This window comes from Vreelandella sp. L-15 (genome assembly GCF_056857635.1).
Genome location: NZ_JBSXNN010000077.1, coordinates 1 through 42278, shown reverse-complemented (window position 1 = coordinate 42278; position 42278 = coordinate 1). Strand labels below are relative to the sequence as shown.

The following is a 42278-nucleotide window of genomic DNA, read 5'->3' as shown; positions in this document are numbered from 1 at the left end:
GCGCTCAGAGCACACAGGCGAGCGAATTCAGCGGAACGAAGCTCAGCCCGATAATGGGGGACAGGAACCGCCGTGGTACGGATCCGTTTGCCCGGTGGTGTGAGAGGACGGGGGAGGCGACTCCCCCTCCTACTCGATCTTACAGTGCCTAAGTGCACTATAAGCTTGCTCTTTTGGAGATTGTTGTGACCCAACGCCTGCGCTTGAATAAAAACGCCGATCGCCGCTTAAAAGCTGGCCATCTGTGGATCTACTCCAACGAAGTCGATATCAAAGAGACGCCGCTGAAAAACTTTGCGGCGGGCGAGCCTGCGCTGGTAGAGGCGTCCAACGGTAAAACCCTGGGCGTTGCCTACGTGAACCCGCACTCGCTGATCTGCGGCCGCATCATGTCTCGCGACCCTGAAATGCGCCTGGACCGCTCGCTGTTCGTGCATCGCTTTAATCAGGCCCTAGCGCTGCGCCAGCGCCTGTTTGATCAGCCGTTTTATCGCCTGATTCATGGCGAGGGCGACCTGTTGCCTGGCCTGGTGATTGATCGTTTCGGCGATGTGCTGGTGGTGCAGCTCAACACCGCCGGTATGCAGGCACTGGCGGAAGATATCGTTGACGCCCTGGAGAAAGTGGTTAAGCCGAGTGCTATCGTCTTCCGTAACGACACCGGTGGCCGCCGCCAGGAGGGCCTGGAAGCCCACGTGGAAGTCGTCAAAGGTACGCTGCCTGACGAAGTGCTGCTAGTCGAAAATGGCGTCACCTTTGCCGTGCCGGTGCTAAACGGCCAGAAAACCGGCTGGTTCTATGATCACCGTGTGAACCGTGCTTGGCTCAACAGCCAAGTGGCCGGTAAGCGCGTGCTAGACGTATTCAGCTACGTGGGTGGCTGGGGCGTTCAGGCGGCGGCCAGCGGTGCATCAGAAGTGCTCTGCGTGGATGCATCCGGCGCGGCGCTGGAGCAAGTGGCGCGCAACGCCGAGCTGAACGGCGTTCAAGAGCAGGTGGCGATTGGTGAAGGCGATGCTTTTGAAGCCCTGGCGGCGCTAAAGGCAGATGGCGAGCAGTTCGATGTGGTGATTCTCGATCCGCCTGCGTTTATCAAAAAGCGTAAGGATATCCCCAACGGCGAGCGCGCCTACTCGCGTCTTAACCGTGAAGCGATGCGTTTGCTGGGCCGAGATGGCCTGCTGCTGTCGGCATCCTGCTCCATGCACCTTGCGTCTGATCGTTTGGTCGATGTGGTGCGCGGTGCAGTGCGCCACCAAGACCGCCAAGGTCAGGTGATCTTCCAGGGCCACCAAGGGCCGGATCACCCGGTGCACCCGGCCATACCGGAGACGTCGTACTTGAAGGCGCTAGGCGTGCGCGTGTTCCGCGACTAAGCACGGCCATTAGCCGATGATGCGCACTTCCTGCCCGGCCTTAACGTTCACAACGGCAAGGTGACCTATCGTGCCGTTGCCGATGCATTTGGGCTAGAAAGCGTTGCCCCGGCCAGCATGGTGAGGTAATCCCACTGCTTTTGGGCGGGCAAGAAGCCGCGAGTCGTGGCTTAATAGTGGGGTGGGATATCGTCTTCTGGACGAAAACTGCCTTGGGAGTCGCCCGCCTGGAGCGCCTGATGCTGCTCGCGTAGCCGTTCGCGCATCAAGGCGCTTAGCTGCTCCAGTTTTTCCAAGCGGCGCTCCTGCTGGGCGACCGCTTGATCCAGAGTGTCCAGCCAGTGCTCCTGATAGGCCAGCCGACTCTCCAACGATTCAAGACGTTGAGCGAGCTCAGCAGGCGATAATTCGTTTGTCATGATAACATCGTCACCTTGTGTAGTATGCTCGGTACTGTTAGGAATGGGCCTGGTAGTTCGAGTATTGTCCTTCGTCTGTTACCCATACAACAAGAGAGCTTTTATCATCTATGAACCCAAAAGTTGTTTTTCGCTGTTTCTTTATCAGTGTCTTACTCGCCGCCCCCACGCCGCTTCTTCTGGCAGGGATTGTTCATTTAACCAATGCACCTCTGGCTGAGCAGTGGTTAGCCGAAGCTGCTTTTAGCGTATATGCCGCGGTAGCCTTTGGCTGCTTTATTATGTTGTTTCTCGGCACGTTAGCGGCGGCTGCCCTGGCGCCACCAATGGTTGTGAAGGCAGATGTGGCTCGGGCTAAGCCTGCGCCGCGCCAACCCCAAGCACCTGCTCCTACGGTGGAAGATGATGAAGAGGAAGATATCATCGACCCCAACGATGGCCGTGAAGAGGGGGAAGTAAAGTGGTTTAACACCAACAAAGGCTACGGCTTTATTACTCGCGATAACGGAGAGGATGTGTTTGTTCACTTCCGTGCCATTCGTGGCCGTGGCCCGCGTATGCTGGCCGAAGGCCAGATTGTTCGCTATCACGTGATTAAAAATGATCGCGGCCTGCAGGCCGATGACGTCAGCATTATTGAGTAAGCGCCTAGGCGCTGTAGTGATAAATTAGTGCTGAAAGAGAAAACCCCCGCGCTTACGGGGGTTTTTGCATTTAACGGCCTGAGTCCGGCCATTCGATGGCTTTTTCCTGGCCGCCGGGCAGCACCTGCCAAAAGCGGTCTGGGTCGTCGCCAGGGTGCCAGCCCCCCAGCGAACAGCGGACTTCCACCTGCAGTGCTTCAGCGGCGTGCTGGGCGCACTCCTGGTCGGTGTGCCACGGAGTGTGTCCGCTATCGAACCAGAGGCTGGCAAAACCATCCGCGGCGTTATCCACCAGCAGCACCGGTACGCTATCGCCCTGATACTGGCCACGGGTTTTCCACTTGCCTTTTCCTGCTGGGCTAAGGGGCGGTGCACTCAGCACGTCAGCCAGCCAGGCGTTAATGTCATCCAGCGTAACCCGCGCCAGATACACTTCGATATCCGGAAACCGCTCCATCATACGCTTACCTCGTCGTTGGTCAGTAGCGCTTGAAGGGTTGCTTCGTAGATGCGGCTCAGCGCATCCAAATCGCTAGCGCGCACGCGCTCGTTCACCTTGTGAATGGTGTCGTTCAGCGGGCCAAGCTCTACCACCTGCGCGCCCAGAGTGGCAATAAAACGGCCATCCGAGGTGCCGCCGCTGGTAGAAAGCGCTGGGCGTTCGCCAGTCACGGCTTCCACGCCACGAATCGCCGCCTCCACTAGCTCACCTTCGGACGTCAGGAACGGTTCGCCATTCAGCGTCCAGTCGATGTGATACTCAAGACCGTGCTGATCCAGAATTGCCTCGGTGCGTGAGCGCAGCTCGTCATGGGTGACTTCCGTGGAGTAGCGGAAGTTGAACACCACCTCTACCTCGCCAGGAATCACATTGGTGGCCCCTGTACCGGCACGCAGATTAGATATCTGAAAGCTGGTCGCAGGGAAGAAGTCGTTGCCAGCATCCCAGTGCTCGTTGACGAGCGCATCCAGGGCGGGCATCGCTTGGTGGATCGGGTTGCGCGCTAAGTGAGGGTAGGCCACATGGCCTTGAATGCCCTTAATATGCAGCACACCGCCCAAAGAGCCACGACGACCGTTTTTGATCACATCGCCTAGGCGAGCAGTAGAGGAGGGCTCGCCAACGATGCAGTAATCCAGGCGGTCATTGCGCTCGCGAAGATGTTCTACCACCGCACGGGTGCCGTCGATGGCCGGGCCTTCCTCATCGGAGGTAATCAAAAACGCAATGCGGCCGTCATGATCAGGATAGCGGGCGACAAAGCGCTCCACCGCGGTGAGCATGGCGGCAAGGCTGCCCTTCATATCAGCCGCGCCGCGCCCGCAGAGCATGCCTTGGTCGTCGATGCAGGGCTCGAAAGGCGGAAATTCCCAGTTAGTGTGTGGCCCGCTGGGCACCACGTCGGTGTGCCCCGCAAACGCCAGCACCGGGCCGTGGTGACCACGAACCGCCCAAAAATTCTTCACATCGCCAAACGGTAGCTGCTCGATATGGAAACCGAGCGCCGTTAAGCGCTCGATCATCAGGTCCTGGCAGCCTTCATCGTCGGGAGTCACCGACGCCCGGCGAAGCAGCTCAAAGGCCAGCTTCAGCGTAGGCGACAGTGAGGCAGGCTCAGTTATGGGCATGCAGCGCCTCGTTCAGCGCAATGGCGCTTTTATTGGTCAGGCACTCGATGCGGCCATTCTGGGAGTTACGGCGCAGCAGTAGGTCGTCTTGGCCTGCCAGCTCGCGGGCGGCAACGGTGTTCACTTCCTGGCCTTGGTCATCCAGCAGCGTCACTTTAGAGCCTGCGGTGATGTAGAGGCCGGCTTCCACGGTGCAACGGTCGCCCAGCGGAATACCGATACCGGCATTGGCGCCAATTAGGCAGCCTTCGCCCACTTTGATGATGATGTTGCCGCCGCCAGAGAGCGTGCCCATGGTGGAGCAGCCGCCGCCCAGATCAGAGCCTTTGCCGACCATAACGCCTGCGGAAATGCGCCCTTCGATCATGCCGGGGCCTTCGGTGCCTGCGTTGAAGTTAACAAACCCTTCATGCATGACCGTGGTGCCTTCACCCAGGTAAGCGCCCAAGCGCACACGAGCGGTGTCGCCGATGCGGATGCCGGTGGGCACTACGTAATCGGTCATTTTGGGGAATTTGTCCACGCAGTCGACGGACAGCGTACGGCCCGCTAAGCGCGCCTTCAGACGGCGCGCGGGCAGCTCTTCGATATCGATTGCGCCTTCGTTGGTCCAGGCGATGTTGCGCAGCAGGCCGAACATACCGGTCAGGTCCAGGCCGTGAGGCTTCACTAAGCGATGCGACAGCAGGTGCAGCTTCAGGTACACCTCAGGTGCGGTTTGCGGCGGCTGGTCGCTCTCCAGGAACATCGCCACCAGCGGGCGCTGGCTAGTGGCCAGCGACTCGGCCAGAGCGGCCTGCTCGGAGTGGCCTGCCGCTTCCAGCGCCTTGGCCAAGCGGGTGCAGTCTTCCGGTAAGAAGCTCACCGGGGCATTGCCCGCCGGTGCATCCAGGGCCTCTTTGGCAGCGGCGACCAGGCTCGCGTCCGGATTGAGCAGCGGGGCCGGGTAGTAGATTTCCAGCCAGTCGCCCTGGGTGTTTTGGGTGCCGATTCCAAGCGCGAAGCTCAGCATAACGCGTATTCCTTAGAGGTTAGTGAGAGAAAGTGGGTGAAAGAAAGTGGGTGAAAGAAAGTGAGTCAGGGTTAGCCGCTTAGCTTGTCATAGTCGCCGTCACGGTAGCCGATCATGATGGTGCCGTCGTCGAGTTCCAGCAGCGGCCGCTTGAGCAGCGTGGGGTGCTTGAGCAGCAGCTGGCGCGCCGAGTTGGCATCGTAATCTTTCTCTTCGTCAGAAAGATTGCGCCAGGTTTTGCTGCGTTTGTTGATCACCTCAACCAACGGTACGCGATTCAAGATGTGCTCAAGCAGCGCCGCAGAAAGGCCATCTTTACGCAGGTCGTGGGTTTTATACATCAGCGCTTTGTCGTCCAGCGCTTTACGCGCTTTACGGCAGGTGTCGCAGTTATGAATCATGTAGAGCGTTAGCATAGAGCCTCCTTTCGTCGTCTTAAGCGGCGCGGCGCGTTAGCCGCGCTCGACCAGTTGGCGAAGGCGCTTGGCCGCTTCTAAGGTCGGCTCAAGCTCCGCCACTAACGCTAAGCGTAGCCGACCCGCGCCGGGGTTAAGGCCGTTTTGCCCTGGGCGACCCATCAAGCTGCCGGGCAGTACGCTCACGTGCTGTTCGCTGAATAGCCGCTGGGTAAAGGCGATATCGTCGCCACCCGGCACCGCAGGCCAGAGGTAGAAGCTCGCTTCCGGAGTGGGAAAATCCATCACCGGGGCAAGCACATCCGTCACCGCGCTGAATTTTTCGCGGTAGGCGTCTCGGTTGGCGCGCACGTGGGCTTCGTCTTGCCAAGCGGCAATGGAGGCGTGCTGTAGTGGCTGCGACATGGCGCAGCCGTGATAGGTGCGGTAGCGCTTGAACGGGGCGAGTAGGTCGGCATCACCTGCCACGAAGCCAGAGCGCAGCCCTGGTAGGTTGGAGCGCTTGGAGAGCGAGTGGAAGACCACGCAGCGGCGGTAGTCATCGCGGCCAAGCTCGGCGCAGGCCTGCAAAAGCCCTGGCGGTGGCGTGTTCTCGTCTAGGTAAAGCTCGGAGTAGCACTCATCAGAGGCGATGATAAAGTCGTGCTCGTCGGCCAGGGCAATGAGCTGTTTGAACTCGGCCAGTGGCGTGACGGCGCCGGTCGGGTTGCCCGGCGAGCAGATAAACACGATCTGCACATCGCGCCAGGTGTCGGCGCTGACCGCTGAAAAATCGGGGCGGAAGCCGTTCTCGGCGGTGCAGTCCAGGTAGAGCGGCTCGCCGCCTGCCAGCAGCGTGGCGCCTTCGTAAATCTGGTAGAAGGGGTTGGGTACGGCCACTTTTGCGGGGCGGGTGCGGTCCAGCGCCGCCTGCACGAAGGCGAAGATGGCTTCGCGAGTGCCGTTCACCGGCAGTACTTGGCGCTCGGCATCCAACCCCGCCAGCTGGAAGCGCTGGGTGGCCCAGGTCGCAATCGCGTCGCGTAGGGCGGGAAGGCCGTTGGTGGCCGGGTAGCGGGCCATCTCTAACTGGTGGGCGATGAGTGCCTCCAGCGCGCCTTGGTAGGGGGCGTGCTGGGGTTCGCCAATCGTCAGCGGAATATGCGCCAGTCCCGCCGGGGGCGTTAGGCTCGCTTTGAGGGCGGCCAGCTTTTCAAACGGATAGGGGTGTAGGGCGTTGAGATCAGGGTTCATGGCGCGTCCGTTGAGAGCTTAAGGGCGGGAACTGTGGGCAAAACCATTTATCGAACCGCCGATTATAGGCAAGCCCTGGTGCAGGCTCAAACCTAACCGAACAAGCAAAACAGCCAATTGCGCTTAGTGGTGCCGAGGGCAGGTTGCTGCGAGGGCGCTGTGAACCCATCCATGGGCGCTACTTTCGCCATCTGACCGCCATGGATGGCGGAAATGCCGGAATGGTATGGAACATATTCCGGCCATGGCGAAAGACCCTCGCTTCAACCAGCCCCCGGCAATCATAGACAGCGCGAGCTTTAAACTCCCAATACCTCAATCAGCCGTTCGCGGAGCTGCTGCTGGCGTTCGGGGTCGGTGAGCGGCTCGCCTGCTTTGGTGGTGATGAAGAAAACGTCTTCAACCCGTTCGCCTAGCGTGGCAATTTTAGCGGCTGAGAGCGAGATATCCTGCTCCATGAAAATGCGCCCTACCCGAGCCAGCAGACCGGGGCGGTCGGGGGCGGTCAGTTCCAGTAGGGTGCGTTCATTGGCCGGATCCTGCTCGATCACCACTTCGGTAGGCACTTTGAAGTGCTTGAGCTGGCGCGGCGTGTGTCGAGTGACGATTTCTGGATAGTCATCCGGGTCATCCAGCTCTTCTACCAAGTGGCTGCGCATCTCTTCGATGCGCTCCGCGTCGCGAATCGGCTGGCCGTGGCTATCCAGCACGATAAAGGTGTTGAGCGTCCAGTCGTTGTGGGAAGTAGCAATGCGGGCATCGTGGATCGAGAGTCCGAGCTGCTCCATGGCGGCAGCAGTGGCGGCGAACAGGTCATCCACCGAGCGGGTGTGGATGAACACTTTGGTGCCGCCTTCGGCCATGTCGGCGGTGGGAGCACTGATCAGCACCAACGGCAGCGGTGACGGCTGGTGGGCCAGAATGCCTTGAGTCTGCCAGACAATTTCGCTGGGTGCGTACTGCAGGAAGTAATCTTCCCCCAGCGACTCCCAGAGCTGGTCTATTTGGCCACTATCGACGCCGACTGTTTGCAGCAGCGAGCGCGCCTCAGTACGGGTTTCGCGCACCCAGTCGTCTCGATCCGGTGGATTTTTCAGCCCACGGCGCAGAGCACGTTTGGTTTCCGCGTGGAGCTGGCGCAAAAGCGATGCCCGCCAGCCGTTCCACAGCGTGGGGTTGGTGGCGTTGATATCGGCAACGGTGAGCACGTAAAGGTAGTCCAGGCGGGTCTCGTCGCGCACGATGAGGGCGAAATCGCGGATCACATCCGGGTCGCTGATATCTCGCTTTTGGGCGGTCATCGACATCAGCAGGTGATGCTCCACCAGCCAACTCACCAGGTTGGTGTCGTGCTGGGAAATATGGTGGCGATGGCAGAACTGTTCGACGTCCCGCGCGCCGATTTCTGAGTGGTCGCCACCGCGTCCTTTGCCGATATCGTGGAACAGGCCGGCAATCCACAGCAGGTCCAGCTTGGGCAGCTGATGGATCAGATTGGCGGCCACCGGGAAGTCGTCCTTTGCCTCGGGCTTGCGGAAGCCGTGCAGAAATTTCAGCAGGCGCAGGGTGTGGGCGTCCACCGTATAGATATGGAACAGATCGTGCTGCATCAGCCCCACCGCGCGGCCGAACTCCGGCAGGTACTTGCCGAGAATGCCGTAGCGGTTCATACGCCGCAGCTGGCGAGGGACGTTACCCGGCGCGCGCATAATGGCCATAAACAGCCGCTGGTGGCGTGGGTCTTCCCGGTAGTGGTCGTCAATTTGGTGGCGGTGGTCACGAATCAGCCGAATAGTATCGGCGCGTACCCCTTCGATTTCCGGATGCTTGGCCATCAGCAGGAAGAGCTCTAGCATGGCCGCCGGGCGCTCGCGGAACAGGTTGCGGGAGCGCGCCTGGATGTAGCCGCCCTTGGTTTCAAAGCGTTCGTTCAGCTTAACGGTTTCCAACGACTCCTTGCCGCGCAAAATCACTTCGTCGAAGTGCTGTAGCAACATATCGTTGAGCCCGGCGAGGGCCGTCACGTGGCGGTAGTAGCGTTTCATGAACTGCTCGACCGCGAGTCTCTCGGGGGTATCCCTAAAGCCAAACATCTCGGCAATGGTGCGCTGGTGATCAAACAGCAGGCGGTCTTCGGCACGGCCTGTGAGCATATGCAGGGCGTAGCGCACCTGCCAAAGAAACGCCTGGCCCTGGCTGAGAATGCGCAGCTCCGCGTCATTCATAAAGCCGTTGGCGACAATATCGGTGTACTGCTCGGTGCCGAAGTGACGCTTAGCCACCCAGCCAATCATCTGGATATCCCGCAGGCCACCGGGGGAGCTTTTGAGGTTGGGCTCCAGGTGGTACTCGGAGTTGTTGTAGCGGTAGTGGCGAGCAATTTGCTCTTGCCACTTGGCTTCAAAAAAGCGGTCGGCGGGCCACAGGTTCGGGGTGCTCAGGCGCTCGCGCATCTTCTCACGCAGACTTTCCGGCCCGGCAATGAGGCGCGACTCCAGCAGGTTGGTAATCACTGTGACGTCTGCTTCGGCTTCCCGCTCGCAGTCGTTGAGCGAGCGAACGCTGTGGCCAATCTCCAGGCCGATATCCCAGAGGAAGGTGATAAAAGCGCTCAGCGGCTCCCGGTAGGGGGTATCGTCGTCGTGCTCAAGCAGCAAGAGCAGATCAATATCCGAATGGGGATGCAGTTCACCACGCCCGTAGCCGCCCACGGCCACCAGTGCAACGCCGTCGTCGGGCCAAGCATGCTGCGCCCAGGCAATGGCGAGGAGCTGGTCAAGATACCAAGCCCTGCCGCGTACCAAGTCGCGAATATCGCTGCCGGCGCGAAAGCGTTCATCCAGGCGTGCTTGGATTTCCCGCAGCGCGGCTTTAAACGGGGCGATAGGAGAGCGCGACCCGGCAAGCTCGGTGCGAAACAGGTCGAGATCGAAAAGCGACGTGTCCGGCTCGAACCGGTAGTGGTGAAGAAGCATCAGGCGTTCAGAAAGCTAAAGTCTTCGTCGCTGCGCGCAGTGAGCACGTCAACGCCGGTGTCGGTCACTAGCAGGGTGTGTTCCCACTGGGCCGAAAGACTGCGGTCTTTGGTGACGGCGGTCCAGCCGTCGCGCAGCACTTTGGTTTTGTAGCCGCCCACGTTAATCATCGGCTCGATGGTGAAGCACATGCCCGCTTCTAGGCGGATGTCGGCATCCGGTGCATAGCCGTCGTAGTGCAGGAACTGCGGGTCTTCGTGGAAGTCCGCGCCAATGCCGTGGCCGCAGAAATCACGTACCACCGAGTAACCATGGGCTTCGGCGTGCTGCTGAATCACACGGGCAAGCTCAGAAAGACGCACGCCGGGTTTCACCAGCGCAATGCTTTTATATAGGCACTCTTGGGTGATGCGGCACAGCCGTTCGCCCTGAATGGTGTCGCCCACCACGAACATCACGCTGGAGTCGCCGTGGTAGCCATCCGGTGTGCGCACGGTGATATCCAGGTTCATGATGTCGCCGTTTTTGAGCTTTTTGGCGTCATCGGGGATGCCGTGGCACACCACGTGGTTGATGGAGGTACAGGTTGCTTTGGGAAAGCCGTGGTAGTTCAGCGGTGCCGGTGTCGAGCCCAGCTCGTTAACAATGTACTCGTGGCACAGACGGTCGATCTCGCCAGTGCTAATGCCCGCTTTAACGTGGGGAGTGATCATTTCGATAACGCTGGCCGCCTGGCGACCGGCTTCGCGCATTTTCTCGATTTCAGAAGGCGTCTTAATAGGAACGTTCATGAATTCTCGATGTGGCTTCTGGGTAAGTGATGGGTCGCAAATGAAAATGCCGAAACGCGGCTGCGACTTCATCTTGGCAATGATCTATGGTATAAAGCCGCGCGCTTTCCTGCAATCGCCATCCAATGCTTCTATACTGGCTGGCGCTACGCGAAAGGGCAACGAGATCGCAACGCAGCACCGCTGGGTTGCACAACAGCAAGCCTTGAAAACACACATGCACCGGCACATGGTCCCGGGTGCCTTTAGCGACGTTTAACGACGCTACTGGTCGGATCCATGGGGTGCGTGGAGGCCTAACCCGAGTTTCAGGAGTTTTACCATGTCTCACGTTAATATGCGTGACCTGCTGAAAGCAGGTGCTCACTTCGGTCACCAAACCAAGTACTGGAATCCGAAGATGGGCAAATACATCTTCGGCGCGCGCAACAAGATTCACATCATCAACCTCGAGCACACCCTGCCGGCGCTGAACGAAGCGATCGACGTGGTCGAGAAGATGGCGGCATCCAACAACAAAATTCTGTTTGTTGGCACCAAGCGCAGCGCTAGCAAGATCATCAAAGAAGAAGCGAATCGCGTTGGCCAGCCGTTCGTCAACCATCGCTGGTTGGGCGGCATGCTGACCAACTTCAAGACCATTCGTCAGTCCATCAAACGGCTGCGTGATCTGGAAGTGATGCGCGAAGACGGCACCTTCGAGAAGCTGACCAAGAAAGAAGTCTTGATGGCCACGCGTGAGCAAGAGAAGCTTGAGCGTTCTATCGGTGGTATCAAGAACATGGGCGGCCTGCCGGACGCACTGTTTGTGATCGACGTTGACCACGAGCGCATCGCGATTAACGAAGCCAACAAGCTGGGTATCCCGGTTATTGGCGTGGTAGATACCAACTCTAACCCAGATGGCGTTGATTACGTGATCCCGGGTAACGATGACTCCATCCGCGCTATCCAGATCTACGTGAAGGCGATTGCCGACGCGTGTGGCCGCGCGAAAGAAGGTCGTCCGGACGAGTTCGTCGAAGTGACTGAAGAAGCCGCTTCCGCCGACACAAGCGCAGCTGCCGAGTAAGGCTGCAGTGGTGCGGCGGGCAGGTTGAGCCGCATCGTGTTAAGAGGGGGCCTTATGCCCCCTTTTTCCCGCTTTGAGTTCGCTCAGGCGGGCCGATCATGCCGGATGAATGCCGGCAAGCGCTCTGCACAGTGATACGCAACGGTCATCTATCGTGCTTATACTCTGTAGCGCGTTTAACTCTCAGTTAGAACCATTTCCGAGGTGAAATCTCATGGCAGCTATCAGCGCCTCTCAGGTTAAGGAACTGCGCGAACGTACCGGTCTTGGCATGATGGAGTGTAAAAAAGCACTCACCGAAGCCGACGGTGACATCGAAGTCGCGATCGAAAACCTGCGTAAAAGCTCTGGTCTTAAAGCCGCGAAAAAAGCGGGTCGTACCGCTGCAGAAGGTGCGGTTGTTACTCGTGTAGCAGAAGATGGCAGCTACGGCGTAATGGTCGAAATCAACTCTGAAACCGATTTCGTTGCCCGTGACGACAACTTCATCGACTTCGCCAACAAGATTGCTGATGCGTTCTTTGCGGCGAAAAACGAAGACGTTGCAGCGGTGATGGCGGGTGACCTTGAGTCCGCTCGTGAGCAGCTGGTTCAGAAAATCGGCGAAAACATCGGCGTGCGTCGTGCCGTGGTCGTGAATGCCGTTGAAGGTGGTCTGGTGGGCGAATACGTTCACGGTGGCCGTATTGGCGTTCTGACCGTTCTGAAAGGCGGCACCAGCGAAGCAGCCAAAGATGTTGCGATGCACGTAGCGGCGATCAACCCGGCGGTTGCGCATCCTGAAGAGATGCCGCAAGAGCAGCTGGACAAAGAGAAGGCAATCATCCTGGCCCAGCCGGACATGGCCGGTAAGCCTGAGCAAATCGCTGAGAAGATGGTTCAAGGCCGCCTGAAGAAGTACCTGGCCGAGAACAGCCTGACCGAGCAGCCGTTTGTTAAAGACCCGAACCAGTCCGTTGCTGAATTCGTCAAAGCAGCTGGTGGTGAAGTGGTTAGCTTCACTCGCTTTGAAGTGGGCGAAGGCATCGAGAAAGAAGAAGTCGACTTCGCTAAAGAAGTCATGGAACAGGCTGGCCGTCGCTAAGGTCAGAGGTTCCAGTAAGAAGATGGCGTGCGCGCGAGCGCACGCCTTCGTGTATCCGGCCCCTGTGAAATACAGGTGCCGCCTCGCCCACCTGTGCCCAGGTCTGCCTCAGGAGAGATGCCATGTCACGTGATGTTCAAGAGTCTACCCCCACTGCGGCCCCCAAAATCGATAAGTCAAAGTCAAAATACAAGCGTATTTTGCTGAAGCTATCGGGCGAAGCGCTGATGGGTGAGCACGATTTTGGTATTGATCCAAAAGTGCTGGATCGTATGGCGCTCGAGATCGGCCAGCTGGTCGGTATTGGCGTACAGGTCGGTATTGTGATTGGTGGTGGTAACCTGTTCCGTGGTGCGGCGTTGAACGAAGCCGGCATGGATCGGGTCACGGGTGATCACATGGGAATGCTGGCAACGGTGATGAATGCCCTCGCCATGCGTGATGCTCTGGAGCGCTCTAATATTCGCTCGCGGGTGATGTCAGCGATTCCCATGAGCGGTGTGGTGGAGCACTATGACCGCCGCACTGCCATCCGTTATTTAACGTCTGGCGACGTGGTGCTGTTCTCTGCTGGCACCGGTAACCCTTTCTTTACCACCGACTCTGCTGCTTGTTTGCGCGGCATTGAAGTGGATGTAGACGTTGTCATCAAGGCCACCAAGGTGGACGGCGTGTACAATAAGGACCCGGTGAAGCACCCCGACGCCGTAAAATACGACCAGCTCTCCTATGACGACGCTCTGGATCAGAAACTGGGCGTAATGGATTTGACCGCAATCTGCCTGGTACGTGACCATGATATGCCGGTGCGGGTATTTGATATGAACAAGCCTGGTGCCCTGCTCAACCTCGTGGTTGGGGGCAAGGAAGGCACGCTGATAGACAGAGGGTAACAACGTGATCAACGACATCAAGAAAGATGCAGAGTCTCGCATGAAGAAGAGCGTTGAGGCGCTGCACAGCAACTTCAACAAGATCCGCACGGGTCGCGCTCACCCCAGCATCCTGGATGCCGTGACCGTTGAGTATTACGGTGGCCAAGTGCCGCTGAACCAAGTGGCTTCTGTCAACGTTGAAGACGCCCGTACCCTGGCGGTGGCTCCTTGGGAGCAGTCCATGGTGGCTAAAATCGAAAAAGCGATCATGACCTCTGACTTGGGCCTCAACCCCTCAAGCGCAGGCAACGTGATTCGTGTACCGATGCCGATGCTGACCGAAGAGACGCGCAAGGGTTACATTAAGCAGGCACGTAGCGAGGCAGAAAACGCGCGCGTGGCTGTGCGTAACGTTCGTCGTGATGCTAACGGTGATTTCAAATCCTTGCTTAAGGATAAAGAAATTACCGAGGACGATCAGCGCCAGGGCGAAGACGAAATCCAGAAGCTGACCGATAAATATATCGCTGAGATCGATAAGGCACTTGCCGCAAAAGAACAGGATCTCATGCAGGTTTAGTGATTGTTGTGAACATCACTGCCTGCGTTCACTTAGCCACGGGTAGCTCAGCTGCCCGTGGGCCATCGCTTGGCTTACTTATGACTGATCTTTGGTGCGAGAACCCATGATGTCTCCGCAGCTTCCCCAAGAGCAGCCGGGCGGCACGACGCTTTCTCTATCCGAGGAAGCACTGCCGTCTCATGTTGCTATCATTATGGATGGTAACAACCGCTGGGCGCGGGCACGGGGGCTGTCGGGAGTGCGCGGCCACCGCGCCGGTGTTGAATCCGTGCGCGCGGTGATCGAGCGTGCGGTCGAGCGAGGCGTGCAAACGCTGAGCCTGTTCGCCTTCTCCAGTGAGAACTGGAAACGTCCTGCCGCTGAGGTGAATGCGCTGATGGAGCTGTTTTTGATGGCGCTTAAACGCGAAGTCAAAAAACTTAATGAGCGCAATATCCGTCTGTCGATTATTGGCGAACAGCGTGGCTTTTCCCCCGCGATTCAAAAGCATATTCAGCGCGCCGAAGCGCTGACCGCCGAGAACACGGGCATGCATCTGGTGATTGCCGCGAACTACGGCGGCCAGTGGGACATCGCCCGCGCCGCCCGCCAGCTCGCCGAGCAGGTGGCTACCGGAAAGCTGGCGCCCGAGGCCATCGACGAAGCGCGTTTGGATGCGGCCATGAACACCGATCAAGTACCGCCGGTGGATCTGTGCATCCGTACCAGCGGCGAGCAGCGGCTCTCGAACTTTATGTTATGGCAGCTGGCCTATGCCGAGCTGCACTTTTCGCCCTTGTTATGGCCAGATTTTGATGGGGCGGCCTTCGATAAAGCGCTCGATGATTTCTGCTTACGACGTCGCCGTTTTGGCATGACCGACGAACAAATAGAGGCGCAAGGTGCTTAAACAGCGGATGATCACCGCAGCCTGGTTAGCTCCTGTCACGCTAATTGGTCTGTTTGGATTACAGGGAGGTGCCTTTGCGCTGTTTACAGCGCTGATCGTGCTGTTAGGTACCTGGGAATGGACCAACTTGGCGGGGGTTATCGTCTCGCGCACGCGCCTGGCGCTGGTGGCCGGTATGGCGGTGCTCATGGCCCTGCTGTGGCTGAGCGGCGCTGCCTTTGCAGTTTGGCCGTTGTGGCTGGCCGCCGCTGGCTGGTTGCTGAACCTTTACTGGGTGACGCGCTACCCGGAAAGCAGTCAGCAGTGGCAAGCCACTTCACGCCGTCTACTCATGGGCGTTTGGGTACTGCTGCCGTGCTGGGTAGGTTTTAACGTGCTGCGTGATAGCGGGGCGGTGTGGCTTCTGTTTGTGATGCTGCTGGTATGGACGGCAGACATTGGCGCCTACTTTGCTGGTCGCCGCTGGGGTAAGCGCAAATTAGCCCCGCGGGTTAGTCCAGGCAAGTCCTGGGAGGGCGTGTATGGAGGGCTTGCTGCCACGATGCTGCTAGCCCTACTGTTTGCCCTTTGGCAGCCCCTTGGAGTGATGGGGGGCGTGGCGCTGATCGTGATTACCGCAGTGGTGACGCTGACTTCAGTGCTTGGCGACCTGTTTGAAAGTATGTTGAAACGCTACCGTAATATTAAAGACTCCAGCCAGCTGCTGCCGGGTCATGGTGGTGTGCTGGACCGTATCGATAGTCTCACCGCAGCCATCCCCATCTTTGCGCTGTTGTATCTGCAGGTACTATCACTTCAGGTGAGCGCGCTATGAGTCACGTCTCGGTTCAGTCGGTCACTGTGCTCGGTGCCACCGGTTCCATCGGTAAAAGCACCTTGGATGTCATCGCGCGCCATCCGGAGCGTTACCGCGTCTATGCCCTAACGGCGCATACCTCAAAAGAGGCGCTGCTTGACCAGTGTAAAGCGCACTCTCCCCGGTTTGCCGTGTTGGATGACGTCGCAGATGCCCAATGGTTGCAGCAAGCGCTCCGCCAAGCAGGCTCCAACACTGTGGCGCTGGCGGGGGAGGATGCGCTGTGCGAGGTCGCCCAAGCGCCTGAGGTCGACACCGTGATGGCGGCGATTGTCGGGGCGGCAGGCCTGTTGCCGTCGCTGGCAGCAGCCGAAGCCGGTAAGCGCGTGCTATTGGCCAATAAGGAGGCCCTGGTGATGAGCGGGGCGCTGTTTATGGATGCCGTGGCACGCTCCGGGGCGACGCTGTTGCCGATCGATTCTGAACATAATGCCATCTACCAGTGTCTACCCAGCGAGCATCGCGGCGGATTAGCCAAACACGGCGTGCGTCAGCTGCTTCTAACCGCATCGGGCGGGCCGTTTCGCGGCTGGTCGGCTGCCGATATTGCTAACGTAACACCAGAGCAGGCCTGCGCTCATCCTAACTGGTCCATGGGGCGTAAAATCTCCGTAGATAGCGCCACGCTGATGAATAAAGGACTCGAATTAATCGAAGCGTGCTGGCTGTTTGATGCCACACCCGAGCAGATTCAGGTCGTTGTTCACCCGCAAAGCGTTATCCACTCTATGGCAGCCTATAACGACGGCTCTGTGATTGCTCAGTTGGGTAATCCCGATATGCGCACACCGATTGCCTATGGGCTTGCTTGGCCAGAGCGCATTGATGCCGGCGTGGAAACGCTAGATCTGTTCCAAGTTGCGCGGCTCGATTTTGAAGCCCCGGATGAAACACGCTTCCCCTGCCTGCGACTAGCCCGAGAGGCGATGCAGGCAGGTGGGGCCGCTCCGGCGGTGCTTAACGCTGCTAATGAAGTTGCTGTTGAGGCATTTTTAGCGGGGAACATCGCGTTTGGTGCGATTCCGGATGTTGTCGCGAAGGTGATGGCCCTGCCGTATCCCGGTCAGGCGGATTCACTTGAACGCGTGCTTGCTGCGGACCGCTGGGCGCGAGAACAAGCCGCGCACACCATACGCCAGTTAACCGCTTAGCCTCAGCTATTGTTGAGCAGCGTGTCGTGCAAAGGAGCAAAAAGTGGGCCTGATACAGAATATCTTAGCCGTCATCGTGGTGCTGGGGCTGCTGGTGACCTTTCACGAGTTTGGTCACTTTTGGGTTGCACGCCGCTGCGGCGTCAAGGTGCTGCGCTTCTCCGTAGGGTTTGGCAAGCCGCTGTGGTCAACAATTGATCGCCATGGCACCGAGTTTGCGGTGGCGGCCATTCCATTGGGCGGCTACGTCAAAATGCTCGACGAGCGTGAAGCGCCGGTACCGGAAGAGCAGCTAGACCAAGCGTTTAATCGTAAAACCGTTTGGCAACGTATTGCTATTGTGGCCGCGGGCCCCATCGCCAATTTCCTGCTGGCTATTGTGGCCTACTGGGCGCTGTTTGTGGCGGGTACAACCACCGTAGCGCCAATAGTTGGCGATATTACGCCTAACTCCCCAGCCGCAGAGGCGGGGTTGGAGCAGGGGAGTGAAATTACCGCGATTCAGGGCGATGCAATGCGCTCCTGGGAAGAGATTAATTTAAAGCTGGTCTCCATGATTGGCTTCAGCGGTGATTTAACTATTGAGGCAGTGCCGGAAGGCGCTAGCGCCACCCGCAGCTATCAACTGCCGCTTAACAACTACATGGTTCGCCAGGATCCGCCACAGCCGCTGCAGAGCCTTGGCTTCTCGCCCTGGCGACCCGATGTGCCCGCCGTGCTTGGCCTAGTGGTGGATGGGCAAGCCGCCGCTGAAGCCGGGCTTCAAGCAGGGGATCGCATCGTCGCCCTTAACGGTGAGCCCATTAATGACTGGATGCAGTTTGTCGCGGTGATCCGCGATAGCGCAGGCGAGACACTGAGCGTTGGTTATCAGCGTAATGGCGAAGCAGGAACGCTTTCGCTCACGCCAAGACGTAATACGCTGGAGAGTGGTGCCGAGGTTGGGTACATTGGTGCCGGTGCAGAGCCGTTTAGCTGGCCTGAGTCGCTGCAGCGCGAAATTCGCTATGGGCCGATTGAAGCGGTTGGACAAGCGCTGTCGCGCACCGGTGAAATGGTGCTGCTGACGGTCGACGCCATTCGCAAAATGTTAGTGGGGTTAATTTCGCCCTCTAACCTATCGGGGCCGATCACGATTGCGCAAATTTCCGGAGACTCTGCGCGTGCTGGGGTAGAAGCCTTCGTTGGTTTTTTAGCGTATCTTTCGATTAGTTTAGGTGTACTGAATTTGCTGCCCATTCCCGTGCTCGACGGCGGTCATTTGCTTTACTATTTTGTCGAGGTCGTACGTGGGCGGCCGGTATCTGAGCAGACACAAGCGATAGGGCTGCGCATCGGACTTGCCATGGTTGGCACCCTGATGCTGATGGCGCTCTATTTTGATTTGATGCGCCTGTGGTAATAACGCGTGTAGCGCGCAGGATGCCTTGTCATCTGCCTGCACAAATGTATATGGTGCCTGTCTTAACCGACGGGCAGACCAACGCGAGCGAATTGACTGCATGAAAATCAAGACCCTTGGAATGGCGGCACTCTTGCTGGTAGGCGCCAGCGGCGCCCAGGCACAATCCTTTGATGTTTCGGACATTCGTGTGGAAGGACTACAGCGGGTATCCGCCGCCTCGGTCTTTAATGCGTTTCCTGTCAGTGCCAACGACCGCGTCAGTGAGCAGCAGCTGGCCGCTGCCGCACGTGACCTGTTTGCCACTGGCCTGTTCGAAGACGTCTCGCTAGCCCGGGAAGGCGATGTTCTGGTCATTCAGGTCGTCGAAAGGCCCACCATTGCGCGTCTGAACATTACCGGCAATCGGCAGATTTCCGATGACGACCTGCGTAATGGTCTGCGTCAGTCTGGCCTGTCGGAAGGTCAGGTACTGCAACTCTCTACCCTTGACGAGATTGAGCGCGAGCTTGAGGGCGTGTATCAGGCTCAGGGTCGCTACAGCGCTGGCATTAATGTTGAGGTGGAAGAGATTGATGAGGGCCGGGTCCAGGTCAACATCGATATCAATGAAGGTGAAGTCGCCAAGATCCGCCAGATCAATATCGTCGGTAACCAGGATTTCGACGATGAAACCCTGCGTGAAGTGTTCGAGCTAAACGACCGCCCTGGCCGTATCTTCGGCTGGTTCTCGAAAGATGAGTACTCCCGAGAAGCGCTCTCTGGTGATATCGAACGCCTACGCTCGTTCTATCTTGACCGTGGCTACGTCAACTTTGATGTTACTTCTACGCAAGTCTCTATCGGCCCTGAAAAGTCAGAAATCTTTATCACCCTGAATATTGATGAAGGCAACCAGTATCGCGTGGGCGATATTCGTTTCGCTGGCGACCTTCAAATCAGCGAGAACGAAGCTCGTAATCTGCTGGAAATCAGCAGTGGTGATATTTTCTCTCGCGGAGAGGTGAACGCCTCCACAGAAGCATTGCGCCAGCGTTTAGGCGCCGAGGGCTTTGCCTTTGCCGATGTGCAGGGTGTCCCTGAAATGGCCGATGACGGTGAAACCGTCGATTTGGTCATTGCCGTTAATCCCGGCCAGCGGGCCTATGTTCGCCGCATCGAGTTCTACGGCAATACCACGACACAGGATGAAGTACTGCGTCGGGAAATGATTCAGCTAGAGGGCGCGCCTGCCTCCACCGAGTCTATTACCCAGTCGCGTCAGCGCCTGGAGCGGCTTGGCTTCTTCAGCCAGGTGGAAGTCGACACTCAGCCCGTACCGGGGCAGCCCGACCTGCTGGATGTCACCTACAACGTGGAAGAGCAGCCTTCCGGCTCCATCTCGGCCAGTGTCGGTTTTTCTCAAAGTGCCGGGGTGATTTATGGGGTAAGTCTAGCCCAGAATAACTTCCTGGGTACTGGTAATCGTGTCAACGTTGGTGCCCAGCGCAGTGACATCTTTACCAGTGTCAACTTTGCCTTTACCGACCCTTACTGGACGCTAGATGGTATTTCCCGCGGATATAACCTGTTTTACCGGAAAACCGACTATGCCAACTCGAATATCTCGAATATCTCGACGTTCTCGACCAATGCTTACGGTGCCGGTATCAACTTCGGCTACCCCATCAGCGAGCTGTCTCGCCTGAATTTTGATGCCAGCGTTGAAGATGTGACGGTGAAAACCTACTTTGACACCGCCTCTGAGATTCGCCGCTATGTAGAAGACCAAGGTGAGAATGCCCAAAGTCTCAAGCTAACGGCAAGCTGGACGCGTAATAACCTTAACCGTGGGATTATGCCCACCGCCGGTAACTACCAGCGCGTATCGCTTGAAACCGGCGTGCCAGGCAGCGATGCAGAGTACTACAAGCTTCGGGCCCGTGCTCAGCAGCTATTCCCGATTAACGATGACGAAACCTGGGCGCTGAAGTTTAGCGGTAACTTAGGCTATGCCGACACCCTAGGCAGTAATGACCCTTATCCGTTCTATGAGAACTTCTACGCGGGTGGTTTAGGCTCGGTGCGTGGCTTTACCTATAACACTTTGGGCGAGCGAACCACCCCTGCCCGCGAGGGTGGTCGTGACCGGACGATGGGCGGTAACGTTCTGGTAGAAGGTTCTGCGGAAGTGCTCTTCCCCATGCCGTTCGTCGAGAACCAGCGCTCGGTACAGCCTACGCTGTTCCTGGATGCGGGTAATACCTTCTTAAGCTCGTGCTACGATGTGCTGGAGGCAGACGCAGGACGTCAGCAGTGCAGCTCTGGCGTTGATCTGGGTGAGCTGCGCTACAGTGTTGGTATTGGCCTCTCCTGGCTAACCCCTGTCGGCCCGCTGACCTTCAGCGTGGCTGAGCCACTGAACGACGAAAGTGGTGACGATACGCAGTTCTTCCAGTTCTCGCTGGGTCAAACGTTCTAATTTAAGGAGTATCACAATGATGCGTAAACTGACCGCTGCCGTGTGCCTGTTTGGGGCGATGGCTCTACCTGCCTATGCTGCCGAAGTGGCCGTGTTGGATTGGCGCGCTGCGTTGATGAATACCCAGTCGGCTCAGTCATCACTGAGCCAGCTGGAAGGACAAATCGGTAGCCAGCAACGCGAAGCCGAAGCGTTGGGCGGCGAGCTGCAGCAACTGCAAACCCGCCTACAGCAGGAAGGGGAGACTATGTCCCAGTCCGAACGTGAATCGCTGATTGCCGAGCTGCAGCAGAAAGGCGGCCGCTTTGAGCAGCTGCGCCGTGAAGTGCTGCAGGCCCAGCAGGCTTCCGAGCAGCAGTTCCTGCAGGGGGCAGAAGCTAAGCTGGAACAGGCGGTAGAGCAGGTGTTAGAACGTCATAATATCGACGTGTTGGTTGAGCCTCAGGGCGTGCTGCACTCCTCGACGGACCTGCCCAACGTGACGAACGAAGTCACTCAGATTTTTGATTCGCTGAACTAATTTAATGATTACTGGTGCGGCTTAGCCGCACCACTGCTTCCTTGGGCTCTCATGACGCACGCTTCTCATCACCTCACCCTTGCGGATATCGCACGTCACCTGGACGTTGATTTCGAGGGCGACGCCGACCAGCCAATTCGTGGTTTGGCAACGCTCAAGGAAGCAGCGCCAGACCAAGTCGCATTTTTAGCCAACCGTGCGTACTTAAAAGATCTCGCTACCACCAAAGCGGCAGGGGTACTGCTGCACCCGGAGCACGGCAAGAACTGCCCTGTGCCGCGCCTAGAGATGGATAACCCCTACTTGGGCTACGCCAAGCTCTCCCAGCTATTTGATCCGCTGCCAGCGCGGGATGTGCCGGGTATTCATCCCTCTGCAGTAGTCGCAGAGGGCGTGACGCTTGGGGCCGAGGTTTGCGTCCAAGCCAATGCGGTGATTGAGTCAGGCGTTGTCCTGGGCGACCGTGTAGTGGTTGGCGCGGGTAGCGTGATTGGCGCTGACTGTGTCATCGGTGACGACACGCGGCTGCATGCCAATGTCACCGTTTGCCACGGTGTGGTCGTGGGCAAGCGAGTGATTTTACACAGCGGCTGTGTGATTGGTGGTGATGGCTTTGGGTTTGCCCATGATGGTGCGGGCTGGCACAAAATTGCTCAGCTTGGCGGCGTGGTGCTAGGTGATGATGTTGAAGTGGGCAGCTGCTCCAGTATTGACCGAGGTGCGTTAGGTGACACCGTCATTGGCAACGATGTCAAAATCGACAGCCAAGTGCAGATTGCCCACAACGTTACCATTGGGGACCACAGCGCGTTAGCAGGCTGTGTAGGGATTGCAGGCTCCACCAAAGTGGGCAAACACTGCATGTTGGGCGGTGGTGTGGGCCTATCTGGTCATCTCACCATTTGTGATGGCGTTCAGGTCACCGGCATGAGCCTAGTGACCAACTCAATTCATGAGCCGGGGGTTTATTCTTCGGGGACCGGGGCCATGAGCAACACCCAATGGCGTAAAAATGCTGTGCGCTTCAAGCAGCTCGACGATATTGCCAAGCGCTTGGCGCGGGTGGAAAAAAGCCAGCGAGAATCGTGAAGAAAGAAGGGTTTCCTGAGGGAGTAGCTTGAGGCTTAATAGCAGCAGGTTATAATCCACTGCCTTTTACCAGTAGGATTACTGGTGCGCGCCTGATACTGCTCAGGCCTTTTGTCATTTTAGAGGTCGTTACGATGGTTATGGATATCAACGAAATTCGCGAATACTTGCCCCACCGCTATCCGTTCTTGCTGGTGGATCGAGTCACGCAGTTAACCGTGGGCGAAACCATCGTTGCGTATAAAAACGTTAGCATCAACGAGCCGTTTTTCAATGGCCACTTTCCTCATCACCCGATTATGCCCGGGGTACTGGTTGTTGAAGCGCTGGCTCAGGTATGCGGTATTCTAGGCTTTAAAACGGTCAATAAGTTGCCCGCTGATGGCTATGTGTATTATCTCGTTGGCAGCGACAACGTGCGTTTTAAGCGCCCGGTCATGCCTGGCGATCAATTAACGCTTGAAGCGAATGTGATTCGCGGTAAACGCGGTATTTGGAAGTTTGCCTGCCGTGCCACGGTAGACGGCGAGCTGGCCTGCGAAGCGGAAATCATTTGTGCCGAGAGGAAGGTGGCTTGATACATCCTACTGCATTGGTCGACCCAGCGGCACGGCTTGCTGATGACGTTGAGGTTGGCCCGTTCAGCGTGATTGGGCCTGACGTCACGATTGGCGCAGGCTCGGTCATTGGCCCCCATGTGGTGGTGAAAGGCCCCACGGTGCTAGGCGAGCGCACGCGTATTTTTCAGTTTGCCTCGGTGGGCGAAGATTGCCAGGACAAAAAGTACGCGGGCGAGCCAACGCGGCTGGTGATGGGTGACGATAACGTCATTCGTGAAGGGGTGACCCTCCATCGCGGCACTGTTCAGGATCGCAGCGAAACCACCATCGGTTCACGTAATCTGTTTATGGCCTACGTGCATGTAGGGCATGACTGTGTGATTGGCAATGACTGCATTTTAGCGAACCAAGTCACGCTGGCAGGCCATGTCACCCTCGGTGATCACGCTATTTTGGGCGGCCTGGCGGCAGTGCATCAGTTCTGTCACTTTGGCGATCACGCCATGGCGGGCGGCGGTTCGATTATCACTAAAGACACTCCTGCCTATGTGATGATTAACGGCAACCCGGCAGAAGCGCGCGGACTGAACCTCGTGGGGTTGAAGCGCCGAGGGTTTAGCCGCGAAGCGATTGCTGCACTCAGCACAGCCTACAAGCTGGTTTATCGTCAAGGCTTAACCGTCGAGCAGGCAGTGAGCGAAATGCGTAATCGCTTTGATTTGCCTGAAGTGGCCCTGTTCGCTGACTCCATCGAGCGTTCAACACGCGGTATCGTTCGCTAATACTCATCTAACCGGCTCTCCCGTCACTATGACACTGCAGCGCGTATACCTTGTGGCAGGCGAACTCTCCGGCGATATCCTCGGTGCGGGACTGATGCAGGCGCTGCGCGCCCGGCATCCCCAGGTGGAGTTTCGCGGTATGGGCGGCCCTCGTATGGAGGCCCAAGGCTTGAAGAGCCGCTTTCCTCTCGAAACCCTCTCAGTGATGGGGTTGGTCGAGGTGCTTAAGCACCTGCCTGAACTGATCCGCGTACGCCGCACCCTGCGTGAAGAGGCGCTGGCTTGGCAGCCGGACGTCATGATCGGTATCGATGCCCCGGACTTCAACATTGGGCTGGAGAAGCAGCTGCGTGCCGCTGGCGTCACGACGGCCCACTACGTGAGCCCCTCGGTATGGGCGTGGCGGCAGGGGCGGGTGAAGAAGATCGCCAACGCCGTGGATGCCATGCTCACGCTGCTGCCTTTCGAGGCGGATTTCTACCATCGCCACCACGTTCCCGTAGCTTTCGTTGGTCATCCGTTGGCCGACGAACTGCCGCTGGAGAATGATCGTAACGCGGCTCGCCGTGAGCTGGGCTTAGCCTCAAACGCGCCGGTACTAGCGCTGCTACCCGGTTCCCGGGGTAACGAAATTCGCTTTATGGGCACCACTTTTTTGGACGCAGTCACGCTGCTGTGCCAGCGCCACGTGGGCTTACAGGTGGTGGTACCCGCGGCAACCGCTCAGCGCCATCAAGAGCTGCGCGAGCTGCTGGCAGGCTATCCCACGTTGGCCCAGCGGGTCACGCTGCTGGAGGGCCAAGCCCGCGAGGCGATGGTCGCCAGCGATGCGGTACTGCTGACCTCCGGTACGGCAGCGCTAGAGGCCATGCTCTGCCATCGCGCCATGCTGGTGGCGTACAAAATGGCGCCCGCGACCCATTGGCTCGCCAAACGGCTGGTGAAAACCCAGTGGATCTCACTACCCAATTTGATTGCCCAGGAGAGCGTGGTGCCTGAGCTGATTCAGCACGCGGCCACGCCGGAGGCGATTGCCGAGCAAATAGGCCAGCTACTTAGCGATGCCGAGATGCGTCACGGCCTGGAGGCGCGCTTTGCCGCAATGCATGCAACGCTGCAGCGTAATGCCAGCGAGCGTGCCGCGCAGGCCATTACCGCCCTGGTAGCAGGCGAGCTGCTGGAGGCTAAACCTGATGGCGGTTAAACCAGCGGACTTTCCACCGCTAGTCGTGGAGTATACCGGTGACTTCTTGGCCGGGGTCGATGAGGTCGGCCGCGGGCCGCTGGTGGGGAGCGTAGTAGCCGCCGCCGTGATTCTGGACCCCAAGGCACCTATCGACGGCTTAACCGACTCCAAGAAGCTCACTGCCCGCAGGCGTGAGTCGTTGGATGTGCTCATTCGCGAGCGTGCGCTGTCGTTTGCAGTGGCAGAGGCGAGCGCTGAAGAGGTCGACTCGCTCAATATCTATCACGCGACGCATCTGGCCATGCGTCGTGCAGTGGATGCGTTAGCTCCCCAGGCGGAGTATCTGCTGGTGGATGGTAACCGGCTGCCGGGGCACGCGCTGCCGGGTCAGGCCGTAGTGAAGGGCGATGCCCGCCATCCGGCCATTGCCGCTGCGTCTATTTTGGCCAAAGTAGCGCGGGATGCGCAAATGGCCGAGCTGGATCTGCGCTATCCTGAATACGGGTTTGCGCGGCACAAGGGCTACCCCACCAAAGAGCACCTGGCAGCGCTGGAAGCCCACGGGCCGCTGGCAGAGCACCGCAAAAGCTTCGCGCCGGTACAGCGCCAGTTAGCGCTGCTGTAGCCGTTCTATTTATTTTATTTAGCGTTTTATGCTGAGAGTCCCATGACGGTTCCGTTCGTTCATCTTCGTTTGCACAGTGAATACTCTCTGGTCGATGGCTTGGTCAAACTCAAGTCACTGGTCAGCACGACCGCTGAGCGCGGGATGCCGGCGCTGGCGCTCACCGACGAAGCCAACCTGTTTGGTTTGGTCAAATTCTACAAAGCCGCCCAGGGCGCCGGGTTGAAGCCGATCATCGGCAGCGATCTCTGGCTGGCGAACCCCCACGACGAAGCCCACCCGTACCGCATTACGCTGCTGGCGATGAACGATGTGGGTTACCGCAATCTCACCGAGCTGATCTCCAAAGGCTGGACCGATGGGCAGCGCCAGGGGCGGGCGATTCTTGATAAGCAGTGGGTATTGGCGCAGAGCGAAGGTCTGATTGCCCTGTCGGGCGGGCGCGAAGGCGAGATTGGCCGCCACTTGCTCTCCGAGCACGAGCGGGAAGCGCGCCAGCTGCTGGAAGAGTGGCAGCAGGCGTTTCCCGACCGCTTCTACCTGGAGCTCATCCGCACCGGCCGCCCTCTGGAAGAGGCCTGCGTACACGCTAGCGTTCAGTTGGCGATCGAGACCGGCACGCCGGTTGTCGCCACCAACGATGTGCGCTTTCTGGAACGGGAAGACTTCTGGGCCCACGAAACCCGCGTCGCCATTGGTGAGGGTAAAGCCCTGGACGACCCGCGCCGCGAACGCCGCTATACCGAAGAGCAGTACCTCAAAAGCCCCGACGAGATGGCGGCGCTGTTTGCCGATATCCCCGAGGCGCTGGAAAACAGCGTGATGATCGCCGAGCGCTGCAGCGTCGATGTGCGCCTGGGAGAGATATTCCTGCCGGAGTTCGGCATCCCCGAGGGCATGACCCAGGATGAATTCTTCCGCAAGGTCTCCCACGATGGCCTAACGGAGCGGCTCGATTTTCTGTTCCCCGCCGAGCAGTATCCGCGCGATAGCGAGGCGTTCCGCGAGATTGATCAGCGCTACCGCGACCGGCTGGAGTTTGAGCTCAACGTCATCATTCAGATGGGCTTCCCCGGCTACTTCCTGATCGTGATGGACTTTATCCAGTGGGCTAAGGATAACAACGTGCCGGTGGGGCCGGGGCGTGGCTCCGGTGCCGGTTCACTAGTGGCCTACGCGCAGAAGATCACCGACCTCGACCCCATCGGCTACGATCTGCTGTTCGAGCGCTTTCTTAACCCTGAGCGTGTCTCGATGCCCGACTTTGACGTCGATTTCTGCATGGAGAAGCGTGACAAGGTCATCGAGTACGTAGCCGACCGCTACGGTCGTAACGCGGTGTCCCAGATCGTCACCTTCGGCACCATGGCCGCCAAGGCGGTGGTGCGCGACGTGGCCCGTGCCCAGGGCAAGCCCTACTCGCTGGGTGACAAGCTCTCCAAGCTGATCCCGTTCGAAGTGGGCATGACGCTGGCCAAGGCCATCGAGCAGGAGCCCGCGCTCAAAGAGTTCATCGAGAACGACGAAGAGGCCGAAGAGATCTGGGAAATGGCCCTGAAACTCGAGGGCACCACGCGGGGTACCGGTAAACACGCAGGGGGGGTGGTGATCGCTCCCACCAAACTCACCGACTTTTCACCGCTGCTATGCGACGAAGATGGCTCGGGCTTGGTGGTGCAGTTCGATAAGAACGATATCGAAGACGCCGGGCTGGTCAAATTCGACTTCCTGGGCTTGCGTACCCTAACCATCATCGATTGGGCACTTGAGATGGTGGATAAGGTGCGTGACGCAGCAGGCCAGGGACCGCTCAATATCGACGCCATTCCCCTGGACGACGGCAAAACCTTCGAGATGCTCAAGCGGGCAGAAACCACGGCGGTGTTCCAGCTCGAATCCCGCGGCATGAAGGAGCTAATCAAGCGCCTGCTGCCCGACTCCCTGGACGATATGATCGCCTTGGTAGCACTGTTCCGCCCCGGCCCGCTGCAGTCGGGCATGGTGGATGACTTTATCAACCGTAAGCATGGCCGGGCAGAAGTCTCTTATCCACACCCGGATTACCAGCACGACCTGTTAAAACCGGTGCTGACGCCCACCTACGGCATCATTCTCTACCAAGAGCAGGTCATGCAGATCGCCCAGGTGATGGCGGGGTACACCCTAGGACAGGCCGACATGCTGCGCCGTGCCATGGGCAAGAAAAAGCCCGAAGAGATGGCCAAGCAGCGCTCCGGTTTCATGGAAGGCTGTGCCGCCAACGGCATCGACAAAGACTTAGCGGGCAACATCTTCGACCTGGTGGAGAAGTTTGCCGGTTACGGTTTCAACAAGTCGCACTCGGCGGCCTACGCGCTGGTGTCTTACCAAACCGCATGGCTGAAGGCCCACTACCCAGGCCCGTTCATGGCGGCGGTGATGTCCACCGAGATGGACAACCTGGACAAGGTGGTGCCGCTGATCGAAGAGTGTCGTCACTTGAAGCTGACGGTGACGCCACCGGATGTCAACGTCGGTGGCTACAAGTTCACCGTGGATACCGAAGGGCGGGTGGTGTACGGCTTGGGCGCGATACGTGGCGTCGGGGAAGGCCCGATTGGCGCGATTGTGGAAGCGCGAAACGCGGACGGGCCGTTCAACGATCTGTTCGACTTCTGCCGCCGCATCGATCCGAAACGGATGAACAAACGTACCCTGGAAGCGCTGATACGCTCTGGCGCGTTGGATAACCTGGGGCCCAATCGGGCGGTGCTGTTCGCGGCGATGGAAGATGCGCTGAAGGCCGCTGCACAAAATCACGCCAACCAGAACCTGGGCATGATGGACATGTTTGGTGATGCCTTCGTCGCCGAAGAAGAGGCCAGCGATGTTTACGCCGAGTATCGTCATGTGCGCGAATGGACGGATCGCGAGCGGCTCTCTGGTGAAAAAGACACTCTGGGGCTCTACTTGACCGGGCACCCCATTGATGAATATGAGCGCGAACTCAAGCGCTTTGTCTCCACGCGTATTAGTGACTTAAAGCCCTCTCGGGAGCCGCAGCGGGTGGCAGGCTTAGTGGTCGCCATGCGTACCATGAAGTCCAAGCGGGGCGACACCATGGCGTTTATCACCCTGGATGATCGCACTGGGCGCATTGAGGCATCGCTGTTTGGTGAACTCTTTGAGCAGCTACGTGGCCAAATTGAGTCAGACCAAGTCATTATCGTGGAGGGCGAAGTCTCCAGCGACGACTTTTCCGGTGGCCTACGGCTGCGCGGCAAAGATGTGACGCCGATGGTCACGGCCCGCGTGCGCTACGGCCAAGCCGTTGAGCTGGCATTGGACGCCGGGCAGATTAACGGCCGGCTGGTCGAAAGCTTGCGGGATAGCTTGACACCCTACCGGGATAACACCGGCCTACCCGTGCGACTTCAATATCGCCATCCAGACGCGACCGCTTGGCTGGAGCTGGCCGAGGAGTGGAAGGTTGCACCGAGCGATGATCTGCTGCTTGCGCTGCGCGATGTGCAAGGGCAGGTAGGCGTCCAGTTACGCTACCGTTAATCACCTAGCGTACGAGCGCCCCAGGGCGCTCGTACGGAATTGAGCGGGCATTGCCTTGCGTGGCAGGGTCAGGGTGCGATAATGGCGCCCAATATGCTCGTTTCGACAAGGCTTATTTTTTTATAGGCAGCTTACAGGCAGAGCCGATGAATCCTAACTATCTCGATTTTGAACAGCCCGTTGCCGAACTCCAGGCAAAAATTGAGGAGCTGCGTTTGGTGAGCTCCGACAGCCAGGTGAACCTCTCAGATGAGATTTCACGGCTGGAGGAGAAGAGCCGCAAGTTAACGGAATCAATCTTCAAAGATTTGACCCCTTGGCAGGTTTCCCAGCTATCGCGGCACCCCCAGCGCCCCTATACGCTGGATTATTTAGAACATATTTTTACCGATTTCGATGAGCTGCACGGTGACCGAAAATTTGCGGATGACGCTGCCCTCGTCGGCGGCATTGCCCGCTTAAACGATGCGTCGGTGATGGTCATTGGCCATCAAAAAGGCCGTGATGTTAAAGAGAAGGTGCGCCGTAACTTTGGTATGCCGCGCCCGGAAGGCTACCGCAAAGCGTGCCGCTTAATGGAAATGGCTGAGCGCTTTAAAATGCCCATTCTGACGTTTATCGATACGCCCGGCGCGTATCCCGGTATCGACGCGGAAGAGCGTGGTCAGTCGGAAGCGATTGCCTATAACCTGGCGGTGATGTCGCGCCTGAAGACGCCGATTATTTCCACCGTGGTGGGCGAAGGCGGCTCCGGCGGAGCCCTGGCGATTGGCGTGTGCGATGAGCTGCACATGCTGCAGTACTCTACCTACTCGGTCATCTCCCCAGAAGGCTGCGCCTCCATTCTGTGGAAGAGCGCCGAAAAAGCCCCCGATGCGGCCCAGGCCATGGGAATCACCGCCGAGCGCTTAAAAGAGCTGGGATTTGTAGATTCGCTGATCAAAGAGCCGTTGGGCGGCGCCCATCGTCACCCGATAGACACCGCAGCGCGGGTTAAAGACGCGCTCTCTGCCAGCCTTGAGCGCCTGCAAGCGCTGGATATTGATGCCCTGCTTGAGCGCCGCTATGAGCGCCTGATGAGCTATGGCGCCCCAGCCGCCTAAACGGCTTTTACGCTTGCTTCACGACGCCCTGGCGGAAACCCCGCCGGGGCGTTGCGTTTGGGTCGCGCTCTCCGGTGGCTTGGACTCGTCGCTGCTGCTGATGCTAGCCGCGGAGGCCTGCCAAGACAGCGGCCAAGTGCTACGCGCCCTACATGTTAATCACGGCCTACAGGCGGCGGCGGCCGACTTTGAAACCCACTGCCAACAGCTGTGTCAGCGCCTTGGCGTGCCGCTAACGGTTGAGCGTGTGGCGATTGAATCGCGAGGCGAAGGGGTAGAGGGTGCTGCTAGGCGCGCTCGCTACGCGGCCTTTGCGCAGCATGTGAAGCCGGGTGACGCGCTATGGCTTGGTCAGCATCAGGATGATCAAGCGGAAACCCTCTTGCTGGCAGCGCTGCGGGGGAGCGGTATTCGTGGGTTGGCGGGCATGCCATATCAACGGGAGTGGCAAGGCATTACGCTTGTGCGCCCTTGGCTCAGCATCAGCCGCCAAACTCTGGCTGATACGGCCCACGCTATGGCACTGACTTGGTGTGAAGACCCCACCAATCGCGATATTGAATTTGATCGCAACCGTTTGCGCCACGAAGTGCTGCCAATGCTGACTCAGCGCTGGCCTGGTGCGGTACGTTCGTTGGCCAAGAGCGCTGGCTTGGCCGGTGAGGCCGACACGCTCCTTGCCAGCTACGCCGCCGAGGAGTTGGCCGTGCTTACGTTGGGAACGGGCTGTCTCGATGCGTCAGCATTGGCCGCATTGCCGTTACCCCGTCAGCGGCTGCTCGTTCGTACGCTGTGTCAGCAGCTAAGGCTGCCCACGCCTCCACAGGCGCGTCTGGCCATCCTGCTCGGCCAGCTTACCGCCGCCCAGGATGCCCAGGTGCTAGTAGAGTGGCCCGGAGCCCAGGCCCGGGTGTGGCGGCGCAGGCTTTATCTTATGACGCCGTTGGCTGCGTTGCCGGATTGGCAAGCGCCTTGGAGCGGAGAGCCAGGGGTGAGTACTCCTCTTGGGCCGCTACAGCTTCGTCTGGAATGCGATGCCTACTTAGCAGAATCGTTCATGCTGCGCTGGCGGCAGGGCGGGGAAGTGCTCGTATTGCCTGGGCGTGGCCGACGCGACCTCAAACGCTTGCTGCAAGAACGGGCGCTTCCGCCCTGGGAGCGGGAGCGGCTGATTGTTGTGATGGCCGGAGAGCGCTGTCTGGGCGTGCTCCAACCGCCTGCCTACGTTCTGTGGCAGGCGGAAGGGGCGACGTTTCATCGCGAGGGTTAGGAGGGCGTATGCAGGTTGAACGAAAACCCGGCGTTGGCCATGAACGTCTGTTCCTGCTCTAAATCGGTGCTGAGCAGCGTGGGTTCATCGCTGGGGGGCAGCGTAATGGTGAGCGCGTCGCCATTGCTGTCAGCAGCAATTTGGGGCGGTATGGGTGCGCCTTCAGGCCGCGAATGATTAATCAGCACGGCGAGGCGTAGCAAGCGGGCAAGCTTAGCCGCGCTTGGCTGCTGTGAGGCAGGCAGCGCTTGCCACTCCTTAAGCGGGAATTTACGCCGGTGAGCACGCACTAAAAACGCCAACAAGCGCTGCTCGGGGCGAGAAAACCCGGCTAGGTCCGAATGCTCTAATAGATACGCGCCGTGGCGGTGGAACTGGCTATGGGAGATGGCTAGCCCAATTTCATGCACATGGCTTGCCCAGCTCAAATAGTGGCCCTGTTCGGCGGTTAAGCCCCACGGCTGCTTCGCTACGGCAAACAAGTGCTTGGCGGTTTCCGCCACATTTTCTGCTTGCCGGGTATCTACGTCATACACTCGCTTGAGCATGTCGAGGGTTTTGGAGCGGGTATCTTCGGCGCTGTTGCGCCCCGCCATGTCATAGAGCACGCCTTCACGCAGTGCGCCGTCGGCAAAGCGCATTTGGTGAAGGTCGAAGGCTTCAAAAATGGCGCTCAAAATGGCAATGCCCGCCGGAAATACCCGAGCCCTATCGGGTTTGAGGCCGTCCAGCTCGACCTTTTCCAGATGTTTGCATTTCAACAGGCGCTCGCGCAGTTTTTTCAAGCCGCTGCGGGTAATCACCCCCTCTTGAGGCGTGTCGCCGTAAGCGTGCAGCACGCTGGCAGCAGCCTTAATCGTGCCGCTGGAGCCTACCGGATCATCCCATCCTAAGCGCTGGTAAGGGCGCTGGATGTTGGCCAGCTCTGAAAGCGCTGCCAGCTCGGCGCGGCGCATGCGCTTTTCGGTAAGTTCGCCATCGGCAAAAAAGCGTCTGGTAAACGTGACACAACCCATGCGCAGGCTTTCCAGCGCTTTGGGCTCAAAGGCTTCACCGATAATAAACTCGGTAGAGCCGCCGCCAATATCGACAATCAAGCGGCGGCCGCTTTCGGCCAGGGCGTGGGCGGCACCCAAATAAATTAGGCGGGCTTCTTCGCGCCCGGCAATAATCTCGATGGCGTGGCCAAGCTGGGCTTCGGCGCGCTCGATAAAGGTTTGGCTGTTGTGGGCGTCACGCAGAGCATTGGTGCCCACAATACGAAGGTTAGGGCCTTCGATATCGGTTAAAAACGGCGCAAAACGGCCTAGGCAATCCAGGGCGCGCTGCATAGCGGCTTCACTGAGGTAACCGTTCTCGTCAAGTCCTGCCGCCAGTTGGACCTTTTCACCTAGTCGTGCCACTACTTGTAAACGTTCATTTTGGTAGTTAGCAACCAGTAGGTGAAAGCTATTGGAGCCAAGGTCAATGGCGGCTAGGCGCTGCGGTTCACCGCTCTCAAATTCGGCATTGGGTGCGGCGATGGGGAGCGAAATGTCCTTGGGCATGAGCTATCCTTCAAATTGGCTATGCCAAGGTTGCGGTGACCTCTAACTATTGTCAATTGCCAAAGGCTTGCGTTTGTCGCGGGCCTTGACTACCATCGAGCTACTGGCTTGATCCGAGTTGGCTTGTTCGTCTAACAAGCGCACTGACTCGGGCACCCCGAGCAGTACGTATCCAGATGGCATCAGCCAGATGTCCAAGTCGTCAGATAACCCGCTGAAACAGCATTTTTCTGTGCCAATCAGATTAACTAGTTTGTTTGCACCCTCACGCCAAGCAGTCATTGATGTCATTGTTATGCTTTAGGCATTGTTACAGCGACTGCCCAGCTTTCACCACTCGAGCGTGTGCCTAGATGGGGTTCTGAACGCATCACTCGGCGCTTAGCCCTATATTTAGGCCAAGCCTCCTGTCTTATTCCCGGCGCCTAGCGCCTAGCTTTCATGAGCAATTTTCTAACACACCGATGAATCTCACTGAACTCAAGCAAAAAACCGTTCCCGAGCTGCTCGATATCGCCCGCGAAATGGGTATCGACAACTTAGCCCGTTCGCGCAAGCAGGACATCATTTTCGCCATCCTCAAGAAACACGCCAAAAGCGGCGAGGATATCTATGGCGACGGTGTGCTGGAAATTCTTCAGGATGGCTTCGGCTTCCTGCGTAGCGCCGACAGCTCGTACCTCGCTGGGCCGGACGATATCTACGTATCGCCCTCACAGATTCGTCGTTTCAATCTGCGCAAAGGCGACTCCATTTCCGGCAAAATCCGCCCGCCCAAAGAGGGCGAGCGCTACTTTGCCCTGCTCAAAGTTAGCCAGATCAACTTTGACCGCCCGGAAAACGCCAAGCATAAGATTCTCTTCGAGAACCTGACGCCGCTGTTTCCCACCGAGCGTCTGCGCATGGAGATCGGCAACGGGTCTACTGAAGACCTCACTGCTCGGATCATTGATCTGACTTCACCGATCGGTAAAGGCCAGCGTGGACTGCTGGTGTCTCCGCCGAAAGCGGGTAAGACGCTGATGCTGCAGAACATCGCGACGTCGATCACGCGGAACAACCCCGAGTGTCATCTGATCGTACTGCTGATCGATGAGCGCCCGGAGGAAGTCACCGAGATGTCCCGCACCGTACGCGGTGAAGTGGTCGCCTCTACCTTCGACGAGCCGCCCGCCCGCCACGTTCAGGTGGCCGAAATGGTCATCGAGAAAGCCAAGCGCTTGGTTGAGCACAAAAAAGACGTGGTGATTCTGCTCGACTCCATCACCCGTCTGGCGCGGGCCTACAACACCGTGGTGCCTAGCTCTGGCAAGGTGCTTACTGGTGGTGTGGATGCCCACGCGCTTGAGAAGCCGAAACGCTTCTTTGGTGCCGCGCGTAATATCGAAGAGGGCGGCAGCCTGACGATCATCGCCACGGCGCTGGTCGACACCGGCTCCAAGATGGACGAAGTCATCTTCGAAGAGTTCAAGGGTACCGGCAACATGGAAGCCCACCTGGACCGCAAGCTGGCCGAAAAGCGCGTCTTCCCGGCCATCAACATTCGTCGCAGCGGCACGCGTCGCGAAGACCTGCTGGCGTCGGAAGACGAAATGCAGCGCATGTGGATTCTACGCAAGCTGCTTAACCCGATGGAAGATACCGCAGCGACCGAGTTCCTGATTGATCGTCTGAAAGATACCAAGACCAATCTGGAATTCTTTGAAGCGATGAAGCGTCGTTAAGGCGCTGCATCTACTGCCATGCGTTTGCAAGAGCAGCGTCTGACAGCCGGGTTGAGGAGAGTGCTTTGAAGTATAACGACTTGCGCGATTTTATTGCGGCGCTTGAAGCCCAGGGTGAGCTAAAGCGAGTTAAAGCGGAAGTTGATCCCTACCTAGAAATTACTGAAATCTGTGACCGTACGCTGCGAGCCGGTGGCCCTGCACTGCTGTTTGAAAATGTAAAGGGCCACGATATGCCGTTACTGGGCAACCTATTCGGCACCCCGAAACGGGTAGCGCTGGGTATGGGCCAGGATTCAGTAGAGGCGCTGCGTGAAGTGGGTAAGCTGCTGGCGTTTTTGAAAGAGCCAGATCCGCCCAAAGGCCTGAAAGATGCCTGGGATAAGCTGCCGATCTTTAAGCAGGTACTCAGTATGGGGCCTAAAAGCGTTAAGCGAGCTCCTGTGCAGGAAGTCGTTTACGAAGGCGATGAAGTGGACCTCGGCCGCCTGCCGATTCAGCACTGCTGGCCCGGCGATGCGGCACCGCTTGTCACTTGGCCGCTGGTCATCACCAAAGGCCCGCATAAAAAGCGCCAGAACCTGGGGATTTATCGCCAGCAGAAAATCGCCAAGAATCGCCTGATTATGCGCTGGCTCTCCCACCGTGGCGGGGCGCTGGACTTTCTTGAGTTTCAAAAAGCCCATCCCGGTGAGCCCTTTCCTGTCGCCGTGGCGCTAGGCGCTGACCCGGCGACTATATTAGGCGCGGTCACGCCGGTGCCCGATTCGCTCTCAGAATACGCCTTTGCTGGCCTGCTGCGCGGTTCGCGTACCGAGCTGGTGAAGTGCGGTCACGCAGACCTGGAAGTCCCCGCCTCCAGCGAAATTATTCTGGAAGGCTTTATTTATCCGGACGATATGGCACCGGAAGGGCCGTTTGGTGACCATACCGGTTACTATAACGAAGTGGATCATTTCCCTGTGTTTACCGTGACGCGGATGACCATGCGCCGCGATGCCATTTATCACTCTACCTATACTGGTCGTCCACCCGATGAGCCCGCCATTTTAGGTGTAGCGCTTAACGAAGTGTTCGTGCCCATTCTATGCAAGCAGTTCCCCGAGATCGTCGACTTCTATCTACCGCCAGAAGGCTGCTCCTATCGTATGGCGGTTGTGACGATGAAGAAGCAGTACCCCGGCCACGCGAAGCGCGTGATGATGGGGGTTTGGAGCTTCCTGCGCCAGTTTATGTATACCAAGTTCGTCATCGTGCTGGATGATGACGTGGATGCGCGTAACTGGGAAGACGTGATGTGGGCGATTACCACGCGCATGGATCCTGCCCGCGACACGGTGATGGTGGAAAACACGCCTATCGACTACCTCGACTTCGCCTCACCGGTATCCGGACTTGGCTCCAAGATGGGGCTGGATGCAACGAACAAGTGGCCCGGCGAAACCGCCCGGGAGTGGGGCACTCCCATCGTGATGGATGAGACGGTGAAAGCCCGCGTTGACGAGCGTTGGGATGAGCTGGGCATTGATATTCCGCTACCCACACCGCGCCACGGTTAATCGGCCGTCTGGGCCGAACGATTTTCCATAAAGAGGCTTTCATGAGCGCTAGGACGTTAACGTGTAAAACGCTAACCTGCCAAGTCACCGCCGTCGAGGATCTTAATCCTGACGTATTTAAAGTTACGCTTGCCGGTCGCGCTGAAGCAATGCAACACGCTCCTGGTCAGTATCTTGAGCTAATGCTAGACGAGGCCACTTGGGTGCCTTTCTCGATTGCCAGCGCCGACCGTGGCGATGGCACGCTGGAGCTGCAAATTCAGCACTGGCCCGAGCGTGATAACTCCCAGCGGCTGCGCCAACTGTTGCAGGTCGCCAACCAGCTAACGGTGCGTCTGCCCAGCGGCGATTGCGTGCTGGATACGCAAAGTGAGCGCCCGCTGCTATTGATTGCCGCAGGGACCGGTTTTGCCCAAATGAAGGCCATCGTCGAAGCTGCGCTTCGTGACCAGCCCACACGACCCATTTCATTATGGTGGGCGAACCGTGAGCACCGCGATTTATATGCGGAAGACCTTGCCTGCGAATGGGCGCAGCAGTATGAAAACGTTGCGTTTCATGCGGTCACTGAATTCCCGCTGACCGAGCCGCTGGCGTCGGGCGAGCGCATTGCCCACCATCAGGGGCGCGTTGATTTGGTGTTAGAAAGCGAGCTGTCGAATGCACCGGTCACGCCTAGCGACTGCGATATTTACCTCTCAGGCTCACCGGGCATGGTATATGCCTGTGTGGACGTGCTGGAGCGTTTGGGCGTGGGCAATGAACGTATGTTCTCGGATGTATTTGCCTACGCACCCCGCCCTCACTAAAATAGTGGGTCACTTTCTGGCGTACGGCATACACCGTAGATACTACTGATCACTAGGAGGCTTTCATGGCCCATCACGACGATAATTTTAAAGACGATTCCGGCATTCTGTCGATTATTCTGGGTATCGTGGTATTGGTAGGTATGAGCGCACTGCCTGCCACTATTGGCTGGATTCAGGCGTTTAGCAGCTAATACTCGTCGCTAGGAAATTGAACGCTCGCGGTAATTGCTTGTTGCCATTTAGCGCGCAGGCAGGCAGAATTAGGTCATTACGTAGTACACACGTCATGTAGTACACACGTCATATTGAGGAAGCAACCATGCCACATGGCAAGCCTTTACAGCGCACTCACACCAAACCGGAAACGGTGGTTGAGGCCTGGGCGAAGGTGGGTACTTCCTATAGCTTTAACTATGCAGCGTATTGGTTTAGCCACGGTGTGCCCCTGGCCGACGCCTAGCGTCGCGCCAACAGGCACACCGCCCCGGTTGCCTGCCGCATGCAAAGAAGCCTCGGTGGGTAACCCCACCGAGGCTTCTTTCGTTTTATTAACCCTCATTTTTTCATAGGTAGATTATTAAGGAGCTGCACCATGTCTTATCGCGCCCACTCAATCGCTAGCCCCAACGCCATCCGTTATCTCGGCTATGGCTATGGCTGGCGATTTAGCGACGCGCGTTCGGTGCAAGCTGCCACCTCCGATCGTGCCCACCTGGGTGGCAAGTTGATGATGCGATGTCACGCGTTATGTCATACGAATTCGGAGAGTTAACCCTATGAATGCCCCAATCAACACCGCTTGTTCCTCTACTGCCCAGGCCTCCACGCTTATGTCTGCGATGGCGCTGCCGCTACCCGTTGAGCTGCGCCAGCGCGTGGTGGTGAATAGCACGCTGAGTGCACAAATCGACCAGCAGCGCCAAGCGGTACAGCATATCCTTAACGGTCAAGATAACCGTCTGCTGGTCGTAGTGGGTCCGTGCTCCATCCACGACCCGGATGCCGCCTTGGAGTATGCGGATCGGCTAGCAGCGCTTAGCGATGAGGTCAGCGAGCATATTTTGCCAGTGATGCGAGTGTACGTTGAAAAGCCGCGCACCACGGTCGGTTGGAAGGGGCTGGCTTACGACCCTGATCTTGATGGCAGCGGCGACATGCCGCGCGGTATCGCCCTTTCCCGTGAGCTTATGCACGCCGTCGCCTCTCGCGGCCTGCCGGTGGCCACCGAGCTGTTACAGCCCATGTTAGCCCCGTACCTGGATGACCTGCTGAGCTGGGTAGCGATTGGGGCGCGCACGACGGAATCCCAGTTGCACCGTGAGCTGGCCAGCGACCTCAGCGCCGCCGTAGGCTTCAAAAATGCCACCAGCGGCGATGTGCAGGTGGCCATTGATGCTATGCAGGCTGCCGCCCACTCCCATCAGCGTTTTGCCATGGATCGCCAGGGCCGCCCTATTATGCAGGAGACCGCAGGCAACCCGCACACCCACGTGGTGCTACGCGGCGGCCACGGCGAGCCCAACTACCAAGCCCACCATGTACGCCGCGCAGTTAATACACTGCGCGAAGCAGGCCAGAATCCGCGTTTGATGGTGGACTGCAGCCACGCCAATGCCCGCAAAGATCACCGCCGCCAAAGCGAAGTGATGCTGGATGTATTGGCTCAGCGTCAAGCGGGCGACGCAAATTTGGTGGCACTGATGCTAGAGAGCCATTTGTACGAAGGCAAACAAGCGTTGACGCCCAGTGCGCTACGCTACGGCGTCTCGGTCACTGATGCCTGCGTCAGCTGGGAGACCACCGAGCGCTTGCTGAAAACCGCCGCGGAACGACTGACCTAGCGCGTTGACTGCCCCGGCCAGCCCCGTATCATAAGAGTTCCTTTTGATCACGAGGTTGGCCATGGCCTTTTCCCTTGAACAGCACGACCCCGCGTCTTACCAGCGCAAAGCCCGCATTATCAGCGTGGCGATGGCCGGGCAACTGATTATTTTTGGCCTGCTATTTTCAATGCTCCTCACCACTACCTTTGGCAGCAGCGTCTGGCTGAACGCTCTGGGCGTATTGTTGGGCCTGCTCGCCACCAGCGCTATGTTCGCTGCGTTAAGAGAGCGCCCATGGATGGCTGAGGTGCGCTATGTTTGGCAGCTCAAGCATCACCTGTCGCGTATTAGCAGCTACCTACAGCCGCTGCGCCGCGCGGTGGAAGAGGATAATCGCCTAGCGCTGGATATCCTGACCTTTTACCACCAGGGCATGGCCCAGCTTGCCGAGCTAAATGGACGCACCACCGACGACGATGCCGAGCGTTTAGCGGAAAAAATGCAGGTTAAAGTGAAGCGTGAAGCGTTGGGCCTACCCAAAGAAGTCACCACGTTTGACCCGCATGACTTGAGCGCTTTCAAACAAAAGTAAGTCGCGCGCAAGGGTATTACTGATGAGGGATTAACAGGGAGCGTATTCAGTCAACTACCCCCGCCTGAAGGCGGGAGCTTGTGAAAGCAAGCCTAGTTGACCAGGGTAAGCGGGCGGTACAGCCGCTACGTTGATAACAGGTCGCCAAGACTCACCCACGGATGCTTCCTCAGTCCGTGGCTCTGAAAGGTCAAGATCATGCTGGCGCAGGGTAAAACGCCGAAGGTCTTGACCGCTGCCACAAGGCAGGAGCCGGTTATCGACATTCCCGAGGGGAGACGGGGCGTAAGCCCTGCGACACAAGGCCCGTAAGGGCGCTATTTAAGGAGAAGATCGCATGGCGGTTTTCGTACTGGACAAAAAGAAGCAACCGCTGATGCCGTGCAGTGAAAAGCGCGCTCGGTTGCTGCTGGCGCGTGGTCGTGCCGTGGTGCATAAGCGCTACCCGTTCACGATTCGGCTCAAGAATCGCGTCGGTGGCGAGGCGCAACCGCTTCGCCTGGGCATCGACCCTGGCAGCAAAACGACCGGGCTGGCGCTGATGCGTGAAACAGAGGGTGAGCTGCGGCATGTGCTGTGCCTGTTTGAACTGATCCATCGTGGCTACCAGATCAAAAAGGCGTTACAGCAACGCGCCGCCTTTCGGCGTCGCCGCCGCAGTGCCAACCTGCGCTACCGCGCCCCGCGCTTCAATAATCGCATCAAACCTAAGGGCTGGCTGGCACCGTCGCTGCAGCATCGGGTGGATACGGTGATGGCGTGGGTCAATCGGCTATCCAAGTCGGCACCCATCACCGGCATCAGCCAGGAGTTAGTGCGCTTTGATACGCAGAAGCTAGAAAACCCCGAGATCAGCGGCGTGGAGTACCAGCAAGGCACCCTGCTGGGCTACGAGGTGCGCGAATACCTACTGGAAAAATGGGGGCGGGAGTGTGCCTACTGTGGCACCGCCGATACGCCGCTGGAGATCGAGCATGTGGTGCCGCGTTCACGCGGCGGCTCGAATCGTGTTAGCAATTTGACCCTAAGCTGCCATCCCTGTAATGCCGAGAAAGATAGCCAGACACTGACCGATTTTTTCGCCACCAACAAAGGCCTGAAAAAGCGCCTCAAGGCTAACGGCTTATCAGCTGACGCACAGCTGGAACGTGTACAGCGCCAGCTCAAGCAACCGATGCGCGATGCCAGTGCGGTCAATGCGACCCGCTGGGCGCTGTTCTCCGCGCTCAAAACCACGGATTTACCGGTCGCCGTGAGCAGCGGTGGCCGCACCAAATACAACCGGCAGCGCCTCAACATCCCCAAGACGCATGCCCTGGACGCCGCGTGTGTCGGAGCTTTTGGTAAGCTGTATGACTGGACAGTGCCGACACTGACGATCAAGGCGATGGGGCGCGGCAGCTACCAGCGCACGCGCTTAACGAAACACGGCTTCCCACGGGGCTTTTTGATGCGGCAAAAGCAGGTGCACGGCTTTCAAACCGGTGACATGGTGCGTGCGATAGTACCCACCGGCAAGAAAGCAGGCACCCATACAGGGCGTGTCGCGATACGCAAAACCGGCAGTTTTAACATCCAAGCCGAATACGGTGCAGTGCAAGGCATCTCGCACAAATACTGCACCCTTATCCAACGGAGCGATGGCTACGGCTATTACGTCACACTCTTCAGCAACCTAACAGGAGAAGCGGGACGGGCGGTGGCGTAACACAGTCGCCCTGCGGGCGACGCGCTATCCCTCCCGGCACTAGAAGTACCGGGTATCCCGCGCAAAATCAGATGAGTGCTAATGTTACGTCACTACGATTCGCCACGGCGGTGGCTGCCGGTTTACTGCTAGCGGGCTGCGCGACCAGTGCGCCCGCCCCGGAGCAGCCGGTAAAAACCACCGTGCAGAGCAGTGCACCACTGTTGCCTTCGGTGCTGTTTCCCGGTAGCGCTGAGCGCTTTCAAGCTTGGAACTGCCAACCAGCCAATCAAGACTTAGTCACGGCCGTCAATGGTGAAGAGTTACGGCTGTGGTCGCTACATGGCGCGTGGCGACTGCCTCAAGCCGTGGTGGCCAGCGGTGCCCGCTATCAAAATGGCGATATCAGCTTCTGGAACCGCGGCGATCAGGCGCAAATTGAAACGCCCCGTGGGCAATTGCAGTGCCAGCAAGGGGTTGACCGGGAGGTTGCGACCCGATCACGCCACCCAGGCGTGATGTTATTAGCCCGCGGCAACGAGCCGGGTTGGACGATCGAGCTGGCGAACGATGCGCCAGTAATGACCTGGACTACCAACTACGGCAGCGACACCACCACCATGCCTTATATGGTCAGCGTGATGGATAACGACGCGGGCCGGGTGGTGATCGAGAATGCCAACGCCGAGCAGTTTTTCCGCGTACGTATTGAGTCAGGTGCCTGTTTCGACGATATGAGTGGCGAACCCTATCCTGCTCGCGTGACGTTCACCATTGGTGGCGAACAATATAAAGGATGTGCACAAGGCATTGCGCCGTAGCCTGTCATGGCCTTGTACGGCCACTAGCCCGGATTTCTCATAGTGCTCCAACAACCTTCGCAGACCAAGCCTGGTAGTGCCAGATCCGAGTGGTCATGGTCGAAGTTGGCGATTATTTAGCCAGTTTCCGGCATTCAGGCACAACTCCCCCTTTCCCCCATTGG

General features: G+C 58.3%; 38 protein-coding genes and 1 pseudogene. 30 read left to right on the top strand and 9 right to left on the bottom strand.

The window, feature by feature from the left end; all coding sequences use genetic code 11:
- The first annotated feature begins 185 nt into the window (after positions 1 to 185).
- Positions 186 to 1376, top strand: a complete 1191-nt coding sequence (locus AC13CY_RS11170; RefSeq protein ID WP_172515366.1) for a class I SAM-dependent rRNA methyltransferase — start codon at positions 186 to 188, stop codon at positions 1374 to 1376.
- A gap of 9 nt (positions 1377 to 1385) precedes the next feature.
- Positions 1386 to 1505 (top strand): annotated as a pseudogene (locus AC13CY_RS11165) (alanine dehydrogenase); the annotation flags it as partial.
- A gap of 41 nt (positions 1506 to 1546) precedes the next feature.
- Here the strand turns inward: AC13CY_RS11165 and AC13CY_RS11160 are convergent.
- A complete protein-coding gene (locus AC13CY_RS11160; RefSeq protein ID WP_044629733.1) occupies positions 1547 to 1795 on the bottom strand; it encodes a SlyX family protein in 249 nt (82 codons plus the stop codon).
- Positions 1796 to 1905: 110 nt separating this feature from the next.
- Between AC13CY_RS11160 and AC13CY_RS11155 the strand changes: the two genes are divergently transcribed.
- Positions 1906 to 2439, top strand: coding sequence for a cold-shock protein (locus tag AC13CY_RS11155; protein WP_044629732.1), 534 nt, complete (start codon positions 1906 to 1908; stop codon positions 2437 to 2439).
- A 70-nt stretch (positions 2440 to 2509) separates the two neighbouring features.
- On the opposite strand, the gene AC13CY_RS11150 is transcribed toward AC13CY_RS11155, so the two are convergent.
- From AC13CY_RS11150 to map, 7 genes are all read right to left on the bottom strand, one after another.
- Entirely contained in the window at positions 2510 to 2899 is a 390-nt protein-coding gene (locus tag AC13CY_RS11150; protein ID WP_044629731.1) for a hypothetical protein, read from the bottom strand.
- Positions 2896 to 4068 carry a succinyl-diaminopimelate desuccinylase gene (gene dapE / locus AC13CY_RS11145; protein WP_044629730.1) on the bottom strand — a complete coding sequence of 391 codons (1173 nt, stop codon included), beginning with the start codon at positions 4066 to 4068 and terminating at the stop codon, positions 2896 to 2898. Before dapE ends, AC13CY_RS11150 begins: the two co-directional genes overlap by 4 nt.
- Positions 4055 to 5080 carry a 2,3,4,5-tetrahydropyridine-2,6-dicarboxylate N-succinyltransferase gene (gene dapD / locus AC13CY_RS11140; RefSeq protein ID WP_172515367.1) on the bottom strand — a complete coding sequence of 342 codons (1026 nt, stop codon included), beginning with the start codon at positions 5078 to 5080 and terminating at the stop codon, positions 4055 to 4057. Before dapD ends, dapE begins: the two co-directional genes overlap by 14 nt.
- Before the next feature lie 71 nt (positions 5081 to 5151).
- Positions 5152 to 5496: a Spx/MgsR family RNA polymerase-binding regulatory protein gene (locus AC13CY_RS11135; RefSeq protein WP_172515368.1), complete on the bottom strand. Its 345-nt coding sequence runs from the start codon at positions 5494 to 5496 to the stop codon at positions 5152 to 5154.
- A gap of 36 nt (positions 5497 to 5532) precedes the next feature.
- Positions 5533 to 6729: a succinyldiaminopimelate transaminase gene (gene dapC, locus AC13CY_RS11130; protein ID WP_172515369.1), complete on the bottom strand. Its 1197-nt coding sequence runs from the start codon at positions 6727 to 6729 to the stop codon at positions 5533 to 5535.
- Between the two features lie 299 nt (positions 6730 to 7028).
- Positions 7029 to 9704: a [protein-PII] uridylyltransferase gene (locus tag AC13CY_RS11125; RefSeq protein WP_089675584.1), complete on the bottom strand. Its 2676-nt coding sequence runs from the start codon at positions 9702 to 9704 to the stop codon at positions 7029 to 7031.
- Positions 9704 to 10495 carry a type I methionyl aminopeptidase gene (gene map / locus AC13CY_RS11120; RefSeq protein WP_062360004.1) on the bottom strand — a complete coding sequence of 264 codons (792 nt, stop codon included), beginning with the start codon at positions 10493 to 10495 and terminating at the stop codon, positions 9704 to 9706. Before map ends, AC13CY_RS11125 begins: the two co-directional genes overlap by 1 nt.
- A 322-nt stretch (positions 10496 to 10817) precedes the next feature.
- On the opposite strand from map, the gene rpsB reads away from it, so the two are divergent.
- The 18 genes from rpsB (at position 10818) to tilS (ending at position 31549) form a co-directional block, all read left to right on the top strand.
- Complete coding sequence (gene rpsB, locus AC13CY_RS11115) at positions 10818 to 11567, top strand: 30S ribosomal protein S2 (protein ID WP_044629723.1); 750 nt, start codon at positions 10818 to 10820, stop codon at positions 11565 to 11567.
- A 214-nt stretch (positions 11568 to 11781) separates the two neighbouring features.
- Positions 11782 to 12651 carry a translation elongation factor Ts gene (gene tsf / locus AC13CY_RS11110; RefSeq protein ID WP_054644934.1) on the top strand — a complete coding sequence of 290 codons (870 nt, stop codon included), beginning with the start codon at positions 11782 to 11784 and terminating at the stop codon, positions 12649 to 12651.
- Positions 12652 to 12773: 122 nt separating this feature from the next.
- Positions 12774 to 13544 carry a UMP kinase gene (pyrH, locus tag AC13CY_RS11105; RefSeq protein WP_044629721.1) on the top strand — a complete coding sequence of 257 codons (771 nt, stop codon included), beginning with the start codon at positions 12774 to 12776 and terminating at the stop codon, positions 13542 to 13544.
- A 4-nt stretch (positions 13545 to 13548) separates the two neighbouring features.
- Positions 13549 to 14106, top strand: a complete 558-nt coding sequence (gene frr / locus AC13CY_RS11100) for a ribosome recycling factor (protein WP_044629720.1) — start codon at positions 13549 to 13551, stop codon at positions 14104 to 14106.
- A gap of 106 nt (positions 14107 to 14212) precedes the next feature.
- The gene (gene uppS, locus AC13CY_RS11095; RefSeq protein WP_044629719.1) at positions 14213 to 14998 is read left to right on the top strand and encodes a polyprenyl diphosphate synthase; all 786 of its coding nucleotides are present in this window, start codon (positions 14213 to 14215) and stop codon (positions 14996 to 14998) included.
- On the top strand, positions 14991 to 15812 hold the full coding sequence (locus AC13CY_RS11090) for a phosphatidate cytidylyltransferase (protein ID WP_044629718.1): 822 nt from the start codon (positions 14991 to 14993) through the stop codon (positions 15810 to 15812). Before uppS ends, AC13CY_RS11090 begins: the two co-directional genes overlap by 8 nt.
- The gene (gene ispC / locus AC13CY_RS11085) at positions 15809 to 17005 is read left to right on the top strand and encodes a 1-deoxy-D-xylulose-5-phosphate reductoisomerase (RefSeq protein ID WP_044629717.1); all 1197 of its coding nucleotides are present in this window, start codon (positions 15809 to 15811) and stop codon (positions 17003 to 17005) included. Before AC13CY_RS11090 ends, ispC begins: the two co-directional genes overlap by 4 nt.
- A 43-nt stretch (positions 17006 to 17048) precedes the next feature.
- Positions 17049 to 18407, top strand: coding sequence for an RIP metalloprotease RseP (gene rseP / locus AC13CY_RS11080; RefSeq protein ID WP_172515370.1), 1359 nt, complete (start codon positions 17049 to 17051; stop codon positions 18405 to 18407).
- Positions 18408 to 18507: 100 nt separating this feature from the next.
- Complete coding sequence (gene bamA / locus AC13CY_RS11075; protein ID WP_367946380.1) at positions 18508 to 20868, top strand: outer membrane protein assembly factor BamA; 2361 nt, start codon at positions 18508 to 18510, stop codon at positions 20866 to 20868.
- 19 nt (positions 20869 to 20887) lie between these two features.
- Entirely contained in the window at positions 20888 to 21388 is a 501-nt protein-coding gene (locus AC13CY_RS11070) for an OmpH/Skp family outer membrane protein (RefSeq protein ID WP_058579694.1), read from the top strand.
- A 51-nt stretch (positions 21389 to 21439) separates the two neighbouring features.
- On the top strand, positions 21440 to 22477 hold the full coding sequence (gene lpxD, locus AC13CY_RS11065) for a UDP-3-O-(3-hydroxymyristoyl)glucosamine N-acyltransferase (protein WP_089675581.1): 1038 nt from the start codon (positions 21440 to 21442) through the stop codon (positions 22475 to 22477).
- 134 nt (positions 22478 to 22611) lie between these two features.
- Positions 22612 to 23055 carry a 3-hydroxyacyl-ACP dehydratase FabZ gene (gene fabZ, locus AC13CY_RS11060; protein WP_044629712.1) on the top strand — a complete coding sequence of 148 codons (444 nt, stop codon included), beginning with the start codon at positions 22612 to 22614 and terminating at the stop codon, positions 23053 to 23055.
- Entirely contained in the window at positions 23052 to 23819 is a 768-nt protein-coding gene (gene lpxA / locus AC13CY_RS11055; protein WP_044629711.1) for an acyl-ACP--UDP-N-acetylglucosamine O-acyltransferase, read from the top strand. Before fabZ ends, lpxA begins: the two co-directional genes overlap by 4 nt.
- Before the next feature lie 28 nt (positions 23820 to 23847).
- Positions 23848 to 25023 (top strand): lipid-A-disaccharide synthase, encoded by a 1176-nt coding sequence (lpxB, locus tag AC13CY_RS11050; RefSeq protein WP_172515371.1) that lies wholly within the window; start codon positions 23848 to 23850, stop codon positions 25021 to 25023.
- On the top strand, positions 25013 to 25630 hold the full coding sequence (rnhB, locus tag AC13CY_RS11045; RefSeq protein WP_058579684.1) for a ribonuclease HII: 618 nt from the start codon (positions 25013 to 25015) through the stop codon (positions 25628 to 25630). Before lpxB ends, rnhB begins: the two co-directional genes overlap by 11 nt.
- Before the next feature lie 42 nt (positions 25631 to 25672).
- A complete protein-coding gene (dnaE, locus tag AC13CY_RS11040) occupies positions 25673 to 29176 on the top strand; it encodes a DNA polymerase III subunit alpha (RefSeq protein ID WP_474789677.1) in 3504 nt (1167 codons plus the stop codon).
- A 146-nt stretch (positions 29177 to 29322) separates the two neighbouring features.
- Positions 29323 to 30279 carry an acetyl-CoA carboxylase carboxyl transferase subunit alpha gene (gene accA, locus AC13CY_RS11035; protein ID WP_483052525.1) on the top strand — a complete coding sequence of 319 codons (957 nt, stop codon included), beginning with the start codon at positions 29323 to 29325 and terminating at the stop codon, positions 30277 to 30279.
- Complete coding sequence (gene tilS, locus AC13CY_RS11030) at positions 30260 to 31549, top strand: tRNA lysidine(34) synthetase TilS (protein WP_089675579.1); 1290 nt, start codon at positions 30260 to 30262, stop codon at positions 31547 to 31549. Before accA ends, tilS begins: the two co-directional genes overlap by 20 nt.
- Here tilS and ppx read toward each other — a convergent pair.
- Complete coding sequence (gene ppx / locus AC13CY_RS11025; RefSeq protein WP_483052524.1) at positions 31546 to 33096, bottom strand: exopolyphosphatase; 1551 nt, start codon at positions 33094 to 33096, stop codon at positions 31546 to 31548. The genes tilS and ppx overlap by 4 nt on opposite strands.
- A gap of 464 nt (positions 33097 to 33560) precedes the next feature.
- Between ppx and rho the strand changes: the two genes are divergently transcribed.
- From rho to AC13CY_RS10980, 9 genes are all read left to right on the top strand, one after another.
- Positions 33561 to 34820, top strand: coding sequence for a transcription termination factor Rho (gene rho, locus AC13CY_RS11020; RefSeq protein ID WP_474354515.1), 1260 nt, complete (start codon positions 33561 to 33563; stop codon positions 34818 to 34820).
- 65 nt (positions 34821 to 34885) lie between these two features.
- A complete protein-coding gene (gene ubiD, locus AC13CY_RS11015) occupies positions 34886 to 36379 on the top strand; it encodes a 4-hydroxy-3-polyprenylbenzoate decarboxylase (RefSeq protein WP_044629702.1) in 1494 nt (497 codons plus the stop codon).
- Between the two features lie 41 nt (positions 36380 to 36420).
- Positions 36421 to 37188: an NAD(P)H-flavin reductase gene (locus AC13CY_RS11010; RefSeq protein WP_044629701.1), complete on the top strand. Its 768-nt coding sequence runs from the start codon at positions 36421 to 36423 to the stop codon at positions 37186 to 37188.
- Between the two features lie 65 nt (positions 37189 to 37253).
- A complete protein-coding gene (locus AC13CY_RS11005; RefSeq protein WP_266100037.1) occupies positions 37254 to 37382 on the top strand; it encodes a hypothetical protein in 129 nt (42 codons plus the stop codon).
- Between the two features lie 128 nt (positions 37383 to 37510).
- Positions 37511 to 37651, top strand: coding sequence for a hypothetical protein (locus AC13CY_RS11000; RefSeq protein WP_164834378.1), 141 nt, complete (start codon positions 37511 to 37513; stop codon positions 37649 to 37651).
- Positions 37652 to 37967: 316 nt separating this feature from the next.
- Complete coding sequence (locus AC13CY_RS10995; RefSeq protein ID WP_483052523.1) at positions 37968 to 39032, top strand: 3-deoxy-7-phosphoheptulonate synthase; 1065 nt, start codon at positions 37968 to 37970, stop codon at positions 39030 to 39032.
- Between the two features lie 61 nt (positions 39033 to 39093).
- Entirely contained in the window at positions 39094 to 39606 is a 513-nt protein-coding gene (locus tag AC13CY_RS10990; RefSeq protein ID WP_044629698.1) for a DUF3087 family protein, read from the top strand.
- A gap of 337 nt (positions 39607 to 39943) precedes the next feature.
- Positions 39944 to 41314, top strand: coding sequence for an RNA-guided endonuclease IscB (gene iscB, locus AC13CY_RS10985; RefSeq protein ID WP_483052522.1), 1371 nt, complete (start codon positions 39944 to 39946; stop codon positions 41312 to 41314).
- Between the two features lie 71 nt (positions 41315 to 41385).
- The gene (locus AC13CY_RS10980; RefSeq protein ID WP_074211048.1) at positions 41386 to 42114 is read left to right on the top strand and encodes an MliC family protein; all 729 of its coding nucleotides are present in this window, start codon (positions 41386 to 41388) and stop codon (positions 42112 to 42114) included.
- The last annotated feature ends 164 nt before the right edge of the window (positions 42115 to 42278 follow it).

What these genes read in the sequence shown, in the direction of transcription:
- AC13CY_RS11160 (WP_044629733.1), bottom strand. Translation starts at nt 1,795, where the DNA reads ATGACAAACGAATTATCGCCTGCTGAGCTCGCTCAACGTCTTGAATCG.
- AC13CY_RS11155 (WP_044629732.1), top strand. Translation starts at nt 1,906, where the DNA reads ATGAACCCAAAAGTTGTTTTTCGCTGTTTCTTTATCAGTGTCTTACTC.
- AC13CY_RS11150 (WP_044629731.1), bottom strand. Translation starts at nt 2,899, where the DNA reads ATGATGGAGCGGTTTCCGGATATCGAAGTGTATCTGGCGCGGGTTACG.
- dapE (WP_044629730.1), bottom strand. Translation starts at nt 4,068, where the DNA reads ATGCCCATAACTGAGCCTGCCTCACTGTCGCCTACGCTGAAGCTGGCC.
- dapD (WP_172515367.1), bottom strand. Translation starts at nt 5,080, where the DNA reads ATGCTGAGCTTCGCGCTTGGAATCGGCACCCAAAACACCCAGGGCGAC.
- AC13CY_RS11135 (WP_172515368.1), bottom strand. Translation starts at nt 5,496, where the DNA reads ATGCTAACGCTCTACATGATTCATAACTGCGACACCTGCCGTAAAGCG.
- dapC (WP_172515369.1), bottom strand. Translation starts at nt 6,729, where the DNA reads ATGAACCCTGATCTCAACGCCCTACACCCCTATCCGTTTGAAAAGCTG.
- AC13CY_RS11125 (WP_089675584.1), bottom strand. Translation starts at nt 9,704, where the DNA reads ATGCTTCTTCACCACTACCGGTTCGAGCCGGACACGTCGCTTTTCGAT.
- map (WP_062360004.1), bottom strand. Translation starts at nt 10,495, where the DNA reads ATGAACGTTCCTATTAAGACGCCTTCTGAAATCGAGAAAATGCGCGAA.
- rpsB (WP_044629723.1), top strand. Translation starts at nt 10,818, where the DNA reads ATGTCTCACGTTAATATGCGTGACCTGCTGAAAGCAGGTGCTCACTTC.
- tsf (WP_054644934.1), top strand. Translation starts at nt 11,782, where the DNA reads ATGGCAGCTATCAGCGCCTCTCAGGTTAAGGAACTGCGCGAACGTACC.
- pyrH (WP_044629721.1), top strand. Translation starts at nt 12,774, where the DNA reads ATGTCACGTGATGTTCAAGAGTCTACCCCCACTGCGGCCCCCAAAATC.
- uppS (WP_044629719.1), top strand. Translation starts at nt 14,213, where the DNA reads ATGATGTCTCCGCAGCTTCCCCAAGAGCAGCCGGGCGGCACGACGCTT.
- ispC (WP_044629717.1), top strand. Translation starts at nt 15,809, where the DNA reads ATGAGTCACGTCTCGGTTCAGTCGGTCACTGTGCTCGGTGCCACCGGT.
- bamA (WP_367946380.1), top strand. Translation starts at nt 18,508, where the DNA reads ATGAAAATCAAGACCCTTGGAATGGCGGCACTCTTGCTGGTAGGCGCC.
- AC13CY_RS11070 (WP_058579694.1), top strand. Translation starts at nt 20,888, where the DNA reads ATGCGTAAACTGACCGCTGCCGTGTGCCTGTTTGGGGCGATGGCTCTA.
- lpxD (WP_089675581.1), top strand. Translation starts at nt 21,440, where the DNA reads ATGACGCACGCTTCTCATCACCTCACCCTTGCGGATATCGCACGTCAC.
- fabZ (WP_044629712.1), top strand. Translation starts at nt 22,612, where the DNA reads ATGGTTATGGATATCAACGAAATTCGCGAATACTTGCCCCACCGCTAT.
- lpxB (WP_172515371.1), top strand. Translation starts at nt 23,848, where the DNA reads ATGACACTGCAGCGCGTATACCTTGTGGCAGGCGAACTCTCCGGCGAT.
- rnhB (WP_058579684.1), top strand. Translation starts at nt 25,013, where the DNA reads ATGGCGGTTAAACCAGCGGACTTTCCACCGCTAGTCGTGGAGTATACC.
- dnaE (WP_474789677.1), top strand. Translation starts at nt 25,673, where the DNA reads ATGACGGTTCCGTTCGTTCATCTTCGTTTGCACAGTGAATACTCTCTG.
- accA (WP_483052525.1), top strand. Translation starts at nt 29,323, where the DNA reads ATGAATCCTAACTATCTCGATTTTGAACAGCCCGTTGCCGAACTCCAG.
- tilS (WP_089675579.1), top strand. Translation starts at nt 30,260, where the DNA reads ATGGCGCCCCAGCCGCCTAAACGGCTTTTACGCTTGCTTCACGACGCC.
- ppx (WP_483052524.1), bottom strand. Translation starts at nt 33,096, where the DNA reads ATGCCCAAGGACATTTCGCTCCCCATCGCCGCACCCAATGCCGAATTT.
- rho (WP_474354515.1), top strand. Translation starts at nt 33,561, where the DNA reads ATGAATCTCACTGAACTCAAGCAAAAAACCGTTCCCGAGCTGCTCGAT.
- AC13CY_RS11010 (WP_044629701.1), top strand. Translation starts at nt 36,421, where the DNA reads ATGAGCGCTAGGACGTTAACGTGTAAAACGCTAACCTGCCAAGTCACC.
- AC13CY_RS11005 (WP_266100037.1), top strand. Translation starts at nt 37,254, where the DNA reads ATGGCCCATCACGACGATAATTTTAAAGACGATTCCGGCATTCTGTCG.
- AC13CY_RS11000 (WP_164834378.1), top strand. Translation starts at nt 37,511, where the DNA reads ATGCCACATGGCAAGCCTTTACAGCGCACTCACACCAAACCGGAAACG.
- AC13CY_RS10995 (WP_483052523.1), top strand. Translation starts at nt 37,968, where the DNA reads ATGAATGCCCCAATCAACACCGCTTGTTCCTCTACTGCCCAGGCCTCC.
- AC13CY_RS10990 (WP_044629698.1), top strand. Translation starts at nt 39,094, where the DNA reads ATGGCCTTTTCCCTTGAACAGCACGACCCCGCGTCTTACCAGCGCAAA.
- iscB (WP_483052522.1), top strand. Translation starts at nt 39,944, where the DNA reads ATGGCGGTTTTCGTACTGGACAAAAAGAAGCAACCGCTGATGCCGTGC.
- AC13CY_RS10980 (WP_074211048.1), top strand. Translation starts at nt 41,386, where the DNA reads ATGAGTGCTAATGTTACGTCACTACGATTCGCCACGGCGGTGGCTGCC.